Annotated in this window: 51 protein-coding genes, 1 tRNA gene, 1 other RNA gene and 1 pseudogene; 22 read left to right on the top strand and 32 right to left on the bottom strand. The window is 70.2% G+C overall.

Translation table 11 applies throughout. The features are described 5' to 3' along the window. Positions 1–236: 236 nt before the first annotated feature. The 5 genes from HQ603_RS12550 to HQ603_RS12530 form a co-directional block, all read right to left on the bottom strand. The gene (locus tag HQ603_RS12550) at positions 237–1,760 is read right to left on the bottom strand and encodes a catalase (RefSeq protein ID WP_222684864.1); all 1,524 of its coding nucleotides are present in this window, start codon (positions 1,758–1,760) and stop codon (positions 237–239) included. Between the two features lie 152 nt (positions 1,761–1,912). After that, the gene (locus HQ603_RS12545) at positions 1,913–3,619 is read right to left on the bottom strand and encodes a GMC oxidoreductase (protein ID WP_222684863.1); all 1,707 of its coding nucleotides are present in this window, start codon (positions 3,617–3,619) and stop codon (positions 1,913–1,915) included. Beyond that, positions 3,616–5,157, bottom strand: coding sequence for a flavin-containing monooxygenase (locus HQ603_RS12540; protein ID WP_222684862.1), 1,542 nt, complete (start codon positions 5,155–5,157; stop codon positions 3,616–3,618). The genes HQ603_RS12545 and HQ603_RS12540 overlap by 4 nt, the downstream gene beginning before the upstream one ends. Beyond that, a complete protein-coding gene (locus HQ603_RS12535; protein WP_222684861.1) occupies positions 5,154–5,738 on the bottom strand; it encodes a TetR/AcrR family transcriptional regulator in 585 nt (194 codons plus the stop codon). Before HQ603_RS12535 ends, HQ603_RS12540 begins: the two co-directional genes overlap by 4 nt. Before the next feature lie 44 nt (positions 5,739–5,782). Then, complete coding sequence (locus HQ603_RS12530; RefSeq protein ID WP_222684860.1) at positions 5,783–6,865, bottom strand: glycosyltransferase; 1,083 nt, start codon at positions 6,863–6,865, stop codon at positions 5,783–5,785. Positions 6,866–7,046: 181 nt separating this feature from the next. Between HQ603_RS12530 and HQ603_RS12525 the strand changes: the two genes are divergently transcribed. Both HQ603_RS12525 and HQ603_RS12520 read left to right on the top strand, forming a co-directional pair. Then, entirely contained in the window at positions 7,047–7,244 is a 198-nt protein-coding gene (locus HQ603_RS12525; RefSeq protein ID WP_222684859.1) for a PspC domain-containing protein, read from the top strand. A 234-nt stretch (positions 7,245–7,478) separates the two neighbouring features. After that, entirely contained in the window at positions 7,479–8,156 is a 678-nt protein-coding gene (locus HQ603_RS12520; protein WP_222684858.1) for a hypothetical protein, read from the top strand. Between the two features lie 18 nt (positions 8,157–8,174). On the opposite strand, the gene HQ603_RS12515 is transcribed toward HQ603_RS12520, so the two are convergent. Both HQ603_RS12515 and HQ603_RS12510 read right to left on the bottom strand, forming a co-directional pair. Continuing rightward, complete coding sequence (locus tag HQ603_RS12515) at positions 8,175–9,206, bottom strand: aspartate-semialdehyde dehydrogenase (protein ID WP_222684857.1); 1,032 nt, start codon at positions 9,204–9,206, stop codon at positions 8,175–8,177. Positions 9,207–9,210: 4 nt separating this feature from the next. Then, positions 9,211–10,476: an aspartate kinase gene (locus HQ603_RS12510; RefSeq protein WP_222684856.1), complete on the bottom strand. Its 1,266-nt coding sequence runs from the start codon at positions 10,474–10,476 to the stop codon at positions 9,211–9,213. A gap of 112 nt (positions 10,477–10,588) precedes the next feature. Here HQ603_RS12510 and HQ603_RS12505 point away from each other — a divergent pair, with 112 nt between their 5' ends. From HQ603_RS12505 to HQ603_RS12495, 3 genes are all read left to right on the top strand, one after another. Beyond that, positions 10,589–11,917, top strand: a complete 1,329-nt coding sequence (locus HQ603_RS12505) for a hypothetical protein (RefSeq protein ID WP_222684855.1) — start codon at positions 10,589–10,591, stop codon at positions 11,915–11,917. 129 nt (positions 11,918–12,046) lie between these two features. Next, positions 12,047–13,864: a 2-isopropylmalate synthase gene (gene leuA / locus HQ603_RS12500; protein ID WP_222684854.1), complete on the top strand. Its 1,818-nt coding sequence runs from the start codon at positions 12,047–12,049 to the stop codon at positions 13,862–13,864. 139 nt (positions 13,865–14,003) lie between these two features. Further along, on the top strand, positions 14,004–14,354 hold the full coding sequence (locus tag HQ603_RS12495) for an STAS domain-containing protein (RefSeq protein ID WP_222684853.1): 351 nt from the start codon (positions 14,004–14,006) through the stop codon (positions 14,352–14,354). On the opposite strand, the gene HQ603_RS12490 is transcribed toward HQ603_RS12495, so the two are convergent. Beyond that, positions 14,287–15,249 carry a LysR family transcriptional regulator gene (locus HQ603_RS12490; RefSeq protein ID WP_222684852.1) on the bottom strand — a complete coding sequence of 321 codons (963 nt, stop codon included), beginning with the start codon at positions 15,247–15,249 and terminating at the stop codon, positions 14,287–14,289. The two genes, HQ603_RS12495 and HQ603_RS12490, sit on opposite strands and share 68 nt — an antisense overlap. A gap of 72 nt (positions 15,250–15,321) precedes the next feature. On the opposite strand from HQ603_RS12490, the gene HQ603_RS12485 reads away from it, so the two are divergent. From HQ603_RS12485 to HQ603_RS12475, 3 genes are all read left to right on the top strand, one after another. Beyond that, a complete protein-coding gene (locus tag HQ603_RS12485; RefSeq protein WP_222684851.1) occupies positions 15,322–16,230 on the top strand; it encodes an EamA family transporter in 909 nt (302 codons plus the stop codon). A gap of 76 nt (positions 16,231–16,306) precedes the next feature. After that, complete coding sequence (locus HQ603_RS12480) at positions 16,307–17,617, top strand: Mur ligase family protein (protein WP_222684850.1); 1,311 nt, start codon at positions 16,307–16,309, stop codon at positions 17,615–17,617. Next, entirely contained in the window at positions 17,610–18,314 is a 705-nt protein-coding gene (locus tag HQ603_RS12475) for a type 1 glutamine amidotransferase (RefSeq protein ID WP_222684849.1), read from the top strand. The genes HQ603_RS12480 and HQ603_RS12475 overlap by 8 nt, the downstream gene beginning before the upstream one ends. A gap of 172 nt (positions 18,315–18,486) precedes the next feature. On the opposite strand, the gene HQ603_RS12470 is transcribed toward HQ603_RS12475, so the two are convergent. The 4 genes from HQ603_RS12470 to HQ603_RS12455 all read right to left on the bottom strand — a co-directional run bounded on the left by HQ603_RS12470 (position 18,487) and on the right by HQ603_RS12455 (position 22,441). Next, positions 18,487–19,557 (bottom strand): AbrB family transcriptional regulator, encoded by a 1,071-nt coding sequence (locus tag HQ603_RS12470; protein ID WP_308126502.1) that lies wholly within the window; start codon positions 19,555–19,557, stop codon positions 18,487–18,489. Between the two features lie 20 nt (positions 19,558–19,577). Then, positions 19,578–19,976: a universal stress protein gene (locus HQ603_RS12465; protein WP_222684847.1), complete on the bottom strand. Its 399-nt coding sequence runs from the start codon at positions 19,974–19,976 to the stop codon at positions 19,578–19,580. Positions 19,977–20,003: 27 nt separating this feature from the next. Further along, positions 20,004–21,389 carry a CitMHS family transporter gene (locus HQ603_RS12460; RefSeq protein WP_222684846.1) on the bottom strand — a complete coding sequence of 462 codons (1,386 nt, stop codon included), beginning with the start codon at positions 21,387–21,389 and terminating at the stop codon, positions 20,004–20,006. Positions 21,390–21,457: 68 nt separating this feature from the next. Continuing rightward, on the bottom strand, positions 21,458–22,441 hold the full coding sequence (locus HQ603_RS12455; protein ID WP_308126501.1) for a Bug family tripartite tricarboxylate transporter substrate binding protein: 984 nt from the start codon (positions 22,439–22,441) through the stop codon (positions 21,458–21,460). 143 nt (positions 22,442–22,584) lie between these two features. Between HQ603_RS12455 and HQ603_RS12450 the strand changes: the two genes are divergently transcribed. Then, positions 22,585–24,261, top strand: coding sequence for a sensor histidine kinase (locus HQ603_RS12450; RefSeq protein WP_308126500.1), 1,677 nt, complete (start codon positions 22,585–22,587; stop codon positions 24,259–24,261). A gap of 1 nt (position 24,262) precedes the next feature. Continuing rightward, positions 24,263–24,943 (top strand): response regulator, encoded by a 681-nt coding sequence (locus tag HQ603_RS12445; RefSeq protein WP_068146264.1) that lies wholly within the window; start codon positions 24,263–24,265, stop codon positions 24,941–24,943. Between the two features lie 3 nt (positions 24,944–24,946). On the opposite strand, the gene recR is transcribed toward HQ603_RS12445, so the two are convergent. From recR to HQ603_RS12425, 4 genes are read right to left on the bottom strand one after another with little or no spacing between them, the layout of a single operon-like run. Next, positions 24,947–25,558: a recombination mediator RecR gene (gene recR / locus HQ603_RS12440; protein ID WP_068146261.1), complete on the bottom strand. Its 612-nt coding sequence runs from the start codon at positions 25,556–25,558 to the stop codon at positions 24,947–24,949. A gap of 10 nt (positions 25,559–25,568) precedes the next feature. Next, the gene (locus tag HQ603_RS12435) at positions 25,569–25,907 is read right to left on the bottom strand and encodes a YbaB/EbfC family nucleoid-associated protein (RefSeq protein ID WP_068104098.1); all 339 of its coding nucleotides are present in this window, start codon (positions 25,905–25,907) and stop codon (positions 25,569–25,571) included. A 39-nt stretch (positions 25,908–25,946) separates the two neighbouring features. Continuing rightward, complete coding sequence (locus HQ603_RS12430; RefSeq protein ID WP_068146259.1) at positions 25,947–26,252, bottom strand: hypothetical protein; 306 nt, start codon at positions 26,250–26,252, stop codon at positions 25,947–25,949. Beyond that, positions 26,249–26,683, bottom strand: a complete 435-nt coding sequence (locus HQ603_RS12425) for an SRPBCC family protein (RefSeq protein WP_222684893.1) — start codon at positions 26,681–26,683, stop codon at positions 26,249–26,251. The genes HQ603_RS12430 and HQ603_RS12425 overlap by 4 nt, the downstream gene beginning before the upstream one ends. Before the next feature lie 158 nt (positions 26,684–26,841). Between HQ603_RS12425 and HQ603_RS12420 the strand changes: the two genes are divergently transcribed. Genes HQ603_RS12420 through HQ603_RS12410 form a run of 3 tightly spaced genes read left to right on the top strand, consistent with a single transcriptional unit; the run spans position 26,842 to position 30,758 of the window. After that, a complete protein-coding gene (locus tag HQ603_RS12420) occupies positions 26,842–28,299 on the top strand; it encodes an FAD-binding oxidoreductase (RefSeq protein WP_222684844.1) in 1,458 nt (485 codons plus the stop codon). Beyond that, positions 28,296–29,609: a class I SAM-dependent methyltransferase gene (locus HQ603_RS12415; protein WP_222684843.1), complete on the top strand. Its 1,314-nt coding sequence runs from the start codon at positions 28,296–28,298 to the stop codon at positions 29,607–29,609. Before HQ603_RS12420 ends, HQ603_RS12415 begins: the two co-directional genes overlap by 4 nt. Next, complete coding sequence (locus HQ603_RS12410; RefSeq protein ID WP_308126499.1) at positions 29,610–30,758, top strand: alpha/beta hydrolase family protein; 1,149 nt, start codon at positions 29,610–29,612, stop codon at positions 30,756–30,758. 67 nt (positions 30,759–30,825) lie between these two features. Here HQ603_RS12410 and HQ603_RS12405 read toward each other — a convergent pair whose 3' ends face one another. From HQ603_RS12405 to HQ603_RS12390, 4 genes are all read right to left on the bottom strand, one after another. After that, on the bottom strand, positions 30,826–32,976 hold the full coding sequence (locus tag HQ603_RS12405) for a 3-hydroxyacyl-CoA dehydrogenase NAD-binding domain-containing protein (RefSeq protein ID WP_222684842.1): 2,151 nt from the start codon (positions 32,974–32,976) through the stop codon (positions 30,826–30,828). A 14-nt stretch (positions 32,977–32,990) separates the two neighbouring features. Continuing rightward, entirely contained in the window at positions 32,991–34,202 is a 1,212-nt protein-coding gene (locus tag HQ603_RS12400) for an acetyl-CoA C-acetyltransferase (RefSeq protein WP_068146246.1), read from the bottom strand. Positions 34,203–34,350: 148 nt separating this feature from the next. Beyond that, a complete protein-coding gene (locus tag HQ603_RS12395) occupies positions 34,351–35,037 on the bottom strand; it encodes a GAP family protein (protein ID WP_222684841.1) in 687 nt (228 codons plus the stop codon). Then, a complete protein-coding gene (locus HQ603_RS12390; RefSeq protein ID WP_072681659.1) occupies positions 35,034–35,225 on the bottom strand; it encodes a hypothetical protein in 192 nt (63 codons plus the stop codon). Before HQ603_RS12390 ends, HQ603_RS12395 begins: the two co-directional genes overlap by 4 nt. 109 nt (positions 35,226–35,334) lie before the next feature. Between HQ603_RS12390 and HQ603_RS12385 the strand changes: the two genes are divergently transcribed. Together HQ603_RS12385 and HQ603_RS12380 are read left to right on the top strand one after the other, a co-directional pair. Then, positions 35,335–36,480: a sensor histidine kinase gene (locus tag HQ603_RS12385; RefSeq protein ID WP_222684840.1), complete on the top strand. Its 1,146-nt coding sequence runs from the start codon at positions 35,335–35,337 to the stop codon at positions 36,478–36,480. After that, positions 36,477–37,112 (top strand): response regulator transcription factor, encoded by a 636-nt coding sequence (locus tag HQ603_RS12380; protein ID WP_222684839.1) that lies wholly within the window; start codon positions 36,477–36,479, stop codon positions 37,110–37,112. The genes HQ603_RS12385 and HQ603_RS12380 overlap by 4 nt, the downstream gene beginning before the upstream one ends. Here HQ603_RS12380 and HQ603_RS12375 read toward each other — a convergent pair. From HQ603_RS12375 to ffs, 5 genes are all read right to left on the bottom strand, one after another. Beyond that, the gene (locus HQ603_RS12375; RefSeq protein WP_222684838.1) at positions 37,109–39,313 is read right to left on the bottom strand and encodes a DNA polymerase III subunits gamma/tau; all 2,205 of its coding nucleotides are present in this window, start codon (positions 39,311–39,313) and stop codon (positions 37,109–37,111) included. The two genes, HQ603_RS12380 and HQ603_RS12375, sit on opposite strands and share 4 nt — an antisense overlap. Before the next feature lie 38 nt (positions 39,314–39,351). Then, positions 39,352–39,936, bottom strand: a complete 585-nt coding sequence (locus HQ603_RS12370) for an HhH-GPD-type base excision DNA repair protein (protein WP_222677160.1) — start codon at positions 39,934–39,936, stop codon at positions 39,352–39,354. A 180-nt stretch (positions 39,937–40,116) separates the two neighbouring features. Then, a complete protein-coding gene (locus HQ603_RS12365) occupies positions 40,117–41,028 on the bottom strand; it encodes a hypothetical protein (RefSeq protein ID WP_222684837.1) in 912 nt (303 codons plus the stop codon). A gap of 340 nt (positions 41,029–41,368) precedes the next feature. Further along, on the bottom strand, positions 41,369–42,649 hold the full coding sequence (locus tag HQ603_RS12360) for an aminotransferase class I/II-fold pyridoxal phosphate-dependent enzyme (protein WP_222684836.1): 1,281 nt from the start codon (positions 42,647–42,649) through the stop codon (positions 41,369–41,371). 41 nt (positions 42,650–42,690) lie between these two features. After that, an RNA gene (gene ffs, locus HQ603_RS12355) (signal recognition particle sRNA small type) lies at positions 42,691–42,785 on the bottom strand. A 93-nt stretch (positions 42,786–42,878) separates the two neighbouring features. Here ffs and HQ603_RS12350 point away from each other — a divergent pair. Then, a tRNA-Ser gene (locus HQ603_RS12350) sits at positions 42,879–42,966 on the top strand. Positions 42,967–43,005: 39 nt separating this feature from the next. Here the strand turns inward: HQ603_RS12350 and HQ603_RS12345 are convergent. Next, complete coding sequence (locus HQ603_RS12345; protein WP_222684835.1) at positions 43,006–43,158, bottom strand: hypothetical protein; 153 nt, start codon at positions 43,156–43,158, stop codon at positions 43,006–43,008. Between the two features lie 39 nt (positions 43,159–43,197). Beyond that, positions 43,198–44,109: a DUF2797 domain-containing protein gene (locus HQ603_RS12340; RefSeq protein ID WP_222684834.1), complete on the bottom strand. Its 912-nt coding sequence runs from the start codon at positions 44,107–44,109 to the stop codon at positions 43,198–43,200. Between the two features lie 28 nt (positions 44,110–44,137). On the opposite strand from HQ603_RS12340, the gene HQ603_RS12335 reads away from it, so the two are divergent. Beyond that, complete coding sequence (locus HQ603_RS12335) at positions 44,138–44,677, top strand: hypothetical protein (protein WP_222684833.1); 540 nt, start codon at positions 44,138–44,140, stop codon at positions 44,675–44,677. Between the two features lie 157 nt (positions 44,678–44,834). Continuing rightward, complete coding sequence (locus HQ603_RS12330; protein WP_245811153.1) at positions 44,835–45,743, top strand: alpha/beta fold hydrolase; 909 nt, start codon at positions 44,835–44,837, stop codon at positions 45,741–45,743. A gap of 76 nt (positions 45,744–45,819) precedes the next feature. Here HQ603_RS12330 and HQ603_RS12325 read toward each other — a convergent pair whose 3' ends face one another. Next, a complete protein-coding gene (locus tag HQ603_RS12325; protein ID WP_222684832.1) occupies positions 45,820–47,199 on the bottom strand; it encodes an MFS transporter in 1,380 nt (459 codons plus the stop codon). A 145-nt stretch (positions 47,200–47,344) separates the two neighbouring features. On the opposite strand from HQ603_RS12325, the gene HQ603_RS12320 reads away from it, so the two are divergent. The 4 genes and pseudogenes from HQ603_RS12320 to HQ603_RS12305 all read left to right on the top strand — a co-directional run bounded on the left by HQ603_RS12320 (position 47,345) and on the right by HQ603_RS12305 (position 50,282). Next, a complete protein-coding gene (locus HQ603_RS12320) occupies positions 47,345–48,283 on the top strand; it encodes a LysR family transcriptional regulator (protein ID WP_261773775.1) in 939 nt (312 codons plus the stop codon). After that, positions 48,280–49,203, top strand: coding sequence for a tRNA glutamyl-Q(34) synthetase GluQRS (gluQRS, locus tag HQ603_RS12315; protein ID WP_222684830.1), 924 nt, complete (start codon positions 48,280–48,282; stop codon positions 49,201–49,203). Before HQ603_RS12320 ends, gluQRS begins: the two co-directional genes overlap by 4 nt. Positions 49,204–49,221: 18 nt before the next feature. Beyond that, positions 49,222–49,455 (top strand): annotated as a pseudogene (locus HQ603_RS12310) (RDD family protein); the annotation flags it as partial. Positions 49,456–49,544: 89 nt separating this feature from the next. Continuing rightward, positions 49,545–50,282 (top strand): queuosine precursor transporter, encoded by a 738-nt coding sequence (locus HQ603_RS12305; RefSeq protein WP_222684829.1) that lies wholly within the window; start codon positions 49,545–49,547, stop codon positions 50,280–50,282. Between the two features lie 42 nt (positions 50,283–50,324). Here HQ603_RS12305 and tgt read toward each other — a convergent pair whose 3' ends face one another. The 4 genes from tgt to HQ603_RS12285 are packed head-to-tail and all read right to left on the bottom strand — an operon-like array spanning position 50,325 to position 57,523. Next, entirely contained in the window at positions 50,325–51,554 is a 1,230-nt protein-coding gene (gene tgt, locus HQ603_RS12300) for a tRNA guanosine(34) transglycosylase Tgt (protein WP_222684828.1), read from the bottom strand. Next, positions 51,551–53,431, bottom strand: a complete 1,881-nt coding sequence (locus HQ603_RS12295; protein ID WP_222684890.1) for an ABC transporter ATP-binding protein — start codon at positions 53,429–53,431, stop codon at positions 51,551–51,553. Before HQ603_RS12295 ends, tgt begins: the two co-directional genes overlap by 4 nt. Positions 53,432–53,469: 38 nt before the next feature. Beyond that, positions 53,470–55,203, bottom strand: a complete 1,734-nt coding sequence (locus HQ603_RS12290) for an ABC transporter ATP-binding protein (protein WP_222684827.1) — start codon at positions 55,201–55,203, stop codon at positions 53,470–53,472. Positions 55,204–55,207: 4 nt separating this feature from the next. After that, entirely contained in the window at positions 55,208–57,523 is a 2,316-nt protein-coding gene (locus HQ603_RS12285) for an MMPL family transporter (protein ID WP_222684826.1), read from the bottom strand. Positions 57,524–57,671 lie beyond the last annotated feature (148 nt).

Below are 57,671 nucleotides of genomic sequence, written 5' to 3'. Positions count from 1 at the left end.
TATTCCCGGTAACCATCCAGTGAGACCCCGGGTAGCACCAACCGAAACGGGCTTACGACTCCGTAAAGCCGCAACAATTCGATACACGCCGAGACCGGGCAAGTTCTGCCGCCGTCACCATCGGTGAAACAGCGGTTCCGACAGGGTTTGCAACACTCCCGACTCAAACGTGATTTACGTCACGCCAGAACGGTCCCCACCCCAGCGACGCAGGGTGGGGACCGGACAGCGATCGATCAGACGCGAGCGGCCTCGTCGGCGGGGTCGTCGACGGCGCCGGCGCCGGTGGTGGGTGCGGTCTCGCCCTGCCCGGCGCGCACACCCTCCTCGACCTTCTTGCCGATCTCGGGGTCGACGTTCCGCCAGTACTCGAACACGCGCAGCAACACCGGCTCGGTCACCCCGTTGAGGGCGTGACCGACGATGTTGTCGACCAGTCGATCACGGGCGTCGTCGTCCATGACCTCCCGCACCAACTGCCCGGCCTGGACGAAGTCGCCGTCCTCGGGGTGCTGGACGTAGCCGGTGCGGACGAACCGCGGCTCGAAGTCCCAGGCGCCGTCGTCGCCGTAGCGGTTGCTGTCCGCAGCAGGGCCGCCGTAGGAGTTGGGCGCGTACACCGGCGTGTCCGCCGAGTTGTAGTGGATGTTCATCGCGCCCTCCTTCGAGTAGGAGTTGATCTCCGCCTTGGCGCGGTTGACCGGCAGCTGCGCATAGTTGGTACCGATCCGGTAGCGGTGGGCGTCGGCGTAGCTGAAGATGCGGCCGAGCAGCATCTTGTCGGGGCTCGCGCCGATACCGGGCACCAGGTTGGACGGCTCGAACGAGCTCTGCTCGATCTGCGCGTGGAAGTTCTCCGGGTTCCGGTTCAACGTCATCCGGCCCACCTCGATCAACGGGTAGTCCTTCTGCGACCAGACCTTGGTCAGGTCGAACGGATTGAACCGATACCCTTCCGCGTCGTCGTACGGCATGATCTGCACCTTCACGGTCCAGCTCGGGAAATCACCGTTGCGGATGGCGCCGAACAGGTCCTGGCGGTGGTGATCGGGGGACGTGCCGGCGAGCTCGTCGGCCTTGTCCTGCGTCAGGTACTCGATGCCCTGGTCGGTCTTGAAGTGGAACTTCACCCACGACTTGGTGCCGTCGGCCGCGATGAACTGGTAGGTGTGCGAGCCGAATCCGTCCATGTGGCGGAACGACTTCGGGATTCCGCGGTCGCCCATCAGCCACGTCACCTGGTGCGCCGACTCGGGCGACAGCGTCCAGAAGTCCCACTGCATGTTGTTGTCACGCAGACCGGAATCCGGCATGCGCTTCTGACTGCGGATGAAGTCCTGGAACTTGAGCGGATCGCGGACGAAGAAGACCGGCGTGTTGTTGCCGACCATGTCCCAGTTGCCCTCGGTCGTGTAGAACTTCAGCGCGAAACCGCGCGGATCACGCCACGTGTCGGGGCTGCCCTGCTCGCCGGCGACGGTGGAGAACCGCGCCAGGACCTCGGTGGTGGCGCCGGGCTGGAACACGGCCGCGCGCGTGTACTGCGAGATGTCCCCGGTGACCTCGAACGTGCCGAACGCACCCGAACCCTTGGCGTGCACCACGCGCTCCGGCACCCGCTCGCGGTTGAACTGCGCCATCTTCTCGATGAGGTAGTGATCGTGCAGGAGAATCGGCCCCTGCGCACCGGCGGTCAGAGAGTGCTCGTCACTCGGTACGGGCACGCCCGCGTTGTTGGTGGTGGGCTTGGGCGTCGTCATGGATCCACTGCCTCCTGCTGATCGGGGGACGCGGGGGCAGCCGCGTCACAGGAACGGCTACCCGCTCCCCCGCACACGCAACCGTGACCCGGTCCGAACGTCGTCCGGACCGGGCCGGGACCGGTCCAGAGCCGGTCCTGGCCCGGGCAGGGTCAGCGATCCTGGCCGACCACCGTCAACGGCAGCCGGAGAGCGCCCGGTGCGTGCACCGGCACCACCGGTGCGGCCGGGCTCTGCGGTGGCAGCGCCACGTACTCGCCCTGCATCGGCGGACGACGGTCCTCCTCGCCCTTGTTGGGCCAGAGCGCCAGGGCCCGCTCGGCCTGGGCGGTGATGGTGAGCGACGGGTTCACCCCGAGGTTGGCGCTGACGGCGGACCCGTCGACCACGTGGAGTCCCTCGTACCCGTAGACCCGGTGGTACGGGTCGATGACGCCGCGCTCCGGCGTGGCCCCGATGACGCAACCCCCGAGGAAATGCGCCGTCATCGGAATGTCGAAGACGTCCGCGAACGATCCGCCGGGATCGCCGCCGATCTTGTCGGCGGCCTTGCGAATCGCGACGTGCCCTTCCGGAATCCATTTCGGCGGCGGCGTTCCCCCACCGGGACGGGACGTCAGCCGTCGACCGAATCGCCCCTTCTTCGACCCGAGCTCCAGGGAGTTGTCGTCGGTCTGCATGACCAGCGCGATGACCGTGCGCTCCGACCAGTTCCGCACCGACAGGCTCCGCAGCGTGGCAGCCGGGTGCCGCACGGCGACGCCCAGCGTCTTCAGCGGCCGGGGCAGTCGCCCACCGCCGTCGCTGAGCACGGTCTGCAGCAGCCCGATCGCGTTGCTGCCCTTGCCGTATCGCACCGGCTCGATGTGCGTGTGGTCATTCGGGTGGAACGACGACGTGATGGCCACACCCTCGGTGAAGTCGATCTGGCGATCGCGGGCGGTGGCCGCGAGGACCGCCTCGGAGTTGGTGCGCACCACCGAGCCGAGTTTGTCCGACAGGCGCGGCAGCTCCCCGCTCTCCTTCATGGCGAGCATCAGCTTCTGCGTCCCGTAGGTGCCGGCCGCGAACACCACCTGCGACGCCGTCATCACCGTCTCGGCACGGCGCAGCTTCGCGCCGGTACGGCGCACGCGGACCTCGTAGCCACCGCCGGACCGGGGACGCACCGAGGTCACCGTGGTGAGCGGATGTACGGTGGCACCGGCTCGTTCGGCGAGGTGAAGGTAGTTCTTGACCAGCGTGTTCTTCGCGCCCACCCGGCAGCCGGTCATGCACGAGCCGCATTCGGTGCAGCCGGTGCGCGTGGGTCCGACGCCCCCGAAGTACGGATCGGGGACGTCCTTGCCCTTCTGCCCCGGCGCACCGAAGAACACGCCGACGGGCGTGGTGCCGAAGGTGTCGCCGACGCCCATCTCCTCGGCGATGTCGCGCATGATCTTGTCGGCGGGGGTGATGGTCGGGTTGTCCTCGACGCCGAGCATGCGCTTGGCCTGGTCGTAGTACGGCGCCATCTCCTTCTCCCAGTCGGTGATGTCACCCCACTGCGGATCGCGGAAGAACGGAGTCGGCGGCTGGTAGAGGGTGTTGGCGTAGTTCAGCGACCCGCCACCGACGCCGGCGCCGGCCATGACGAGGACGTTCGGCAGCAGGTGGATGCGCTGGAGTCCGTAGCACCCGATCAGCGGCGCCCACAGGTACTTTCGCAGCCGCCAGCTGGTCTTGGGCAGTTCGTGGTCCTCGAAGCGACGGCCGGATTCCAGCACGCCCACCCGGTAGCCCTTCTCCGTGGCGCGCAGGGCGGCGACACTGCCGCCGAAGCCCGAGCCGATCACGATGACGTCGTACGTGTCCTTCATGCGTTCACCTTCTCGGTCGCGGGGTCGGTCCGCGTCGCGGTCACCGGACGCAGCGCGCGGTAGTTCTCCCGATCGAACTTCTTGGTGGCCCGGCGGAAGAGCCACGTGAACGTGGGCCACATCGCCGAATTGCGGCCGCTGGCATCGAGATACCAGCTCGAGCACCCGCCCGTGTTCCACACCGTCCCGGCGAGATCGCGGTCGAGGTCGGCGTTCCAGGACTCCAGGGCGTCGGGCCGCACGTCCACCGCCTCGATGCCGGCGTCGGACATCTCCCGCAGCGCCGATTCGAGGTAGGCGGACTGGGATTCGAGCATGTAGACGATGGAGCTGTGCCCGAGGTTCGTGTTGGGCCCGTACATCATGAACAGGTTGGGGAACCCGGCGATGGTGGTGCCGCGGTACGCCCGCGGGCTGCCTTGCCACCGCTCGGCGAGCGTGACGCCCTCGCCGTCCCGGATCAGGTGCGCCACAGGGGGTTCCGTCGGCGTGAACCCGGTCCCGAAGACGATGACGTCGACCTCGCGCTCGCGCCCGTCCCGGTCGACGACGCCCGTGGGCGTCACCGCCGTCAACCCGGAGTCGACCAAGTCGACGTCGGGACGCTGCAGGGTGTCGTACCAGTCGTTGGAGAGCAGCATGCGCTTGCACCCGATGCGGTACGACGGCACGACGCGCTCGCGCAGCGTCCGGTCCCGCACCTTGCGGTGCAGGAACGCCGTGGCCACCAGGTGTGCCGCGCCGAGCAACTTCGGCCGCCGCGCCATCATCTCCACGTACATCTCGCGGTAGGCGTAGATCGCGCCGCGCTGCGCCTTGAGCGTCCACGGTGCGCGGCGGTACAGCGCCCGCTCCAGCGGCCCGCGGGTGCGGTCCGCGCGCGGGACCACCCACGCCGGGGTGCGCTGGAACACGACGGTGTGCTGCGCGATCGGCGCGATCTCCGGGACGAACTGGATGGCCGACGCGCCCGTCCCGACGACGGCGACGCGCTTGCCGGCCAGGTCCACGTCGTGATCCCAGGTGGCGGAATGGAACGCCTGCCCCTGGAACGTGTCGAGACCGGGCACGGCGGGCAGTTTGGGCGTCGACAGCGTGCCGGTCGCGGCGACGAGGACGCGCGCCGTGCATTCGCCCTTCTCGGTGGTGACGTGCCACCGGCATCGGTCCTCGTCCCAGCGGGCGTCGAGCAGTGCGCACCCGGTGATCAGCCGCTCGCGGATGCCGTGTCGGTCGGCCACGCCGCGCAGGTACTCGTGGATCTCCGGCCCCCTCGCGAAGGTGTGCTTCCAGTCCGCGTACGGGGCGAAGGAGAACGAGTAGAGCGAGGTGGGCACGTCGCAGGCGACGCCCGGGTAGGTGTTGTCCCGCCAGGTGCCCCCGACGTCGTGGGCTCGCTCGATCACGGTGATGTCCGCGGTCGGGTCCTGACGCAGGACACGCGCGACGACGCCCATGCCGGCGAAGCCGGACCCCACCACGAGAATGTCGCTGTGCGCGGGCAACTCTCGCGCCGACGGCTCGATCGACGTGGTCATGCCTCGGTCACCGCCTTCTCCCACACGGGCAGCAGTCGGGTCCGCATCTCGTTCTCCTCTCGGGGCGTGCGCAGGATGGCGGACACCGCCATCCCCCTCGCCAGTTCGATGCTCAGTTGGAAGGCGGCAGGACTCATCCGGTCGCCGTAGATCTCGCGTCCCCCGAGCTCGAGTGCCTCGGTGACCTTGCGTTCGAGCGGCAGCATGGCGGCGTGCAGCGACGGGTCCGTCCGGGCCGCCACCCACAGCTCCAGCGCCGCGTGGAACAGCGGGCCGGAGAACGCCTCGAGCAGCAGCTCCAGTCCGGGAGTCTCCCGATCGACGTCGAGGAACTCCGCGAGCCGACGATCGACCAGGTGCTCGACGGCCGCGACCACCAGCGCCTCACGGGTGGGGAAGTGATGCAGCTGGGCGCCGCGCGACACCCCGGCCCGACGCGCGATCTCCTGCGTCGACGTCCGGGCGTAGCCGAGGTCGACGAGAGCGTCGATGGCGGCGTCGAGCAGCCGGGCGCGCGTGGCCGCCGTGCGCTCGGCCTGCGTGCGCCGCGGCGGTGCGGGGGCGGTAGTGGTGTCGCTCACACCGGCGACGATAGCGGGAAACTTACAAACAGTCCAGACTGACTTTAAGTTGCCTCGGTCAGCACGCCGAGCATCGCGTCGACCGCGACGGGCCAGGCGAATTCCTCGGCACGCGTGCGCGCGGTGACCCGCCCGCCGGACAGGTCCAGGACCCGCGCGATGCCCTCGGCGAACTCGCGCCCGGTGTTGCCCACCGCCGCACCGCAGGCGGGGGTCACGATCTCGGCGGACGCCGACGTCCCGGAGACGACGGCCGGCGTACCGGAGGCGAGGGCCTCGAGCGCGGCGAGCCCGAAGGTCTCGTGCGGCCCCGGCGCCAGGGCGACGTCGGCACCCGCGAGCAGGCGCGCGACCCGCAGACGATCGCCGACGAACCCGGTGAAGTGCACCGGGAGCCCGGCCGCCCGTCGCTCCAACGCGCCGCGCCGCGGCCCGTCCCCCACCACCGTCAGCTCGGCGTCGAGCCCACCGCGCCGCAGCTGAGCGAGGGCGTCGATGCTGCGCTCCGCGTGCTTCTCCACCGACAGTCGGCCGCAGTGCACCAGCCGGACGTGCCGCCCCTCGTTCCGACGTCGTCGCCGGGGATGGAAGAGGTCGAGGTCCACTCCGAGCGCCACCCGCCGCGCGTCCACCGCGATCCGGTCGAACTCTCGCTGCGCGAACTCCGTCGTGCACACCACCGCGTCGTGCCCGGCGGCGCTCCGACGGTTCGCCGCGTCCGCCACCCGCCGCGCGACGACGCCCGGCATCACCTGACCGAGCAACCGGTCCAGCCGTTCGTGGCTGATCATCACGCTGCGGATGCCGCGGTCACGCGCCCACGCGCCGAGACCGCGCAGCGTCAACCGGTCCGACACCTCGAGCACGTCGGCTCCGATCTCGGCGATCACCTCCGCCGTGGTGCCGGGACGCGCCACCCGATAGCCACCGGTGAACGGCAGACCCGACGACGGGACCTCGATCCGCCGCACGCCGGTGGCCGTCGTCGACTCGGCGTACGACGTCCCCGGCACGATCAGCGTGACGCGGTGGCCGCGGGCGACGTACCCGGCGCCGAGGTGGTCGACGGCGGTGCGGAGCCCGCCCGATCGCGGGCCGTAGAAGTTGGCCACCTGCACGATGCGCATGGCCGGAGTATCGACCGCGCACCGCCCGGGACCGGTGTACGACGACGAGCCACCCGGCGAACGTCTCGCGAACTGTGGAGACCGGAGCCGTCCCGGACGGCGCGCCCCCCCGGGGGAACCACCGTCCGGCCCGGGTCGTTGTCGAGGTGACCACCCGCCGACCGACCGAAGGACGCCCGTCATGACCACGCCCGCTCGTCGTCTCACCCGTTCCCGTCGCAGCAAGGTCGTCGCCGGCGTCTGCGGCGGCCTGGCCGAGCGGTTCGGACTGAGCCCCAACCTGGTTCGTCTGCTGTTCGTCCTGTCCTGCATCCTGCCCGGTCCGCAGTTCGTGGTGTACCTCGTGCTCTGGATCGCGATCCCCAAATCGGCGTACTGACCGACTCGGTCCGTCGACCTGCCGATCGTCCCGATCCGACGGGCGGTTCACGGGAGGATGCACACTTGCGCCCGTTCCCGAGGGCGTCCTAGTGTCGGTGCGAGCCCGCGTCGGCCCGCTTCACGGTGGGGACCGACCGGACTGCGAGTGCCCGTGACGATCGAACCCGCGTCGTCCGGCAGATGTGCCCCGCCGATCACGACTCGCTCGTACCCGAGCGATCCGAGGACGCCGATGCCTGCTCTACCCCCGAACGACCCGTCGGGTCAGCCGCCCGACTCCGCGTCGGCCCGCTACGCCTGGCGTTCGCTCGACCGACACGACGCCGCCCGCCTGTGGGACGACCTGGTGGACTGGGTGTGGTGGCTGCGCGACCGCTACGAGCTCACCGAGACCGTTGCCCCGTGCTGGTACCGGCACGGCCCCGTCGTCGAGGAGTTCACGGCGTTGCTCGCCTGGTGGCGCACCGCGCAGGGCGAGGCCCCCCGCGATCACGACGACGCGAGCCGCGCGCTCGCGGACTGGCACACCGACGGCCTCTGGCCGCTGATCGACCGGCTGCCCCGCCTCGCTGACTTCGAGCGATGTCGAGCCGACGGCTGCGCGCACACCTCGGGCTTCCTGCACGCCCCGGAGGGCACCGCGGAATCGATGGAGCCGCTCGACCTCGCGTCCGCCGTGTCCGTCGACTCCGACTACGCGGGGGACTACACCGGGGACGACGTGGCCGACGCGGACGTCGTGGCGGTCCTCGGCGAGAACCTCATGCTGTCCGCGGTGGTGAGCGGCGAGGCCACCGCCCTCGACACCGGACTGCGACACGGCCGGTACCGCATGGGCGGCCGGCTGTGGTCGTGGAGTCCGATCCTCGGCGGCTACATCCCGTCGGAGGACTCGGTGTCCCGCAACTGAGCGTCTGCCGAACCCGACTCAGCCGACGAAGAGCTCCGCGATCTGAATGGTGTTGAGGGCAGCGCCCTTCCGCAGGTTGTCCCCGGAGACGAACAGCGCGAGACCGCGACCGTCCGGCACGCCCGGATCCTGACGGATGCGGCCGACCAGCGACTCGTCGGCACCCGCCGCCGCGAGGGGCGTGGGCACGTCGGTGACCCGCACACCCGGCGCCGTCGACAGCAGTTCCGTCGCCCGCGCGACCGACAGCGGCGAGGCGAACTCGGCGTTGATCGACAGCGAGTGCCCGGTGAACACCGGAACGCGCACGCAGGTGCCACTGACGAGCAGGTCCGGCAGACCCAGGATCTTGCGAGACTCGTTGCGCAGCTTCTGATCCTCGTCGGTCTCGCCGCTCCCGTCGTCGACCAGCGTGCCGGCGAGCGGCAGCACGTTGAATGCGATGGGCGCGGTGTAGACCTGCGGATCGGGGTACGCGAGCGCACCGCCGTCGTGCACCAGCTTCTCCGCGTCGGCGACCACGGCGCGAGCCTGGGTGGCCAGCTCCTCGACACCGGCGAGCCCGCTGCCGGACACGGCCTGGTAGCTGGAGACGATCAGACGCTGGAGACCGGCCTCGTCGTGCAGCACCTTGAGCACCGGCATCGCGGCCATGGTGGTGCAGTTGGGGTTGGCGATGATGCCCTTGGGCAGGTTCCGCACGGCCTCCGGATTGACCTCGCTGACCACCAGCGGCACGTCGGGGTCCTTGCGCCACGCCGACGAGTTGTCGATGACGGTGACGCCGGCGGCCGCGAACCGCGGCGCCTGCTCGCGGGACATGGTGGCGCCCGCCGAGAACAGCGCGATGTCCAGGCCCGTCGGATCCGCGGTGGAGGCGTCCTCGACCACGATCTCGCCGTCGCCCCACGACAGCGTCTTCCCGGCCGAGCGAGCGGACGCGAAGAAGCGCACCGACGCCGCCGGGAACTTCCGCTCCGCGAGGAGCGTGCGCATGACCGCGCCGACCTGTCCGGTGGCGCCGACGACGCCGATGTGCAGTCCGCTCATGGTCCTACCGTCCTGTTCCGCCGTGGACCACGGCGATCTCGTCGCCGCCCAGTCCGAACGCCGCGTGCAGCACGCGCACGGCGTCGTCGAGCTCGGAGTCCTTGGTGAGCACCGAGATTCGGATCTCCGAGGTGCTGATCAAATCGATGTTGATGCCCGCCTCGGCCAACGCCTCGCAGAACGTGGCCGTGACGCCGGGGTGGGACTTCATGCCCGCGCCGATCAGCGAGACCTTGCCGATGTGATCGTCGTAGAGGACCTTCGAGAAGCCGATCTCCTCCTGCATCGCCGTCAACTTCGTCACCGCGGTGGGCCCGTCGGTCTTCGGCAGCGTGAAGGTGATGTCGGTCTTGCCGGTCTCCACCTTCGAGATGTTCTGCAGCACCATGTCGATGTTGATCTCGGCGTCCGCCACGGCGCGGAAGATCTTGGCCGCGTAGCCCGGCTCGTCGGGCAGACCGACGACGGTCACCTTCGCCTCGCTGCGGTCGTGCGCGACACCGGTGAGGATGGCTTCTTCCACTGGAATGTCCTCCATGGATCCGGACACGATGGTCCCTGGCTTGGTGGTGTACGACGAGCGGACGTGCACCGGAACGTCGTACCGACGGGCGTACTCGACGCACCGGAGCATGAGCACCTTCGCCCCGCACGCGGCCATCTCGAGCATCTCCTCGAAGGCGACCTTCTCGAGGTGGCGGGCGTCGGGCACGATGCGCGGGTCGGCGGTGAAGATGCCGTCGACGTCGGTGTAGATCTCGCAGACGTCGGCGTTCAGGGCGGCGGCCAGGGCGACGGCGGTGGTGTCGGAGCCGCCCCGACCGAGGGTGGTGACGTCCTTGCTGTCCTGGCTGACGCCCTGGAACCCGGCGACCAGCACGATCGAGCCCTCGTCGAGGGCGTCGCGGACGCGGCCGGGCGTGACGTCGATGATCTTGGCGTTGCCGTGTACCCCGGTGGTGACCACGCCGGCCTGCGATCCGGTGAAGGACCGCGCCTCCGCGCCGAGCGAGTGGATGGCCATGGCGACCAGCGCGTTCGAGATGCGTTCGCCGGAGGTGAGCAGCATGTCCATCTCGCGCGCGGGGGGCGCCGGGCTGACCTGCTGGGCGAGATCGAGCAACTCGTCCGTGGTGTCGCCCATGGCGGAGACGACCACGACGACGTCGTCGCCGCGGCGCTTGGTCTCGACGATGCGCTCCGCGACGCGCCGGATGCGCTCGGCAGTGGCGACCGAGGACCCCCCGTACTTCTGGACGACGAGTGCCACGCTGGTACTACCTCCTGGACTGCTGTCTTCGCTCCGGGTCGGGTCGGCGAGTCAGCCTACCGAGAACGGCACCGAGGAGAGCAATCGCGTGCCCGCTCCCTACCATCGATCCGTGAACTCCGTCGATTCCTCCGCCCTGCCGCCGCGGCACGGACTACGACGGATGTTCGTCGAGATCCCGGCGCGTGGCCGACGGTGGCCGGGCGGCGTGCGCGCGGCCCTGGCCTTCGGAATCCCGGCATTGGTGCTGCTCACGCTCGGTTTCCAGACCGAGGCGCTGCTGACGGCCGCGGGCGGCTTCGCCGTCGTCTACGGCGAGGGCCGGGCGTTTAGAGCGCGGTGGGCGGTGGTCCTCACCGCCGGTCTCGCCCTGACCGCGTCGGCGGCCGTGAGCGGACTGGTCGGTCAGTACACCCCGGCGCGCAGTGTGGTCGGGGGCGCGATCCTGGTCGTGGTGCTGACCGTGACCGCGATGGTCGGCGCGTTCGTCGTCGACGCGCTGCGGTTGGGTCCGCCCGGCCCGTTCTTCTTCGTGCTGACGTGCGCCATCGGGTCCGTCGTACCGCTCGCCGGGGTGTCGTGGTCGGTCAACGCCGGATGCGTCGCTCTCGGCGCGCTATGGGCCGCCGTCGTCTCGACGGCGCCGGCGATCCGCGATCCGCTGCGCAGCCGACGCGCCGACCCCCGCCGGGCGCCCGAGCGCGAGGCCGTCGCCGCCGCGGACCGTGCGGTGGCGGCGTTCCTCGCGGTGCGGGATGCCGGCTCCGTCCCGACCACCGGCGGCACGAATGGCACGGACGGCACGGCCGATCCGCGGGTGGCGTCCGCGCGGCACCGCGCCGCCGCGGCCGTCGACACGGCGTGGGCGACCCTGCACGACGCGCGTCTGCCGGCTCTGCGGCCGAACGACCCGCTGGTCATGCGCTTGCAGGACATTCACCACGCGGTCGCGGTGGCCGGCGCGTCCGGTCCGGTCGACCCGGGCCACGCGTCCGACGCGATGCACGACGGCATTCCCATGGCCCGCCCGTCGGTCGGCTTCCGGCTGCGCCGGGCCCTGCACCCGCGGTCCCACGCGACCGTCACCGCCCTGCGGGTCGGGGCCGCGTCCCTGGCCGCGGGCGGGCTGGCCGTCGCCGCCGGGCTGGGGCGACCCGATCCAGCACGCCGCTCCCGACGCGCCGTCGTCGATGGCCCTGCGCCGCGACGTGCAGTTCGAACTCGCGGGGGCGGCGTCCGCCGCCGAACACGCCGTCGCCGACGACCGCGCCTGGGCGGCCACGCAGTGGAGCCGGTACCTGCGCACCGTCGACGTCGGTCACGACCTGCTGGCGGCCTGCCGCGCCCGCGGCACGGACACGATCGACCCGCAGCCGTGGCTCGCTCGCTTGCCCCGCTGACGCCCCGGGCTCGTTCCGAGCGCCGCACCGGAGTAGGGTGACGCCCATGTTCGGCGCCGGGTTCGCCCTCCTCCTTCGTCGCCGCGACGGGGTCTGACCACCAGACCGGCACCCTGTCGCGGGTCCTTTCGGCGCCGGTCGACCCCTCATCTCGTCAACGGAGAGTCACCATGTCACCCGCCGATGCATTCGTATCCGGATCGCGCACCGTCACCACCCCGACCAAGCCCGCGCCGGCCGATCAGCCCGCCTGGAACACCCAGAAGATCTCGTCGATGCCGACGTTCCGCTACCGGCCGTTCGCCGAGGAGGTCGAGACCGTCACGCTGCCGGACCGCACCTGGCCGGACGTCGTCATCGACCGTGCGCCGCAGTGGTGCGCCGTCGACCTGCGAGACGGCAACCAGGCGCTCATCGACCCCATGAGTCCGGCCCGCAAGCGGCGCATGTTCGAGCTGCTGGTGCGGATGGGCTACAAGGAGATCGAGGTCGGCTTCCCCTCCGCGAGCCAGACCGACTTCGACTTCGTCCGCGAGATCATCGAGGACGGGGCCATTCCCGACGACGTGACCATCCAGGTGCTCACCCAGTGCCGCCCGGAGCTGATCGAGCGCACGTTCGTCGCCTGCCGCGGCGCGAACAAGGTCATCGTCCACTTCTACAACTCGACGTCGGTGCTGCAGCGCAAGGTCGTCTTCCGTGCCGACACCGACGCCATCGAGAAGATCGCCACCGACGGCGCCCGCAAGGTGCTCGAGGAATCGACCAAGTACCCGGACACGGACTGGCGCTTCGAGTACTCCCCCGAGTCCTACACCGGCACCGAGCTGTCCTACGCCAAGCGAGTGTGCGACGCCGTCACCGAGATCATCGCTCCCACACCGGAGAAGCCGATGATCCTCAACCTGCCGGCCACCGTCGAGATGACCACCCCCAACGTCTACGCGGATTCCATCGAGTGGATGCACCGCAACCTGGCCCGCCGCGACTCCATCGTTCTGAGCCTGCACCCGCACAACGACCGCGGAACCGGCGTCGCCGCAGCCGAACTGGGCTACGCCGCCGGCGCCGACCGCATCGAGGGCTGCCTGTTCGGCAACGGCGAGCGCACCGGCAACGTCTGTCTGGTCACGTTGGGGCTCAACCTGTTCACCCGCGGCGTGGACCCGCAGATCGACTTCTCCAACATCGACGAGATCCGCCGCACGGTCGAGTACTGCAACCAGCTGCCCGTCCACGAGCGCCACCCCTACGGCGGCGATCTGGTCTACACCGCCTTCTCCGGCAGCCACCAGGACGCGGTCAACAAGGGCCTCGACGCCATGAAGGTCGCCGCGGACGAGCAGGACCGGGACGTCGACGACCTCGTCTGGCAGGTGCCGTACCTGCCCATTGACCCCAAGGACGTCGGGCGCACGTACGAGGCCGTGATCCGGGTGAACTCGCAGTCCGGCAAGGGCGGCGTCGCCTACATCATGAAGTCCGACCACGGCCTGGCCCTGCCCCGTCGTCTGCAGATCGAGTTCTCCTCCGCGGTCCAGCGGGTCACCGACGGCGAGGGCGGCGAGGTCTCGCCCAAGGCCATGTGGGACGTCTTCGCCGAGGAGTACCTGACGCCGATCACCCCGCTCGAGCGCATCCGCCAGCGCGTCGAGGCGTCCGAGGTCGACGGCGGCACCGACTCCATCACCGCCGTCGTGAAGATCGACGGCACCGAGCAGGAGATCACCGGCGCCGGCAACGGTCCGTTGGCGGCGTTCGTCGACGCGCTCGGCTCCACCGACTACGACGTCCGCGTGCTCGACTACTCCGAGCACGCCATGTCGGCGGGTGACGACGCGCAGGCCGCGGCCTACGTCGAAGCCTCCGTCACCCTGCCCGGCGGGCACGAGCACACCGTGTGGGGCGTCGGCATCGCCACGTCGATCACCACCGCGTCGCTGCGGGCCGTGGTCTCGGCCGTCAACCGGGCCGCACGACGCGCCTGACCACATTTCGCCCCCGCGCCGCCGACAGGTGTGACAGGCTGCAAGCCTGTCGGCGGCCGCGGTGGGCGACCTGCGTCCTCGGCCCCCGATTCGGGGGTGCCGGTCGGACCGCGACCGGCCGGACACGAAGGGGTGGGCGTTGGCGGACCGTGAACCTGTCGGTGCCGTCGGCGCCGTCGTTGCGGAGACCACCGACCGAGGCATTCGCGTTCTCACGATCCGGGGCACGCTCGACCTGACGTCGTCGATCCATCTGTCGCCGGTCGACGCGTCCGTGCGGGCGGTGCTCCTGGACCTGACGGGGGTCGACTTCCTGTCCTCCGCGGGGATCGCCGCTCTCATCCGGGTGCGCAACGAGGTGCCGCCGCGGGCTCCCGTCGTGGCGATCGCCGACCATCAGGAAGTGGTGCGGCCCTTCGAACTCAGCGGCCTCGATCGGCTGATCCCGGTGGTCCCGGATCTCGAGGCGGGTCGTCGCCGGGTGGAGTGACCGAGTCCTGCAGCGCGGCCACCTCGGCGTCGAACGCCCGCAGGACCGCCCGCACGGCCGGGCGGAGATCCGCGCCGGGGCGGGTGGCGACGTCGTACACCCGGGCCGCCCGCACGCCGGCCAACCGGCACCGCGCCACACCGGGATGCGAGGAGGCGTACCGGGGCATGAGGGCGATGCCGTGGCCCGCCGAGACCAACTCCTCGATGAGACGAAAGTCGTTGATACGCATCACCACCCGCGGCTCGACGCCGGTGACCGCCGCCACCGAGAGCAGGACGTCGTCGACCGGGAAGCCGCCGCGCACGCTGATCCACCGCTCGTCGGCCAGCTCGCGCACCTCGACCGCGTCCCGGCCCGCCAACGGGTGATCCGGGGGTACGACGAGGTCGATGGGCTCGCGCAGCACGGTCCGCACCGCGACCCGGTCGGACGCGATGGTCGGAGCCCGCTCGTCGCGGTGCGTGAGGACGACGTCGTAGTCGGCGAGCAGGCGCGGAACCGCGGACGCGGGGACGTCCTCGTCACGGGCGTCCAGCGTGACGCCCGACGCCGCCATCCGGTGCAGCACGCGCGGCAACAGCAGGGCCGCGCCCGACGGGAACAGCGCGACCCGCACCGTGCCGCGCGGGGTCTCGGTGAACGACGCCATCTCCGCCTCCGCCCGGTCCAGGGCGGAGAGCACCTCGTCGACGTGCGGGAGCAAAGCCCGTCCGGCGGCGGTGAGTCGCAGCCGCCGGCCGTCCGGTTCGAGCAGGGCGATCCCGGCCTCGCGGGTGAGCACCTTGAGCTGCTGCGACACCGCCGACGGCGTCGTCGACAGGGCGGCCGCCGCCGCGGCGACCGTGCCGCGATCGGCGACCTCACGAAGTACCCGCAGCCGCCGGACGTCCATGTAGAAAAACTACACGGATAGGTCGAAACAATTCGATTGTTCTTCCGGCCCCGCATCCGCACGATGAGAGGCATGACCACCCGCGACCGACTCCTCGGCCTCACCGTCGTCGTCCTGTGGGGACTGAACTTCCTGGCCATCCGCGCCGGTCTCGACCAGTACCCGCCCTTCTTCTTCGCGGCCCTGCGGTTCGCGGTCATCGCCGTGCCCGTCGTCCTGTTCGTCCGTCGCCCGCGGGTGCCGCTGCGCTGGCTTCTGCTGTACGGCACCGGGTTCGGGCTCCTGCAGTTCGCGTTCCTCTTCGCCGCGATGAACGCCGGCATGCCCACCGGACTCGCCTCCCTGGTCCTGCAGTCCTCCGCACCGTTCACCGTGATCCTCGGGGCGCTGCTGCTGCGCGAGCACGTCGGGCCGCGGCAGTGGCTGGGCATCGCCGTCGCCGTCGGCGGCATGGTCCTCATCGGGTGGGACCGCGCGCAGACGGCCACGCTGATCCCCGTGCTGCTCACGCTGCTGGCCGGCCTGAGCTGGGCCTTCGGCAACCTCGGCAACCGGCTGGCCAAGTCCACCGAGCCGATGCGGCTCATGCTGTGGATGACCGTCGTCCCGCCGCTGCCGCTCTTCGCGCTGTCGGCCGCCGTCGAGGGCCCGACGACGGGATGGTCGGCCCTCGCCGTGTCGGTCTCCACCGGCCAGCTCTGGGGTCTCGTGGGCCTGGCGTACATCGTCTTCCTCGGCACCATCGTCGGCTCCGGGCTGTGGACCGTGCTCATCTCCCGCAACCCCGCGGGCGTCGTCGCACCCTTCTCCCTGCTGGTGCCGGTGGTCGGCATTGCCGCCGCGTGGATCGTGCTGGACGAGACGCCGTCCGTCCTCTCCCTCGTCGGCGCCGCCGTCGTCATCGGCGGCTGCCTGTGGGGACTCGGGACCACCCGGCGCAGCGCCGAACTCGTGCGGCCGGAACTGGCCGCGGTGCGCTGACGGCCGCTGTCGCCCCCATCACCCCGGCCGTCCGCCGCCCGAGCGACACGGTCGGGGTGTGGGAGGATCGGACACCATGGTCGACAGCACTTCGTCCCGGCGCGCCGCCGCCCCCCGCGGCTCGATCGGCCTGCGGGGCAGGATCGCCCTGGGAGCCGCTTCGGCCACCGCCTGGGCCTCCCGCAAGGCCGGTCGCGGTCAGGGTTCGATGATCGGCGGCCTCGTCGCACTCAAGATCGACCCCGCGCTGATGACGCGTCTCGGGCGCGGCCGCCGCACCGCCGTGATCACCGGCACCAACGGCAAGTCCACGACCACCCGCATGACGGCCGCCGCCCTCGGCACCCTGGGCGAGGTGGCCACGCAGGCCGACGGCGCCAACATGGACGCCGGCATCGTCGCGGCGCTGACGGCCCGGCGCGCCGCCCCGTTGGCCGCCCTCGAAGTCGACGAGCTGCACGTGCCGCACGTGTCCGACGCGGTGAACCCCGAGGTGATCGTGCTCCTCAACCTCAGCCGCGACCAGCTGGACCGCGTCGGCGAGATCAACATGATCGAGCGGAAGCTGCGGGCGGGCCTCGCGCGGCATCCCGACGCGATCGTGGTCGCCAACTGCGACGACGTCCTGGTCGCCTCGGCGGCGTTCGACGCCCCCAACGTGGTGTGGGTGGCCGCGGGCGCGGGCTGGGTCGGCGACTCCGTCAGCTGCCCGCGCACCGGTGAACCCATCGTCTGGGACGGGCCCCGCTGGCGCAGCACGGCTCCCCTGGCGGACGGTCGCGAGTTCGCCCGGCCGGAGCCGTCGTGGTGGCTCGACGACGAGAACCTGTACGGCCCCGACGGTCTCGTGCTGCCGATGTCCCTGGCGTTGCCGGGCCGGGCCAACCGCGGCAACGCGGCGCAGGCCGTCGCCGCGGCCGTCGCGATGGGCGCACGCGCCGAGGACGCCGTCGCCGCGGTCTCCACGGTCGGGGAGGTCGCCGGGCGCTACGGCACGGTGCAGTACGGCCCGCATTCCGTCCGAATGTTGTTGGCCAAGAACCCCGCCGGGTGGCAGGAAGCCCTGTCCATGATCGACCCCGACGCCGACGGGCTGGTCATCGCCGTCAACGGTCAGGTCCCCGACGGCGAAGACCTGTCCTGGCTGTGGGACGTCCGCTTCGAGCACTTCGAGAACACCCGCGTCGTCGCGTCGGGCGAGCGGGCGACCGACCTCGGGGTGCGGCTCACCTACGCCGCCGCCGAGCACGAGGTCGTCGCAGATCCGTTGCGCGCCATCACATCCTGCCCACCCGGGCGAGTCGAAGTGTTGGCGAACTACACCGCGTTCCGCGACCTGGGCCGAGCATTGGCCCGCGAGACCGCCAAGGAGGCTCCGGGTGCCTGACACCGTCCGCATCGGCCTGGTCCTGCCCGACGTCATGGGCACCTACGGCGACGGCGGCAACGCCCTCGTCCTGCGGCAACGCCTGCGCATGCGGGGGCAGGACGCCGAGATCGTCTCCATCACGCTGAACGACCCCGTTCCGGACTCCCTCGACGTCTACGTCCTGGGCGGCGCCGAGGACTCCGCGCAGCGACTCGCGACCCGGCACTTGACCCGGTACCCCGGACTGCAGCGGGCCGCCGAGCGCGGTGCCCCCGTGCTCGCCATCTGCGCCGCCATCCAGGTGCTGGGCCACTGGTACGAGACCAGCTCCGGGGAGCGCGTCGACGGGGTCGGCATGCTCGACCTCACCACCGCGCCGCGAACCGAACGTGCCATCGGCGAGGTGGTCACCCGGCCCGCGACGGGGGGTCTGACCCAGACCCTCACCGGCTTCGAGAACCACCGCGGCGGAACCACTCTCGGCTCCGACGCCGCCCCCTTCGCCCGCGTCGAGCGTGGGGTGGGCAACGGGGTCGGCGACGGTACCGAGGGGGTGGTGCAGGGCTCCGTGATCGGCACCTACCTGCACGGCCCGGCCCTCGCGCGGAACCCCGAACTGGCGGACCACCTGCTCGAGACGGCGCTGGGTCGGACCCTCGAGCCGCTGCACCTCCCCGACGTCGAGCAGTTGCGGACGGAGCGCCTGCGCCGGTAGCCGGGCGGGCGTGAGTGCCCACAACCCGCCTGTTCCGACGGGATCCCGTCGATTCGACCGACTTGCGGACGCTCGGGCCCGCGCCGGCGCGAGTTCTGCCACACGATCCGCCCCGAACCCCACGGATCCGCGGGATCTCCCCCGATCCGGTGCGAAAACTCGCGCCCGGCGCTCAGACCCCGACCAAATCCTTCCGCCGCCCGGCCCGGCGGGTGAGGAGCGAGGCGATCACGGGCGCGGCGATGAGCATCAGCACCAGCCGAATCAGCTGCACGCACGCGACGAAGGTGACGTCCGAGCCCGTGGAGGCGGAGACGGCGAGGACCGCGGCCAGCCCGCCGGGAGTGGTGGCGAGGTAGCCGGTGAGCATCGAGGTCCCGGTCAGCTCCGCGAGCAGCCACCCGAACAGCGAGCACACCACCCCCACCCCGAGGACCAGGGCCACGGCGTAGGGGAACAGTCGGCCGATCATCCGCAGACTCGGGAGGGTGAAGGCCAACCCCGCCTGCCAGCCGATGACCAGAAACGCCACCGGCAAGACGGCCGCGGGCACGTCGATGTCGCCGGGCCACCCCGACAGGGCGCACGCTCCGGCGACCAGGAGCGGACCGAGGGTGGCCGGCGCGGGCAGTCGCAGCAGCCGTCCGGCCACGATGCCCACCACCACCGCCCCGGCGACGAAGCCCGACGCCACCCACCACGGCAACGACCCACCGCCCGGGTCCGACGCCGCCACCGCGTGGGTGTCCGCGTGGAACGCGAAGGTCACCACCAGCGGCATGGTGACCACCACAAGCGCGACCCGCAGGTACTGCACCACGGCGACGACCCGCTCGTCGCCGCCGAGTTCTTTGGCCGCGGCGACCAGTCCGGTCGCGCCGCCCGCGATGAGCGAGAGCATCCCCGTTGCGGCGGTAACCTCACGGTGCAGCGCGAGGAGGGCCCCGGCGCCCGCACTGACCACCAGTGTCGCGACTCCCACGAGTACCGCCGAGATCGCGTTGTCCCCCAGCGCTCCCAGCGTCTCTGGGTCGATCATCAGCCCGATGGTCACCGCGAGGGTGCCCTGCGCCGCCATCGAGCCGAGCCGCGGCACCCGCGCCGGCCCCAGTCCGGTGAGCGCGAAGATCACCGCGACCACCAACGCGGCGAACAGCGACGGCGCGGTCAGACCCACGGCGTCGAGGGCGAACCAGCCGGCCACGGACACGACCGTGAGCGCCACCCATCGGGCGGCGCTCACGGCGGCGGTACGGGCACGGGTCACTTGACCAGCAGCACCGGAATCGAGGTCTCGAGCAACAGCCGCTGCACGGGCTGGCCCATGAGGAACTTTCCGACGGCGGAGCGGTGACGTGAACCCACCACCAGCAGTTCGGCTTTCGCGTCCTCGACCAGGCTCAGCAGAGTGCTGACGGCATCGGGATCCGGCTGGCCCGCCAGCAGCGTCCACGCCGCGTCGGGGTCTCCGATCTCACCGAGTCCGGCGACGACGGCGTCGCGGACCGCGGCGGATTCCTTGGCCTCGGACGCCGGGTCCGACGATCCCGAGAAGGCATGCAGGACGACCAGATCGGTTCCGAGGACCCGAGCCTGGGTCAGTCCCGAGGCCAGGGCGCGACGGCCCTCGGCGGACGTGTTGTGCACGACGGCGACACTCATGACGTGTTCTCCTCTCGACGGTCGGGGTCAGCCCATGGGGATCTGGCCGAGCAGGACACCGACGGCCAGCATCACCAGCGAGACGACGGTCGCGCGCCAGAGCACCTTCTTGTGGTGGTCGGCCAGCGAGACACCGGCGAGGGTGACCAGCAGGAGGATGGCCGGAACCAGCGGGCTCTGCAGGTGGACGGGCTGACCGGTGATCGAGGCCCGGGCCATCTCGACCGGCTCGATGCCGTACTGCGCGGCGGTCTCGGTCAGGACCGGGAGGATGCCGAAGTAGAAGGCGTCGTTGGTCATGAAGAACGTCAGCGGGATCGACAGCACGCCGGTGATGACGGCGAGGAACGGGCCCATGGAGCTCGGAATCACGCCGAGCAGCCACTCGGCCATGGCCTCGACCATGCCGGTGCCGGAGAACACGCCGGTCAGGACGGCGGCGGCGAGCACCATGGCGACCACGGAGACGATCGAGGCGGAGTGCCGGGCGATGGCCTCGCCCTGTTCCTTGACCTTGGGGAAGTTGACGGTCAGCGCGATGGACGCCGCGATCATGAACAGCACCGGGATGGGCAGGATGTCCATGACCAGGACGACGAGCAGCACCACGGTCAGAGCCGCGTTGAACCACAACAGCTTCGGGCGCAGGGTGTCGCGCTGCGGGTCGAGACCGTCGATGAACTGGCCGGCACCGCCGTCGGAGTCGCCACCCGCACCGCCGCCGCCACCGGTACGACGCGCCGGGCGTCCGGTGTCACCGCCGCCACCGACGGACACCATCTCCTGGTCGAACACCAACGCGCCGAGACGACGACGCTCCATCAGACCGAGGTGGATCGAGAACAGCAGCACGATGACCAGGCCGGCGATGAGCGACGGCACCATCGGGACGAAGACCTCGGACGGCGAGATGCCGAGCGCGGACGCCGCCCGCACTGTCGGGCCGCCCCACGGAATGATGTTCATGGTGCCGTTGGCCAGACCGGCCACCACGGTCAGGATGACCGGGGAGACACCGAGTTTCAGGTAGAGCGGCAGCAGCGCGGACGTGACGATGATGAACGTCGTCGACCCGTCGCCGTCCAGCGAGACCACCATGGCGAGCACGGCGGTGCCGACCACGAGCTTCATCGGGTCGTTGCGCACCAGGCGCAGGATGCCGCGCACCAGCGGGTCGAACAGGCCGACGTCGATCATGATGCCGAAGAAGATGATCGCGAAGAACAGCAGTGCTGCGGTGGGGGCCAACGACTTGATGCCGTCGGTGATCATGTCCCCGATGCCCAGGCCCGCGCCGGCGAAGAGGCCGAAGATGACGGGCACCAGGATCAGGGCGACCACGGGGGTCGCGCGTTTGGTCAGGATCAGGAACATGAAGGCGGCCACCATCAGGAAGCCGAGTATCACCAACATGGGGTACTCCTCGTTCGGGGTCGGGCAGGGCAGCAGTGAAGACAGCAGGGCGGAGCGGAGAAGCGCGGTCAGGCCGCGGGGTCGAGCGTGGCGGCGACCATGTCCGCCTGGTCGCGCAGGAACGCGCCGAAGTCGTCGCCGGTGAGCAGGGCGTCCTGCCAGCCGTTGCGTTCGGCGAGGCGGGCCCAGTCGTCCGAGGCGACCAGCTCGCGTACCTGCCGGATCAGGGTCTGCACCCGGTCCGGCGGAAGGTCCGGCGGCGCCATCAGACCCCGCCAGTTGTCGAAGACCAGGTCGACGCCCTGCTCGCGCAGGGTGGGGGCGTCGACCCCCGCCACGGCGTCGTCGGAACTGACGGCCAGGGCGCGCACGGTGCCGGACGCGAGTTGGTCGAGGTACTCGCTGACTCCGGTGGTGGCCACGTCGACCTCACCGGTCAGCAGCGCGGGCAGCAGCTCGCCGCCGCCGTCGTACACCCGGTAGCCGGTGGCGTCGGGGTCGACGCCGACGGCGCGGGCGAGCCGCGTCCGGAAGAGCCCGTCGGGCCCACCGGCGGCCGATCCGCCGCCGAAGCGGAGGTCGTCCCCGGCGCGCCAGCGCACCAGCAGGTCGTCCAGTGTGCGGAGCGGTGACGCCGCGGGCACCAACACCACCTCGGGCTCGGTGACCAGGCGGGCGATCGGTGTCACGTCGTTCAGGGTGTACTCGGACGGAATGGTGGCCAGGGCGCCCACCAGGCCGAGGCCCATCATGAGCAGCAGACGCTCGTTACCCCGTTCCGCGGCGAGCCGGCCGAGACCGACCACGCCGCCCGAGCCGGGCAGCACCAGGACGTCGTCGACCGCGACGCCCTGTGCCGCCCAGGCCCGGGACACGCTGCGGGCGGTCAGGTCGTAACCGCCCCCGGCGACCGACGGGGCGATGATGCGCAGCCCGGGTGGGGGCGCACCGGTCACCATCGACGTGACCGACCCACCGCACGCGGAGAGCGCGAGGGTCAGCGCCGTGAGCATCGCGAGGATGCCCGGGCGAACACGTCGGATGTCGGTCACGGGTCTCACTCTGACGCACCTTGTGACTGTGGTCACCCTTTGGTGCACAGTTCGCGTTGTGTTCATTCTGCGCGCTGCGTCCGCGCGTTTCGGCCCTACCGATCGGAACGTCCCGACGACGCGTCGGCGGTACCGTGCAGGTCGTGAGTCGACGGCTGCGGGTCAGGAGGACCCTGTCGGCCCAACTGCTCGCGCTGCAGCTGTTGATCGTGGTCGCGGTGCTGGTGGTGGTGGGTGCGCTCTCGCTGGCGCAGTCGTCGGCGACGTTCCAGCGTGAGCAGGGTCTGCGGGTGCAGTCCGCCGCGGAGAACCTGGCGGCCAACCCCACCGTGCGGCAGTTGCTTCCGGGCGCTCAGCCGCGCATCCGGTCCGGCCTGCAGGGAGCGCTCGACTCGGTGCGGGCGGTGTCCGGGCTCGACTACGCCCAGCTCACGGACACCGACGGCCGCATCGTCGCGGCCACCGATCCCACGCGCATCGGGGAGACCGCCGCCGACGAGGGTGCCGGCGCCCGCGTCGGGCGCAGTTGGACGGGGCTCGCCGAGACCAGCGAGAACACCGCATTGGAGCCGAGTCGGTCGGTGCAGTCCCAGGTTCCGGTGCTCGGCGCCGACGGCCGCGTCGTCGGCGTCGCCATCGTGGGCCGCGAATATCCGTCCGTCTGGGCGCGGCTGGCCCAGTCGACGCCCGATCTGATCATCTATCTCGCCGTCGCGACGGTGCTCGGCGGCGTGGGCTCGCTCCTGCTGGCACGTCGCGTCAAGCGGCAGACGATGGGCCTCGAGGCGGGTGAGATCGTCGACCTCGTCCGCCAGCGACAGGCCATGCTCGAGGGTCTGAAGGAAGCCGTGGTCGCCCTCGATCCGAGGGGCACGGTGCTGCTGCTCAGCCGCAGCGCCCACGACATGCTGGGCCTCGGGGCCGACAGCGTGGGCAAGCAGGTCGACGCCCTCGGCCTCGACGATCGCCTCGAACGCGTGCTCCGCCACCCCAGCGACGACGGTGACCAGCTGGTCCTGACCGGCGATCGCATCCTCGTCTTCAACACCGTTCCCATCGAGGAGTCCGGCCGCATCGTCGCCACCGTGACGACGTTCCGCGATCGCACCGAGCTCAGCGAGGTCGAGAGCAAGCTCGACATCAGCCGCACCAGTTCGACGGCGCTGCGCGAGCACATCCACGAGTTCGACAACCAGCTCCACACCATCTCCGGATTGGTCCAGCTCGGTGAGTACGACGAGGTGGAGCGGTACGTCGACGGGATCACCGAGCACCGTGAGCGGCTCACCTCGGCCGTCACCGACCGCGTCGCCGATCTGGGGGTCGCGGCGCTGCTCATCGCCAAGATCGGTGCGGCGGCCGCGCGCTCGGTGTCGGTCGAACTCACCGAGGACTCGTCCCTGCGGCGCGCCGACGACGACGCCTCGCGTGACCTGTGCACGGTGGTGGGCAACCTCGTCGACAACGCGGTCGATGCTCTCCTCGAGCACGGGACGCCGCAGGCGACGGTGCGGGTGACCATCGCGCAGGACGAGACCGACCGCGTGACGGTGACGGTGGCCGACAACGGTCCCGGGATCGCCGACGCCGACGTGGACCGCGTCTTCGACCAGGGCTGGAGCACCAAGGGGACGTCGACGGACGGACACGGCTTCGGCCTCGCCCTGGTTCGGGTGGTGTGCCGACGCGGCGGCGGTGAGGTGCAGGTGCGCACCACCGTCACCGACGGGGCGGAGAATGACCGGTGGACGGTGTTCGTCGCGACGCTCGACGTCCCGTCCCGTGCACACGAGGCGGCGAGCGCGGGGAAGGAACGATGACGTGCTGAAGGTCCTGGTGGTCGACGACGACTTCATGGTCGCCCGCGTCCACACCGGTTTCGTGGGCAAGGTGCCCGGGTTCGAGGTCTGCGGCGTCGCCCACACGGCGCAGGAAGCGCTGGAGAAGGTGGAGTCCGCCCGGCCCGACCTGGTGTTGCTCGACGTGCACCTGCCGGGGGTGACGGGCCTCGACCTGATCGCACCGTTCCGCGAGATCATTCCCGACCTGGACGTTCTGGTGATCACCAGCGAGCGCGAGGCCGAATCCGTGCAGCGGGCCCTGCGCTCGGGTGCGGTGCACTACCTGATCAAGCCGTTCAAGTTCGCCGCACTGCAGGAGCGGCTGGACCACTATCGGCACACCCGCGAGGCGCTGGCGGCTGCGCAGGAGGCGGAGCAGGACGCGGTGGACAAGGCGTTCGGCCTCCGCGGCTCGCCGTCCCGGCTGCCGAAGGGACTGAGCACCGAGACGCTCGCCACCGTCGAGCAGCAGCTCCGCGAGGTGGAGAGCGACGACCCCGGGCGCGCGGTGTCGGCCAGTGCGATGGCCGACCGCACCGGCATGTCCCGGTCCAGCGCGCGTCGCTACCTGGAGTACCTGTCCGACATCGACAAGGTGCTCGTGTCGCTGGATTACGGCAGCGTGGGACGACCCGAGCGTCTGTACCGATTGCGGCGGTAGGGACTACCCCATCACGCGGCGGCCCGCCACCGCACGACCCAGAGTGAGCTCGTCGGCGAACTCGAGATCGCCGCCCATGGGCAGCCCCGACGCGAGCCGAGTCACCGACAGGCCGGGGAAGTCGCGCAGCATGCGGAGGAGGTACGTCGCGGTCGCCTCGCCCTCGGTGTTGGGGTCGGTCGCGATGATGACCTCGGTGACGTCGACCCCGTCCTCCTGAGTGCCGATGCGCGTCAACAACTCTCGGACCCGCAGTTGATCCGGACCGACGCCGCTGAGGGGGTCCAGGGCGCCCCCGAGCACGTGGTAGCGACCCTTGAACTCGCGGGTTCGCTCCACGGCCTGAACGTCTTTCGGCTCCTCCACCACGCAGATGATCGAGCGGTCACGCCGCGAATCGGCGCAGATCCGACACAATTCCTTGTCCGAGACGGTCCCGCAGATCGTGCAGAACTGCACCCCGTCACGGATGCGGGCGAGCGCGTTCTGCAACCGGTCGATGTCCGGCGCCTCGACACCGAGGAGATGAAACGCGATGCGCTGCGCGCTCTTCGGACCGACGCCGGGCAGCTTGCCCAACTCGTCGATCAGATCCTGAACCGGTCCTTCGTACACCCCGAGCGACCTAGAAGCCGGGCAGACCCGGCATGCCGCCGCCACCCAGCCCGGCCAGCGGCCCGAGCTTCTGCGAGGCCACCTCGCCGGCCGCGCGCGAGGCATCGGCCAGGGCGCCGACGATCAGGTCCTGCAGCGTCTCGACATCCTCGGGGTCGACCACCTTGGGATCGATGGTGATGCCCGTGACCTCGCCGCTCCCGGTGACCGTGGCGACGACGAGCCCGTTGCCCGCGCTGCCGGTGACCTCCGTCGCGGCGATCTCGGCCTGCGCGGCCATCAGTTGCTGCTGCATCTGCTGCGCCTGCTGGAGCAGCTGGGACATGTCGGGCTGATCGCCGGGTTGCACCGTCGGTGTCCTCTCGGAGGGGGAAAACGTGAGTCCAGCCTAGTCGTCCGCACCGACATCGCCCGGCCGTGGGACCCGGGCCTCCCAGCGTCGTCGGCGATCGTCGTCGCTCTGCTCCCACCACGGGGTGCCGCGCTCGCCGAGCGCCACCTTGGCCGCCTGCACGCCCGCGCGGGATTCCGGGGCGCCACCGGTGCGGCGCACGTCGCGACGCCACGCCATGAGGATGGACCGCAGTTCGGCCTGGCGGTCCTCCGGTATCGCCGGGTCGGTCGCCCGCCAGCGGCGCCCGTCTATCACCACGAAGTGGCCGTCGGGCGTCCGCTCTGGGCCGGACTCGCTCACCCGACCTGGCGGGAGAGGTTCTCGAGGACCTGCGCCTGGATCTTCTTCAGGCCGAGCGGGGCGAACGTCTTCTCGAAGAACCCGCCGATGCCGCCGGCGCCGGTCCACTCGGTGGTCGTGGTGACCTCGGTGCCCTGCCCCGCCGGCGCCACGCGGTACGTGGTGACCATCGAGGAATTGGCGTCCGTCTCGGTGATCGTGTCGCCGGCGACACGGACGGTGGCGTGGACGTCGCGCGCACGCTTCTTCGTGGCCTGCAGGGTCCAGGTGGCCACGGTGCCGTCGCCCTGACCGCCCTCGACGACGGTGAAGTCCCGGTACTGTTCGGGCAGGATCCGCGGGCGCACGGTCTGGTAGTCCGACAGTGCCGCCAGCACCTGCTCCGGGGTCGCGGTGACGGTGTGGGACGTGCTGGCGCTGACCTTGGCCATGAACGCATTCCTCCTGAGCATCGGGGGTCTTTCGTCCCATTCTTTCACGGTGCTTTCGGTCCCCTCGACGCTGCCGAAAGACGTCCGTCCGGCAACGGTTACGTGACGGACCCCTACCATCCGTAGTCCTGCGAACGATCGCGATATAGCGTTCTCGCGTGGATCGCACCGTTCAGTCTCCGACCGGCAACTCTCCGGGCCCGCACGAGGTGGGCGCGGCCGCGCACGCCGCGGGCGTCCGACGCCTGGTCGCGAGCTACCGGGCCATCCCGCGCGAGCAGACCGTCCGGCTGGCCAAGAAGACCTCCAACCTCTTCCGAGCCCGCCAGGACACCAGCGTTCCCGGACTCGACGTGTCCGGTCTCGGCAAGGTGATCTCGGTCGATCCCGTCGCGCGCACCGCCGACGTGCAGGGCATGTGCACGTACGAGACCCTGGTGGACGCGACCCTGCGCCACGGACTGGTGCCGCTGGTGGTGCCGCAGCTCAAGACCATCACCCTCGGCGGCGCGGTCACGGGCCTCGGCATCGAATCGACGTCCTTCCGCAACGGCCTCCCCCACGAGAGCCTGCTCGAGGTGGACGTGCTGACCGGCGCGGGCGAGGTGGTCACCGCGCGCCCCGAGGGCGAGCACGCGGACCTGTTCCACGCGTTTCCCAACTCTTACGGCACGCTCGGCTACTCGACCCGCCTGCGCATCGAACTCGAGGCCGTCCCGCCCTACGTCGCCCTGCGCCACGTCCGGTTCCACGACCTGCAGTCGGTCCAGGACGCGATGGATGCGATCGTCGACGCGGGTGAGTACCGCGGCGAGCGCGTCGACTACCTCGACGGTGTGGTGTTCACCGACTCCGAGGCGTATCTGACCCTCGGCCGACAGACCGACGAGCCCGGGCCGGTGAGCGACTACACCGGCATGCAGATCTACTACCGGTCGATCCAGCACGACGGCGCCACCCCGCGGACCGACCGGCTCACCGTGCACGACTACCTGTGGCGGTGGGACACGGACTGGTTCTGGTGCTCGCGAGCGTTCGGCACCCAGAATCCGCGGATCCGACGGTTCTGGCCGCGCCGCTACCTCCGCAGCAGCGTCTACTGGAAACTCATCGCGCTCGATCGGAAATACGACATCGCCGATCGGCTCGAACGCCGCAAGGGCAACCCGATCCGCGAACGCGTGGTGCAGGACATCGAGGTTCCCATCGAGAACACCGCCGCGTTCCTGCGGTGGTTCCTCGACGAAATTCCCATCGAACCCCTGTGGCTCTGCCCCCTGCGCCTACGGGACGGCAGGGACGACGACGGGGGCGGTGCCCGCGAGTGGCCGCTGTACCCGCTGCGCCCCGGTCACACGTACGTCAACGTCGGATTCTGGTCCTCGGTGCCCGTCGAGGAGGGCGCCGACGGTGTCGTCGAGGGCGCCACGAATCGCCGCATCGAGCGTCGGGTGTCCGAGCTCGACGGCCACAAGTCCCTCTACTCGGACTCGTTCTACGACCGGGACGAGTTCGACGCGCTCTACGGCGGGAATCACTACTCCCGCGTCAAGAAGATCTACGACCCCGATTCACGTCTGTTGGATCTGTATTCGAAGGCGGTGCAACGTCGATGACTCTGTTCCGAGAGGGCTACAAGGACTATCAGGTCGGCTCCCCCAAGCTGACCATCGCGGGAATTCTCGAGCAGTTCACCGAGGGCGACATCCCGGTGCGCTTCAGCGCGTACGACGGTTCCGTGGCCGGCGACCCGGACTCCGCCTACGGACTGAACCTGCTCACGCCCCGCGGAACGACGTACATCGCCACGGCCCCCGGCGATCTCGGGATGGCGCGTGCGTACGTCTCCGGTGACCTCGAGATCGTCGGCGCGCACCCGGGCGATCCGTACGACGTGCTGCGCATGCTCGGCGACGACCTTCACTTCAAGCGTCCCTCGGCGCGGACGTTGGCGGCGATCACCCGCTCGCTCGGCTGGGAACTGTTGCGGCCCATCGCCCCGCCGCCGCAGGAGTCGCTGCCGCGGTGGCGTCGGATCGCCGAAGGACTGCGGCACAGCAAGACTCGCGACGCGGACAGCATTCATCATCACTACGACGTCTCGAACACGTTCTACGAGTACGTGCTCGGCGAGTCCATGACCTACACCTGCGCCGCCTACCCGACGGAGGACGCGACGCTCGAGGAGGCCCAGGAGAACAAGTACCGGCTAATCTTCGAGAAGTTGCGGCTGAAGGGAGGCGACCGGCTCCTCGACATCGGCTGCGGATGGGGCTCGATGGTGCGCTACGCCGCCCGCCGCGGCGTCCGCGTCATCGGCGCGACCCTGTCGGCGGAGCAGGCGGAGTGGGCCCAGCGGGCCATCGAGGCCGAGGGTCTCGGCCACCTCGCGGAGGTGCGCCACAGCGACTACCGCGACATCGCCGAGACCGGCTTCGACGCCGTGTCCTCCATCGGGCTCACCGAGCACATCGGCGTCGCCAACTACCCGGCGTACTTCGGGTTCATCGCGAGCAAGCTCCGGCCCGGCGGACTGGTGCTCAACCACTGCATCACGCGTCCGGACAACCGGTCCGCCGCCCGCGCGGGTGGGTTCATCGACCGCTACGTGTTCCCCGACGGGGAACTCACCGGATCCGGCCGCATCATCACCGAGATGCAGGACATCGGCCTCGAGGTGCGGCACGAGGAGAACCTCCGCGAGCACTACGCCCTGACCCTGCGCGACTGGTGCCGCAATCTGGTCGACAACTGGGACGCCTGCGTCGCCGAGGTCGGCGAGGGCACCGCCCGCGTGTGGGGTCTCTACATGGCCGGCTCGCGACTCGGCTTCGAGCGCAACGTCGTTCAACTCCATCAAGTACTCGCGGTCAAACCCGACGGCAATCGCTCTCACCTGCCGCTGCGTCCGTGGTGGAATGGCTGAGTGACCCTTACCTTCCGCCGCGCCGCCGCCGTCGTCACCTGCGTCGTCGCGGGCCTCGCGCCCACAGTGCTCACCGGACCGGCAGCGTCGGCCGCTCCGACCGCCGAGCCCGGAACGCTGCTGTCGAGTGCGCCGCTCGCGGCGGAGCTGCTCCCCGCGGGCGCGGCGTCCGGCTCGCTGGTGCGCTACAGCACGCTGCGCACGGCGGGCCAGGCCGGTGAGTCGACCGGCCTGGTCTACGTGCCCGAGGGCGAGACGCCGGTCGGCGGATGGCCGGTGGTCTCGTTCGCGCACGGCACCACCGGCGTCGCCGACGCCTGCACCCCGTCCCTCACCGGCGGAACGGAGTTCGAGCGGCCGGCCATGACCGAGTGGCTGCGGAACGGCTACGCCGTCGCCGCCACCGACTACGCCGGTCTGGGCACTCCGGGTGTGCACGCCTACCTCGACGGTCCCGCGTCGGGAGCCAACGTCGTCGACATCGTGCGCACCGCACATCGGCTTCTCGGTGACGAGCTGTCCCCGCGGTGGCTCGCCACGGGGCTCTCGCAGGGCGGCAACGCCGCGTACTTCGCCGCCGCCGTCGGGACCGAGCGCGCGCCGGAACTCGACTACCGCGGCGCCGTTCCCATCGCCGGGCCGACGCAGCTGGACACTCTGCTGCCGCCGTCGGGACCGGTCTTTCCGCCGATCGCTCCCAGCGGCTACGTCGGGTACGTGATGTACATCCTGGCGGGCCTCAACGATCAGCGACCGGACCTGAACGTCCCGAGCTACCTCACCCCCCGCGGTCTCGACTACCTGAACGCCGCGACCACGTTGTGCGGCACCGACTTCCGAGCGTTCCGCGAAGCCAACCCGGTGGTGCTGCGCGACCTGCTGACCCGGCCGCTGGACGACCCCGCCATGAACGCGACGCTGCGCGAGATGCAGGCCGTGCCCGTCGCGGGCTACGACCGGCCGCTGCTGGTCACCCAGAGTCTCGCCGATCAGACCGTGCCGGCGCCGCTGACGTTCGCGCAGACCGCACGCATGTCCGCCGCGGGCACCGACTTCTCACTGGTGACGTTCCCGGACGCCGATCACGTGGGCACGCTCATGGCGTCGATGCCGGCGGCCCTGGACTTCGCCCGCACCGTCACCGGCTGACCCCGACCAGCACGCGACCCCCGCACTCCCGGCGTCGGGAGTGCGGGGGTCGCGTCGTTCTCGTGCGTCAGCGCAGGGACTGCGGCGGGGTGAAGCGCTCGCCGTACTGCTTGGCCAGCTCCTCCGCGCGGGCCACGAAGGCCTCCTTGCCGACGGTGCCGTCGGCGGCCTCGTAGCCGACGATGTACTGGTGCACACCACCGGTCCACGCCGGGAAGCCGATGCCGAAGATCGAGCCGATGTTGGCGTCGGCGGTGGTGTTCAGGACGCCCTCGTCGAAGCACTTCTGCGTCGCGATGGCCTCGATGAACAGCATGCGCTCCTTGAGATCCTCGAACGGGATGTCGGCGGTGCCGGACTCGAACGCCTCGCGCAGCCCGGACCACAGACCGGCACGCTTGCCGTCGACGTACTCGTAGAAGCCGGCGCCCTTGGCCTTCGACGGACGCTCGAACTCGTCGACCATCTTGTCGATCACGGCGCCCGCGGGATCCTCCGGCGGCGTACCGCCGGCGGCGACCACGGCGTCGTAGGTCTCCTTGCGGATCTTCTGCATGAGGGTGAGCGTCAGCTCGTCCGACAGCTGCAGCGGCGGCGCGGGGTAGCCCGCCTGCAGGCCGGCCTGCTCGATCGACGACGGCTCGACGCCCTCGCCGAGCATCGCGATGGCCTCGTTGATGAAGGTGCCGATCACGCGGGAGGTGAAGAAGCCGCGGCTGTCGTTGACGACGATCGGGGTCTTCTTGATCGCCTGCACGAGGTCGAATGCCTTGGCCAGAGCCGCATCCGAGGTCTTCTCACCGCGGATGATCTCCACCAGCGGCATCTTGTCGACGGGCGAGAAGAAGTGGATGCCGATGAAGTCCTCCTGCCGCTTCACGCCGGTCGCGAGACCGGTGATCGGCAGCGTGGAGGTGTTGGAGCCGAGCAGCGCGTCGGGTGCCACCAGGTCCTCGATCTCCTGGAAGACCTTGTGCTTGAGGTCCTGCGACTCGAAGACGGCCTCGATCACCAGATCCGCACCCTCGACGTCCTTCGGGTCGGCGGTGGGGTGGATGCGCGCGAGCAGCGCGTCGGACTTCTCCTGCGTGGTCTTGCCGCGCGAGAGCGCCTTGGCCTCGATGGCCTCCGAGTACGCCTTGCCCTTCTCGGCGGACGCGAGCTCGACGTCCTTGAGCACCACGTCGATTCCGGCCTTGGCGCACACGTAGGCAATGCCGGCGCCCATCATGCCGGCGCCGAGCACGGCGACCTTGGAGAACTGCGTCTTGTCGTACCCGTCGGGACGCGACTTGCCGGCGTTGATCGCCTGCAGGTCGAAGAAGAACGCCTGGATCATGTTCTTCGAGACCTGACCGGTGACCAGCGAGGTGAAGTAGCGCGACTCGATGGTGGACGCGTTGTCGAAGTCGACCTGCGAACCCTCCACGGCGGCAGCCAGAATGGCGAGCGGAGCCGGCATGTTCGCGCCCTTGATCTGCTTGCGCAGGTTGGACGGGAACGCCGGAAGGATCTGTGCCAGCTTGGGATTCGACGGCGTGCCGCCGGGGATCTTGTAGCCCTTCACATCCCACGGCGCGACGCCGCCCTCGGGGTTGGCCTTGATCCATGCCTTGGCGGCCGGAACCAGCTCCTCGACACTGCCGACGACCTCGTCGACCAGGCCGAGCTCCTTCGCCTTGGCCACGCGGAATCGGGTGCCCTGCGAGAGGACCGACATGAAGCCGTTCTGGATGCCCATCATGCGCGTGATGCGGGTGACGCCGCCGCCGCCGGGGAGCAGGCCGAGGGACACCTCGGGCAGACCCAGCTGCACACCGGGCACGTCGGCGACGATGCGGTGGTGCGTGGCCAGCGCGATCTCGAGACCGCCGCCCAGGGCCGCGCCGTTGATGGCGGCGACGACGGGCTTGCCGAGGGTCTCCAGGCGGCGCAGCTGCGACTTGATCAGCTGCACCTCCTCGAACACCTGCGCGGCGTCGTCCTTGGTCGCCTTGACCATGTTCTTGAGGTCGCCACCGGCGAAGAAGGTCTTCTTCGCCGACGTGACGACGACACCGGTGACGGAGTCCTTCTCGGCCTCGAGGCGGTCCACGGTGGCGCCCATCGAGTTCTTGTAGGTCTCGTTCATCGTGTTGGCGCTCTGGCCGGGATCGTTCATCGTCAGCGTGACGATGCCGTCGGCGTCCTGATCCCACTCGATCATGTTCTCGCTCATGTGTTCTCGGTTCCTCAGACTCGCTCGATGATGGTGGCCACGCCCATGCCGCCGCCGATGCACAGGGTGATCAGTGCGTAGCGGCCGTTGCGACGCTCGAGCTCGTCGAGCACGGTGCCGGTGATCATGGCGCCGGTGGCACCGAGGGGGTGGCCCATCGCGATGGCGCCGCCGTTGACGTTCAGCTTCTCGCCGGGGATCTTCAGATCCTTCTGGTAGCGCAGCACCACGGAGGCGAAGGCCTCGTTCAGCTCGAACAGGTCGATGTCGTCGACCGTCAACCCGGCCGCGGCCAGCACCTTCTTCGACGCGGGCGTCGGGCCGGTCAGCATGATCGTGGTGTCGGCACCCGAGGTGGCCGTCGCGACCACGCGGGCGCGCGGGGTCATCCCCATCGACTTGCCCGCGTCCTCGCTGCCGACGACCACCAGCGCGGCGCCGTCGACGATGCCCGACGAGTTACCGCCGGTGTGCACGTGATGGATCTTCTCGACCCAGTGGTACTTCTGCAGCGCCACGTCGTCGAAGCCGCCCATCGCCGCGACGCCCTCGAAGGCCGGCTTGAGCTTGCCGAGCGACTCCGTCGTCGTCCCGGGACGCATGTGCTCGTCCTGGTCCAGGATCACCAGACCGTTCTGGTCCGTCACCGGGACCACCGACTTGGCGAAGTAGCCACCCGACCACGCCGCCGCGGCACGGTCCTGCGACTGCACGGCGTACGCGTCGACGTCGTCACGCGTGAATCCCTCGATCGTGGCGATGAGATCGGCACCGATGCCCTGGGGCACGAAGTACGTGTCGTACGCGGTCTGCGGGTCCATCGCCCACGCGCCGCCGTCGGAGCCCATCGGCACGCGGGACATCGACTCGACGCCGCCGGCGATCACCAGCTCGTCCCAGCCCGAGCGCACCTTCTGCGCGGCCAGGTTCACGGCCTCGAGGCCGGAGGCGCAGAAGCGGTTCAGCTGGAATCCGCCGACGGTGTCGGGCATCTTCGCGGCCAGCACGGCCGTGCGGGCGATGTCCGCGCCCTGGTCGCCCACGGGGGAGACGACGCCGAGGATCAGATCGGAGATGCGGTCCTCGTCCATGTCGGGAAAACGACGACGGAGCTCGTCGATCAAGCCCGTGACCAGCGAGATCGGCTTGACGGAGTGCAGCGCGCCGCCCTTGCCCTTCCCGCGCGGTGTTCGGATCGCCTCGTAGATGTATGCCTCTGTGGTCACTGCGCGCAGTTCCTTCCGAGAAGTGGATCGGGCATCTCGACGCAGCGCGTCGGAGCCCACGAGGTACAGACCTCGACGATGGTCACACTAGGCGGGCGCGGACGTGCCCGACAGGTCCGAAACGAGCACGAGAGATGACCGCGGAGGGTCACGCGAAGAAGAGTGCGTTCGCCGCCGAGGCCGCGAGCACGAACCCGACGATGCCGATCACCCAGCCGACCACGGTGTCCGCGCGCGCCGAGAGGTAGCCGTCGATCCGGCCGAGCGGACCGTCCAGCCGCCGCCCGACGGCCAGCCGGGCACCCGTGATCGCCGCGGCGGGCGCGATCATGACCAGGCAGTACGCCGCCAGCGTCACCGCCGCCGTCGGCGGTGACACGTCCGCCGACACCAGCAGCCCGATCGCGCCGAGGTACGGCAGCATCGTCGCCACCTCGGACAGCCCGGCCACCAGAGCGAGCCCGACGATCGGCCGCGCACCGGTCCCGGACGTCGTCACCCGCTCGCGCCACCGCGCGACACTGCTCGCGCCGCGTCGCGAATCGAACCGGAAGCTCCAGGCGAACAGGGCGAGGCCCAGCACCAACTGCGCCACACGGACGGCCGGGTGATCGACCCATCCGGACGCCACGGTCACCCCGAGCCGGGCGAGCGACCACAGCGCGATACCCACCACCGCGTAGAACGACGCCAGCACGGCCAGGTAGCCGGCGAGCACCCGGACCCGGGGCCGTCCCGGCGCCAGCAGGAACCACAACGGCACCACGAGCGTCCCGAGGGACGTGCTGTCGACGAGCGCCAGCCCGGCGAGCGCCGCCGCCAGGGTGGCTGTCACTCGGCCCGCCGCCGGTCACGGGACCACAGCGAGCCCACCAGGTCGATCGCGCCCACCACGACCAGCACCACGCCCAGCGGTCCGCCGCGGAACCACAGGAATTCGGTGTCGCGGGCGAACAGCCACAGGCAGCCACCCACCACGATCAGGGCCAGGGAACCGAGAACCTTCCAGAGTTGTGTCGTCATACGGATCAGCGTCGATCGTCGGGCGGCCTGCCACATCGGCCGACCGAGCCACCCGCCGGTCATCCGAAGGAATGACGACCGCCGTCCCCGGCCGTGCTGTGATGAGGCGGTGAGATCGCGACGCGTGTCCCTCGACGTCGTCATCGCCGCGGGCCTGTTCGGCGTCGGAGTGGTCCTCTACCTCTCCGGGCTCTTCTCGCTGGGCACCGAACGCACCGACGTGCCGCTCGCCGTACGACTCGTCCTGCTCGCCGCCCTCTGCCTCGTCGGGTGCGCCCGACGCGCCCGGCCGGGAGCGGCCCTCGCCCTCGGCACCGTGCTGTTCGCCGTGGATCTCGTCCTCGGCCCATCGGTGCCCGTCTGGATCGTCCTCGCCGACCTGCTCTACGCCGCCGTCCGACACGGGTCGCCGCGGGTGGGGCGGGCGGCCACCTACGCGACGGGCATCGGCGTCGTCGTGCTGGCGGGCGTCGTGCTGGCCGCGGAGCACGACGTCCGACCGGCCGCCGGCGCGCTCGTGGTGAGCGCTCTGTTCTTCGGGACCTCCCTCTGGTGGGGCCTGGCCATCAAGCGGCAGGTGGAGCTGACCGACATCGAACGCGAACGGGCCCGAGCCCACCGCATCCTCGCCGACCGCGACCGCGAGGCCGCCGTCGCCGAGGAGCGCAACGCCATGGCCCGCGACCTGCACGACGTCATCGCCGGGCATCTGTCCTCCATCGCCATCCACTCCACCGCGGCGCTCTCTCGCGACGTCGACCCGGCCGTACGGGAATCATTGAGCGCGATCCGCACCGGGAGCACCGCCGCGTTGACCGAGATGCGCGCCATGATCGACGTCCTCCACGCCGACGCCGCCGATCCCGCCGTCGCCCCGCCGCGCTTGGCGGACCTGCACGTCGTCGTCGACGCGGCCCGCGCGACCGGCACCGACGTCTCGGTCGACCTCGAGGTCGGGGACCTGCCCACCGTCGTCGACCACGCGGCCTACCGGATCGTCCATGAAGCCGTGGTCAACGCGATGAAGCACGCAGCTCGTCGGCCCATCGACGTCGCCGCGAACCGCACGGGCACCGCGCTGCGACTGATCGTCCGCAACGACCTCGATGCGGACTCCGACGAGACCCGGCGAGTCGGCCGCGGGCTCGCGAACATGAAGCACCGCGCGCAACTGCTCGGCGGCGACTGCAGCGCGGGTCCGTGCGGCGGGCACTGGGTGGTCCGAGCGCACCTCCCGGTGGGGTCGGCGTCGTGATCACGGTGGTGGTGGCGGACGACCACGCCGCGATCCGCGCCGGTCTTGGCATGCTGCTGGATGGGCACGACGACATCGAGGTGGTCGCCGAGGCCGAGAACGGCGCGTCGGCGGTCACCGTCGCCCGGACGCATCGTCCCGACGTGGTGCTCATGGACATTCGGATGCCGGGGATGGACGGCATCGAGGCGACCCGGCACATCGTCGAGACGACGCCGAGTCGAGTCCTGGTGCTCACCACGTTCGACGTGGACGACTACGTCTTCGCGTCCTTGCACGCCGGCGCCTCGGGATTTCTGCTCAAGACGGCGTCGGCCGACGAATTGCTCGGCGCCGTGCGCAGCGTCGCGGCGGGAGACGGTGCCCTCGGGCCCGGTGCCACCCGGGCGGTGATCGAGCGGTTCGTCAGCAGCCCCCGTTCGACGACCGCACCGGCGGGATACGACGACCTCACGCCCCGCGAACGCGACGTGCTCCACCTGTTGGGCCAGGGTCTGTCCAACCACGAACTGTCGACGGCGCTGCAGGTCAGCGGGGCGACGGTGAAGACCCACGTGTCGCGCGTACTGGCCAAACTCGGACTGGAGTCCCGCGTGCAGGCCGCCATCGCCGCCGCCGAGGCCGGCCTCTAGACCTCCTTGATCGGCGTCGCGCCCAGCTCGGTCTGCAGCAGTTCCAGGGCCACCTCGTCGGGGTCACGACGCGTCGCAGGATCCACCGGCTCCTTGGCCTGCTTCATCATCTCCTCCTGCTCCTCCGGACTTTCCGGGGGCGGAGGGCCGTCGTAGGAGTCGTACCCCGGATCCGGATAGTCCGGCTCCTCTGGAGGCGGTGGGATGTCGTCGGACCCGTCGCGGCCGTCCGGGGATGCGCTCGAGGGCGCGGGCGGCGGGGTCGACCGGGACGGGCGCGAGAACCGGGGCGGTGCCGGACGCTCCTTCGGCGCGGCCGCGGGAGCCGCGGCGGGTGCCGGGGCAGCGGCAGCACCGCCCACCTCGCACTGCACCGTCCACTCGACCCCGAACACGTCGCGCAGCGCATCGACGATCACCGCGGCGTTCCGCGGCTCGACCAGTCGCTTCGCCAGCGGGGCCGAATCGTGGGCGAGGACGAGCGTGCCGTCGGTAACCGCGCGAACGGTGGCGCCGGACAGCATCACCTCGACCGTCCGACTCCGCTCCCGCACCTTGGTGCGCACCTCCGACCAGACAGCGCGGATGTCCGCGGCGTCCGGGCCCGATGCCGCGATCGGCTCCGGATCCGGTTCGGTCGCGGGTTCGGGTTCGTGCGCGTACTCGGGAGCGGCGGCGGGTTCCGGCTCCGGGGTCGGGGCGGGAACCGGATCGGCCGGGGCTTCCCGAGTCGGCTCCGGGGGTTCCTGGCGTGGCGGCTCCGGGGCAGGGGGGTTCTGGCGCGGCGGCTCCGGTGCCGGGGGATCCTGGCGCGGCGGCTCCGGTGCAGGGGGTTCCTGGCGCGGCGGCTCCGAGGTAGGGGGTTCCTGACGCGGCTGCTCCGGTGTGGGGGGTGCTGCGGCTGCCCGCTCGGACGGCCGGACGAATCGCGGCGCGGCCTCCGTCGCGGCCGCGGCGCGCGGGGCGTCGGCACGCGGAGCCTCGGCCGCCGCGCGGTCCTGCCGGTGCTCGGCGTCCACCGCAGCCTGCTCGCCGACCGGGAGGCTGACGTCGAGACGTCGTTCCAACCGTTCGATACGGTGCAGCACAGCACTTTCCGCGTCGGACGCCGCCGGCAGCAGCATGCGAGCGCACATGACCTCGAGCAGCAACCTCGGCGCCGTGGCACCCCGCATCTCGCCCAGGCCGGCGTGCACCGTCTCGGCGTACCGAGCCAGTGTGGCGGGGCCGATGCGCTCGGCCTCGTCCCGCATCCGCTCGATCATGTCGGCGGGGGCGTCGACGAGTCCGCGCTCCCCGGCGTCGGGCACCGCGCGCATGAGGATCAGGTCGCGGAAGCGATCGAGCAGATCGACGGCGAAGCGGCGCGGATCGTGGCCGGCGTCCATGACCTTCTCCACGGTTCCGAACAGCGCGGCACCGTCCTGCGCCGCCAGGGCGTCGACCGCTTCGTCGATCAGCGCGACATCGGTGACGCCGAGCAACATCAGGGCGCGGGAGTATTGGACACCCTCGTCCCCCGCGCCGGCCAGCAACTGGTCGAGCACGCTGAGGGTGTCACGCGGCGACCCCCCGCCGGCCCGAATGACCAACGGATACACCGCATCCTGGACCGTCACGTTCTCTTCGGCGCAGATGCGCTCCATCAACCCGCGCATCGCGACAGGCGGAAGCAAGCGGAACGGATAGTGGTGCGTGCGACTGCGAATGGTCGGCAACACCTTCTCCGGCTCCGTGGTGGCGAAGACGAAGATCAGGTGCGCGGGCGGCTCCTCGACGATCTTGAGCAGCGCGTTGAATCCCGCCGTGGTGACCATGTGCGCCTCGTCCACGATGAAGACGCGGTACCGCGACTCGGCCGGGGCGTAGAACGCCCGATCCCGCAGTTCCCGGGTGTCGTCGACACCGCCGTGACTGGCGGCGTCGAGCTCGATCACGTCCAGGTTGCCGGGACCACCGGGCGCCAGGGCCACGCACGAGGAGCAGACACCGCACGGCGTCGACGTCGGGCCCTGCACGCAGTTGAGCGACCGGGCGAGAATGCGCGCCGACGACGTCTTGCCGCACCCGCGCGGGCCGGAGAACAGGTAGGCATGGTTGATGCGGCCGGAGTCCAGCGCGACCGACAGCGGCTCGGTGACGTGCTCCTGGCCCACCACTTCCGCGAACGACGCAGGACGGTACTTCCGGTACAAGGCCACGTCGAGGAGACTACCGACGTCGTCCGACAGTCGAGAATCTACGAGCCGGCGCTCTCCTTGGCCGCCTTCTTCGCGGCCTTCTTGAACTCGCGGACCTGCCCGAGCGACTCCGCGTCGACCACGTCGGCGATGGACCGCCTCGACCCGTCCTCGCCGTAGGCACCGGCGGCCTCGCGCCACCCGGCCGGCTCGACGCCCATCTGCTTGCCCAGCAACGCCAGGAAGATCCGTGCCTTCTGGTCGCCGTATCCCGGCAGCGCTGTGAGCCGCTTCAGAACTTCCTTGCCGTTGGGCTCGCCGTCGGTCCAGATGGCGTCGGCGCGACCGCCCCACTCGTCGACGATGTACGCGCACAACGCCTGGATCCGCTTCCCCATGGAGCCGGGGAAGCGATGCACCGCCGGCGTGGTGCTGCAGTACTCGAGGAACGTGTCCTCCGGCATCTCGGCGATGGTGTGCACGTCGAGAGACCCGATCCGATCGACCAGCTTCTTCGGTCCCGCGAACGCCGACTCCATCGGCACCTGCTGGTCGAGCAACATCCCGATCAGCAGGGCGAGCGGGTCCGAGGCGAGCAGTGCGTCGGCGTCCGGGTCGCCGACCAGATGGAGGGTCCTGGCCATGGGGTCCAGTGTGGCACGGGGGTGCCGGGTGCTCAGGTTCCCGCCATCCTCACCGGTTGCAACCCGTGCAGGTGACCAGAACCTGAGCAGGTGGCCGACAACCCCCACCCGCTCAGGTTTCCGCCATCCTCACCGGTTGCAACCCGTGCAGGTGACCAGAACCTGCGCAGGTACTACCCGTCACCGACCGACCAGAGCAGCGAGGACCCGTCGTGCCAGCCGGCCGTCCGCGAGGTCCGCCCAAGTCCAGCGGATCACCACGTATCCCGCGGCCCGGAGCGCGTCCTCGCGCAGCTTCTCGCGGACCACGGCGTCACCACCCTGGTCGCCGGCGTACTTGCTCAGCCCGTCGAACTCACCCACGATCCCGTCCCACAGAAAGTCGACGCGGTAGGTCTTCCCGTCGACCACGATCTCGACCTGCGGGTCCGGAGCCGGGACGTCGAACCGGTCGAAGTACACGCGGCTGCGGGATTCACCGACACTCTCGCTGCGGCCGTCGAGGAAGGACAGAACCCGTCGCGCCTTGGCGGTTCCCCGACGACGACCGCAGCGTGCAAGCGCTGCTGCCAGCAGTTCGGGTGTGGCCAGCTGAGAGCGCAGTGCCGAATCCCCCACGCAGACCGCCTCGTCGAACGGTAGGGCGCACGCAAGGTCGGCGATAGTGCGTGCCGCCGTCGTGATCGGGAGTCCGAGCCGCTCCGTGACGTCCACCGCGTCCAGCAGATGCGCGTGCACGTGTCGCATACGGTCGACCCGTCCGCCGGTCGAACGATCGGTGGTGAGGTGCACGAGCTCGGACGCGCCCCGCCAGAGATCGAATCCCCAGGCCAGGGCGGCGGACTGGTGACTCAGAACCAGACCCGACGAGGCCGCGTCGAGTGCCGCACGAGCCAGGAGTAGGTGCCGCTCCTCCGAAGTGGCAGCAGTGATCTGCACCGTCTCGGCGAAGCACCCGCGCCTGATCGGAACGATCGTGCCGCCCCGCTTGGCGGTTCGAATCTCCGCGTCCGTCACCCCACGGCGGAGGAGAGCACGCCGGGTCAGCAGAAGGTCGTTCTCGTCCGAGGTGAACTCGGGCTGTGCACTCATTCGAGCAGCATGACGGGCTGACGGACGGCGACGAGGCCGTCATCCACAGGGCTCGGAGTTGTCCACACCCACTGAGCGGCGACACCTGCTCAGGTTTCCGCCACCCTCACCGGTTGCAACCTGCGCGCCTGACCAGAACCTGCGCAACTGCCGGAACCGCGCCATCTGCTCAGGTTTCCGCCACCCTCACCGGTTGCAACCTGCGCGCCTGACCAGAACCTGCGCAACTGCCGGAACCGCGCCACCTGCTCAGGTTCCCGCAACCCTCACCGGTTGCAACCCGCGCACGTGACCGGAACCTGCGCAAGTCGAGGCGCGCTGCGCAGCCCCAGCCGAACGACTACCCCCGCAACTTCTCCGTCGCGGCGAGCAGGACACACGTCGCCACCCCGTCCATGGCGGCGGCGAGCTCGTCGGTGGAGGGGAAGCTGGGGGCGAGGCGGATGTTCTTGTCCTCGGGGTCCTGCTTGTACGGGAAGGCGGAGCCGGCGGCGGTGAGGGCGATGCCCGCGTCCTTGGCCAGGGCGATGGTGCGGGCGGCGGTGCCCTCGAGCACGTCGAGGCTGACGAAGTACCCGCCGGCGGGCTCGGTCCAGGACGCGACCTTCGACGCGCCGAGCCGGTCGTCGAGAATCTGCTGCACCAGCGCGAACTTCGGCGCGAGGATCTCGCGGTGCTTCGCCATGTGGGCGCGCACGCCGTCGGCGTCACCGAAGAAGCGCAGGTGGCGCAGCTGGTTCAGCTTGTCGGGCCCGATGCTCTTCTTGCCGAAGTGCGACAGGTACCAGTCCAGGTTCGCGGTCGAGGCACCGAGGAAGCTGACGCCGGCGCCGGCGAACGTCACCTTGGACGTCGACGCGAACACGTACGGGCGGTTGGGGTGACCGGCTTCGTCGGCCATGCCCAGCACGTCGTACGCCGGGGGGAAGGCCTCGGCCAGCGGATGCACGGCGTAGGCGTTGTCCCAGAACAGACGGAAGTCGGGGGCGGCGGCGGACATGGTCGCGAGCGCCCGCACCACCTCGTCGCTGTACACCGCGCCGGTGGGGTTGGCGTAGTTGGGCACACACCACATGCCCTTGATCTGCGGATCCGCGGACAGCAGCCGCTCCACCTCGGCCACGTCGGGGCCGTCGGGGTTCATGCGCACCGGGATCATCTCGATGCCGACGCTCTCGGTGATCGCGAAGTGCCGGTCGTACCCGGGGCTGGGACACAGGAAGCGCACGACGGGCTCCTGCGACCACGGCCGCACCGAGTCGACGGTGCCGTGCAGCAGCGCCCACACCACGAGGTCGTGCATGATCTCGAGGCTCGCGTTGTTGCCCGCCACCAGGTTGGCCACGGGGATCGACAGCAGCTCACCGAAGATGGCCCGCAGCTCGGGCAGCCCCTGCAGGCCGCCGTAGTTGCGGCAGTCGGTTCCGGACCCGTCGCGGAAATTCTCTCCCGGCAGCGTGAGCAGATCGGACGCCAGATCCAGCTGCTCGGGCGACGGCTTGCCGCGGGTGAGGTCGAGGGCGAGGCCACGGGCCTGCAGCGCTCGGTACGCCTCGGTCTGCTTCTCGTGCTCCGCAGCCAACTCGTCGGGATTCATCAGTCCGAGTTGCGTCGTGGGCATGGCGAGAGGGGCCTTTCGAAGGGCGACCGCGCGGGAGTGAAGTAAGGGGACCCCGCGCACCCGGCAGAGCCCGTTGACCCTTGCTGCCTTCCGGCCCTGGGGGAGTTCACAGGATGCGCGCCGCGCGGGATCCGCAGACGAGTCTAGTCATAGACCCGGCGCCGCACCGAACCCCGTGGTCGCGGGCCCGATTGGCTCCGACCGGGGTGCCGCCGGTATGGTGGCCCACGGAGGATTCGCCTAGTGGCCTATGGCGCTCGCCTGGAACGCGGGTTGGGTTAACGCCCTCAGGGGTTCAAATCCCCTATCCTCCGCCACGTCGAGGCCCCGCACTGCATGTGCGGGGCCTCGACGCATCACTGGTCCCGTTCCAGCACCCACGTCACCGGCGCGGGATCGGCGTCGCTCACCACGACGGCCGCCCACGCCTCGGCGGTGGAGACGTCCTCGTGGACCGCGGTGGCCAGCACGTCGTCGGTGGAAGTGTCCCGGATTCGATACATCGGCATGGCACTCGAGTGCCCGGACGGGCGAACCCGAAACGGCCGTCAGAACAGCGCTTCCTGCACCGCGGGCAACGCCGTGTCGTAGTCACCGAACTCGATGCGACGGCCCCGCAGACGGGACAGGTCGGCGACGTACACCGTGCCGGGATCGGCGGCGACCTCCGCGCCCACCGCCGACCCGACGCCCCATCGCACGTCCAGCCCGTGCGTCCCGACGCCCGGATCGAGGGGGTACGACGTGCGTCGCCCGGCGAACACGTCGTCCCGCGTCGGCGCCTCCCACCGTTCGTCGACCACGGCGAAACTGTCGTCGGCCACGTCGGAGGAGGGATCGGCGGACAACTCCCCCAACATCTCGCGGGCGAACGACGCCGCGTCGGCGTTGGCGGCGTCCAGGGCGGCGAGGTGGACGGGTCGCGCGAGCCCGGCCGCCTTGGCCGAGGCGCGCACGGCCTGCCGCAGCCCGGCGACGTCGGTCGCGGCGTCCTCGAGGATGCGCACCACGCGGCCGTCGACGGCACGGGCGACGTAGCGCCCGACCAGGGCGCCCTGCTCGAGCAGTCGGGCACTCTTGCGCGGATCCGCCGCGGTTCCCACCTTGGTCTCGCCACCGGCGAACGTGGCCACGTACAGCCAGTGCGGTTGCAGCACAACGCGTTCGAGGGACTTCGACAGGAAGTTCTGCCGGTGGACGATGTGGACGAAGCGGTACGGATCGGCGGCGGCGCAGTCGGCGCAGTGGACGCCGGACGACGCCCGGTTCCCGCGCGGGCAGGCGGTCGCGCGGCCGTCGTCGTCACGCCGGCCGATGCACCACACGATTCCGGCGTCGTCGATCGCGCGGTAGCGCAGCGAGCCGAGGACGTCGCGGGTGGTCGTCTCGCCCGTCCGGACGTTCGTGAGCGCGAGCCGCGGCCCCGGCCACTGCACTCCGCGGACGACGTGCCGATCCATGTGTGTGCTCCCCTGTCATGATTCGGCGATGCCGCTGCCGTCCCTCGTCCGGTCCGCCCGTCGACGCCTCACCACTCGGCACGGGGGAACCATGTCGCCGGAGCGGGCGGCGCGGCGACTGTCCGCCTACGTGTACGGCAACGTGCTGGTGCTGGCGGCGGCCGCGGCGTCCCCGCTGGGCTACGTCGAGGACGGTACGGCCGCGCTCCTCGTGCTGGGGACGGGGGTCTCGACGTTCCTCGCCCATATCTTCGCCGACACGGTCGCGGCGAGCGCGATCCGCGCGGACCGTCGTCACGTGCTGGAGGAACTGCGCGACGCCGTCCCCATCGCGTCGTCCGCCGCGGTGCCCGCCGCCCTGCTGGCGCTGGCCACCACGGACCTGGTCTCCGCGGCGCTCGCGCAGGCCCTGTCGGTGGGTCTGATCGCGCTGCGCGTGTCCGGTATTCCCGTCGTCGTGCAGCGGTTGCGCGGCAGCGAGGTGTCCTTCCGCGTCGTGATCGCCGGCGTCGTCCTCGCGCTCGTGGCGGCGATCGTCACGGCCGCGAAGATCGTCCTGACCCACTGACCTGCGCCGATCCCGACGCGACGATTCGTTCGCGTCGCAAACGCCTTGTGATCCATGACGCTCTGCCCCCGGGAATGTCGGACTTCTCGTTTCCCCGGAACGCCCTCCGAACCGCTCCGCCGGGGCACACTGAAGGCAGATCTACGGAGGGACACTCATGGCGGAATTCGAAGCCGCGCATCCGACGATGCACACGCTCGTCGTCCACGGCGACGCGCTGCGCTATCTCGACGTGGGCTCGGGCCCCGTGGTCGTGCTGATCCACGGGCTGCTGGGCAACCACCGCAACTGGGCGCCCCAGGTGGAGAGGCTGTCGCAGCACTACCGCGTCATCGCGCCCGATCTGCTCGGACACGGCGAGTCCGACAAGCCCGCGGGCGACTACTCGATCAGCGCCCATGCGGCGACGGTGCGAGACCTCCTGCGGTCGCTGGACATCGAGTCGGCCACGTTCGTCGGGCACTCGCTGGGCGGCGGCATCGCGATGCAGACGCTGTATCTGTTCCCGGAACTGGTGGAGCGCATGGTCCTGGTGGCCAGTGGCGGCCTCGGTCCCGAGGTCAGTCCGCTCCTGCGGGCGGCAACGCTCCCCGGCAGCGAGCTGGTCCTGCCGTTCATGGTCAACCGGGCGCTGCGCGGCATCACCGACCGCGCGCTGAGCGGCCTCGACAAACTGGGCCTGCCGGTGATGAGCCCCAGCGCCGCGGAGGCCTGGGACGCGTTCGGCAGCATCGAGGACCGCGGAACCCGCCGCGCGTTCCTGGCGACGGCCCGGTCCGTGATCGGCTTCCACGGCCAGACCGTGTGCGCCACTCCGCACTTCGCGAGCTTCCCCACCATCGACGCGATGCTCGTCTGGGGCGAGCGGGACACCATCATCCCGCTCTCGCACACCGACAACGCCCGCGCGGAGCTCCCCACCGGACGCGTCGAGATCTTCCCGCGCGCCGGGCATTTCCCGCATCTGGACTACCCGGACCGCTTCCACCGCGTGTTCGAGGAGTTCATGGCGGAGACGGCGGGGTCCCCGCGACCCGACCTGGTCGCCGCCGACACCGGCGCCTGACCGACACGCTTCACACAGAGCGACGGCGGGCCGCACCGGAGGTTCCGGTGCGGCCCGCCGTTCGTTCTGGAGAGACCTACTTCAGACCGACCTTCGCCAGCTCGGCCTCGGTGGCCAGAGTCTTGGCGTCGGCGACGTCGATGGACTCGAGCGCGATACCGCGCGTCTCTCGCGCCACGACGACCGCGACGAACGTGATGGCCGCCGAGGCGAAGAGGTACCAGGCGATCGGCACCGACGAGCCGTACACGTCGAGCAGCTTGACCGCGATGATCGGCGCGAGCGACCCGGCGACGATCGAGGTCACCTGGTAGCCCAGGGACACGCCGGAGTAGCGCATGCGCGTCGGGAACATCTCGGACATGATCGCCGGCTGCGTCGCGTACATGAACGCGTGGAACACCAGGCCGATGATGATGGCCAGCATGATGACCACGTTGTGGCCGCTGTTCATCATCGGGAAGGCGAAGAAGCCCCACGACGCCGTGGTGATGGCGCCCACCAGGTACACCGGACGACGTCCGACCGTGTCCGCGAGTCGGCCGACCATCGGGATAACGGCGAAGTGGACGGCGTGCGCGGCCAGCATCCACCACAGGATGGTGCTGGTGTCGGTCCCCACCTCGACCTTGAGGTAGGTGATCGAGAAGGTGACCACCAGGTAGTACATGACGTTCTCGCCGAAGCGCAGTCCCATGGCGGTGAAGACGCCGCGCGGGTACCGCTTGACCACCTCGAAGACGCCGTAGGACGCGGCCTTGATGATCTCGGTCTGCTTCTGGGCCTCGAGGAAGATCGGGGCGTCGGTGACCTTGGTGCGGATGTAGTAGCCGACGAAGACGATCACTGCGGACAGCCAGAACGCCACGCGCCAACCCCAGGAGAGGAACTGATCCTCGGGCAGCGTGGTGGTGAGCACCAGCAGCACGACCGTCGCGAGCAGGTTGCCGCCGGGCACGCCGGCCTGCGGCCAGCTGGCCCAGAACCCACGACGCGCGTTGGGGCTGTGCTCGGCGACGAGCAGCACGGCGCCGCCCCACTCACCGCCGACCGCGAAGCCCTGGATGAACCGCAGCGCGACGAGCAGTGCGGGCGCCCAGTAGCCGATCTGGTCGAAGGTCGGCAGGCAGCCCATGAGGAACGTCGCACTGCCCACGAGGACCAGCGAGAACTGCAGCAGTTTCTTGCGGCCGTACTTGTCACCGAAGTGACCGAAGACGATGCCGCCGAGCGGGCGCGCGACGAAGCCCACGGCATAGGTGACGAACGCGGCCAGGATGGCGTCGAGTTCGCTGGTGCCCTCGGCGAACATGATCTTGCTGAAGACCAGCGTCGCGGCCGTGCCGTAGAGGAAGAACTCGTACCACTCGACCACCGTGCCCGCCATGGATGCGGCGACCACCTTCTTCAGACCCGACGGTTCCTCGTCGCGGTCGACCCTGTCGGCAACCGACATGTCCCACTCCTCGCCTGATGGATCCCGTGACCGGGATCCGCTGTCGCCGACTCCTGTGACCAGGAGCACACGTGCCGAGTATCGGCGGTCGTGCGCCCGCTCCACAATGGACGCTCCCGCACGACGAGCCTGCAAAGATGCACACATGTTCCCGATCGGTCGGTCGCTCCCCAGTGCCGACGACCTCCTCGTTCTGTTGGCCGTCGGCCGCAGCGGGCGATTCACGACGGCCGCGGACTCGCTCGGCGTCAACCACACCACCGTCTCGCGGCGCATCGCCTCGCTCGAACGCGCCCTGGGCGGGCGGGTGTTGGTCAAGACGTCCGGCGGGTGGGAGCTCACCGCCCTCGGACGACGCGCGCTCGACGCCGCCGAGCACGTCGACGGCGTCGTGCGCGGACTGGTCGATCCGGACGGCGCTCCCCTCGGCGGCGTCGTCCGCATCTCGGCGACGGACGGCTTCAGCGCCTACATCGCGGCGCCCGCTGCGGTGGAGGTCCGACGCCGGCACCCGGCCGTCTCGGTGGAGCTGATCGCGGCGACCCGCCGCGCGTCGGAATCGCGGTCGGGCATGGACATCGAGGTGGTGGTCGGGCAACCGAGCGTGCATCGGGCGGAGGCCATCCGGTTGGCCGACTACTGCCTCGGGCTCTACGCGACCCGCGACTACCTGGGCCGGCACGGCACGCCGGCCGACCGGACCGAACTCGAAGCGCATCCGCTGGTCTACTTCGTCGACTCGATGCTGCGGGTCGACGATCTGGACCTGGCCCACACCGGCGCCGGGTCCGGGGTGCGCCTGCCCGCCATGGCCGGGTCGGTCAGCTCGACCAACGTCTTCGTCCACGTCGAGGCCACCCGCGCCCACGCGGGCATCGGGCTGCTCCCCTGCTTCATGGCCGACCGGCACGACGACCTCGTCCGCGTCCTGCCCGACGAGGTCACCGTGACCCTGGCCTACTGGTTGGTCGCGCGGTCCGACACGTTGCGACGTCCGGAGGTGGCCGCCGTCGTCGACGCGATTCGGGCGCAGGCACTCGCGCGCGCCGACGAGCTTCGAGGCCGCGCCGGGGCGGCGCGGTGACGAATGCGCACCGCCGGGGCGGCGCGGTGACGGCTGCGGGCCGGTTCGCGCCCAGCCCGTCGGGTGATCTGCACCTCGGCAATCTGCGGACCGCGGTGCTGGCGTGGCTGTTCGCACGGCAGAGCGACCGCGCGTTCCTGATCCGGATGGAGGACCTCGACCGGGTGCGCGAGGGATCGGCGGAGCGCCAGCTGGCCGACCTCGCGGCCCTCGGACTCGATCCCGACGGGCCCGTCCTGACCCAGTCGTCGCGCCGGGACGCGTACGACGACGCGATCGCCACCCTGCAGGCCGCCGGCCGCGTCTACGAGTGCTTCTGCACCCGTCGCGAGATCCAGCAGGCGGCGTCGGCGCCGCACGCGCCCCAGGGTGCGTACCCCGGCACCTGCCGGAATCTGACGGACACGGAGCGCGACGAGCGGCGACGCGCCGGTCGGCGGCCGGCGCTCCGGCTGCGGGCCGACGTCACCACCCGGGCGGTGCACGACGTCCTGCTCGGCGACCACACGGGCGTCGTCGACGATCTGGTGCTGCGGCGGACCGATGGCGTCCCGGCCTACAACCTCGCCGTGGTCGTCGACGACGCGTTCCAGGGCGTCGATCAGGTGGTTCGCGGCGACGACCTGCTCTCGTCGTCACCGCGTCAGGCGTACCTTGCCGGACTGCTGGGCCTGCCGGTCCCCGAGTACGTCCACGTTCCCCTCGCCCTGGGTCCGACGGGTGCGCGGCTGGCCAAGCGGGACGGTGCCGTCACGCTGCGTGACCGACTGGACGCGGGCGAGTCCGCGGACGACGTGCTGGCCGAGATCGCGGCGTCCATCGGAGCGCCGGGTTGCCGCACGGTGGGCGACCTCGCGGTCCGGTGGCGACCCGACCTGCTGCCGCGCGAGCCGTGGTACGCGGTGGGTCGCGACACGTAGTCGATCCGCTGTCCGTCGACGCTGGGCAAGAAGTTCCTCGGCCTGTCGGTGCGCGGACCCGGCGGCACGACGATCGCCCTGCAGCAGTCGGCCATCCGGAACGCCTTCATGTTGCTGACGATCATCCCCTTCATCGGTGGGCTGCTCGCTTTCGTCGCGTACGTCGTCATCGCGGTGACCATCAACTCCAGCCCCACCAAGCAGGGCAAGCACGACGAGTTCGCCGGCGGCACGCAGGTGATCGAAACCTAGTCCGCCCCGACACCGCACGACCACACGACGGGCGCGCATCCTCTCTACGGGATTCGCGCCCGTCGTCGTCTCGGTGCTTGGATCGACGGGTGACTGCTACCAACACCACCAGCACCGACGGTGGCACCAAGTCTGGGCAGGTCGCGTTCGCCCATGTCAGCCGCGGGTACTACCCGACGATCGTCGCGCTCTTCGTCGCGACGCTGCTGATCTCGAACGTGGCCGCCAGCAAGGGTGTCGCCTTCTTCGGCTCGTCCGACCTCACGCTCGGACCTCTCCAGATCCTGCCCATCAACACCGACGGCGCGTTCTTCCTGTTCCCGCTGGCCTACATCCTCGGCGACGTGCTGTCCGAGGTGTACGGCCTCAAGGCCGCGCGCCGCGCCATCTACCTCGGCTTCGGCTCGCTGCTACTGATGTCCGTCTGCTTCTGGGTGGCCATCGAGCTGCCCGCGGCGTCGTTCTACGAGAACCAGGCCGCCCTGGAGACCGTCGTCGGCGTCGTGCCACGGCTGGTCCTCGCCGGGCTCGCCGGCTTCGTCGTCGGCCAACTGCTCAACGCCGTCGTGCTGGTGAAGATCAAGGAACGCACCAAGGAGAAGCACCTCTGGGCGCGTCTGATCGGCTCCACGGTGGTCGGCGAGTTCTTCGACACCCTCATCTTCTGCGCCATCGCCGCCGGCGTCATCGGCATCTCGACGTGGGCCGACTTCGTGAACTACGTCGTGGTCGGCTTCCTGTGGAAGACGCTGGTCGAGGTGATCGTGCTTCCCATCACCTACGCCGTGATCGGCTACATCAAGAAGCGCGAACCGACGTACGCCTGACCGCGAGGACCCCCTGCGCGTCCGCACCGGACACGCAGGGGCTCACCGGTAGAACCGGCCGAGCGCCTCGGCCTTGAACTCGTCGAACCGACCCTCGCGGATCGAGGCCCGGATGTCGTCGACCAGGCGGACGGTGAACCGCTCGTTGTGAATGGTCGCCAGCGTGGAGGCGAGCATCTCCTTGGCCTTGAACAGGTGGTGCAGGTACGCCCGCGTGTAGTGCGCGCAGGTGTAGCAGTCGCAGTCCCGATCGAGCGGCGTGAAGTCCCGGCGGAAGCGCGCGGTGTTGACGTTGTACCGTCCGTCGCGGGTATAGATCGCCGCATTGCGGGCCACCCGGGACGGATTCACGCAGTCGAACGTGTCCGCCCCGTTCTCGATGGCGACGAAGAAGTCGTCCGGCTCGCTGATCCCAAGCATGTGGCGCGGCTTGTGTTCGGGCAGTTCCTCGTTCACCCACCGGACGATGGTGCCGAGGTTCTGCTTCTCGAGCGCGCCGCCGATGCCGTAGCCGTCGAACCCGCGGCCCGACTCCCCGACGATCGACTCGAGTCCGCGCGCGGCCTTGCGGCGAAGATCCTCGTACTGTGCGCCCTGCACCACCCCGAACAGCGCCTGGTAGGGCTTGTCGTCGCGCTCGCGCGTCAGGCGCTCGTGCTCGGCGATGCACCGCACGGCCCACGCCTGCGTCCGATCGAGCGAGAGCTCCTGGTAGGCACGGGTGTTCATGAGCGTGGTCAGCTCGTCGAACGCGAACATGACGTCCGCGCCCAGCTGGTGCTGGATCTGCATCGACACCTCGGGGGTGAACCGATGCCGCGAACCGTCCAGGTGGGACTTGAACGTCACGCCGTCGTCGTCGACGCGGGCCAGGCGCTCCTTGCCCTCGGCGATGACGTCGTCGGACTGCACCCGCGAGGCGTCCATGGCGATGACTTTCTTGAAGCCGACGCCGAGCGACATGACCTGGAAGCCGCCGCTGTCGGTGAACGTGGGGCCGTCCCAGTTCATGAACGCACCCAACCCGCCGGCCTCGTCCACGATGTCCGGACCCGGCTGCAGGTAGAGGTGATAGGCGTTGGCCAACACCGCCTGCGCCCCGAGCTCCTTCATCGACTCCGGCAGAACGGCTTTCACCGTCGCCTTGGTCCCGACGGCGATGAAGGCGGGGGTCGCGATCGTGCCGTGCGGGGTGCGCAGGGTGCCGGTGCGGCCGAGCCGGGAGTCCAGTCGTGTTCCGACGGTGAAGAAATCGTCCTGCGGTGCGCTCACGATCCCATCGAACCAGACGCCACCTGCTGCTCCTGCAGGCCGGACGCGGACAGCCGGTGGTAGGCGCCGCGTGCCGCGAGGAGTTCCTCGTGCGTGCCCTGCTCGACGATGGACCCGTTCTCCATGACGAGAATCAGATCGGCGTCGCGGATGGTCGAGAGTCGGTGCGCGATCACGAAACTCGTGCGGTCGCTGCGCAGCGCCGCGGTGGCCTTCTGCACCAGCAACTCGGTGCGGGTGTCGACCGAGCTGGTCGCCTCGTCGAGGATGAGCACCGACGGATCGGCCAGGAACGCCCGCGCGATGGTGATGAGCTGCTTCTCCCCCGCGCTGACGTTGTTCCCCTCCTCGTCGATGACGGTCTCGTACCCGTCGGGCAGGGAGTGGACGAACCGGTCGACGTAACTCACGCGCGCGGCCTCCATGACCTGCTCGTCCGTCGCGTCGACGTTGCCGTAGCGGATGTTCTCCCGGATGGTGCCGCCGAACAGCCAGGTGTCCTGCAGGACCATGCCCGTTCGGGACCGCAGTTGCGCCCGCGTGAGATCGCGGGTGTCGACCCCGTCGAGGGTGATCGACCCGGAGTCGACGTCGTAGAACCGCATCACCAGGTTGACCAGCGTCGTCTTGCCGGCACCGGTGGGACCGACGATGGCGACCATGCGCCCGGGCTCGGCCACGAACGACAGGTGCTCGATGAGCGGCCGCTCGGGGTCGTAGCGGAAGGACACGTCGTGGAACTCGACGCGCCCGCCGCCGGCGGAACCCGGAACGCCTGCCGGATCGGCGTCCTCCTCCTCCGCGTCGAGGATCTCGAAGATGCGCTCGGCGGACGCGACACCGGACTGCAGCAGGTTCACCATCGAGCCGATCTGGGTGAGCGGCTGCGTGAACTGCCGGGAGTACTGGATGAACGCCTGCACCTCACCGAGGCTGAGACTGCCCGAGGCGACGCGCAGACCGCCGATGACGGCGATGGCCACGTAGTTCAGGTTGCCCAGGAACATGATGGCGGGCATGACGATTCCGGAGATGAACTGCGCACGGAAGCTCGCGCGGAACAGTTCCTCGTTGCTCTCGTGGAAGACGCGCGCGGTCTCGTCCTGACGCCCGTAGGCCTTCACCAGCTCGTGTCCGGTGTACGCCTCCTCGACCTGCGCGTTCAGCGATCCGGTCTGCTTCCACTGCGAGACGAAGTGCGGTTGCGAGCGCTTGGCGATGAACGCCGTCACCACCACCGACACGGGCACCGTCAGCACGGCGACGAGGGCGAGCAGGGGCGAGATCCACAGCATCATCCCGAGAATGCCGATCACGGTGATGACGGAGACCACCAACTGACTCAGCGTCTGTTGCAGGCTCTGCGAGACGTTGTCGATGTCGTTGGTGACGCGCGAGAGGACGTCGCCGCGCTTGGTGGAATCGAAGTAGCGCAACGGAAGCCGGTGGATCTTGGCCTCGACCTCGGTGCGCAGCCGCTTGATCACTCGCTGCAGAGCGATGTTGAGCAGGTAGCCCTGGATCCACTGCAGCACGGCGGATCCGATGTACAGCGCCAGGACGATCAGGAGCACGCGGCCGACGGCGTCGAAGTCCACCCCGCGTCCGGGCACCAGGTCCATCGCCGCGATCATGTCGGCGCGCGCCGAATCTCCCTGTGCGCGCAGGCCGTCGACGATCTGCTCCTTGCTCGACGACGGGTCGAGCGAGCGACCGACGATGCCGTCGAAGATCAGATCGGTGGCCCGTCCGAGCACGCTGGGTGCGACGACCGTGAGGATCACGCTGGCCGCGGCGAAGAACAGAATGACGCCGAGGACCGTGCGTTCCGGGCGGAGTCGGCCGACGAGCCGTCGGACCGACGGTCCGAAGTTCATCGCCTTCGTGCCCGGCGCGCCGGGTCCGGCGGGCCGCGTCACGACACACCTGCCGTGCTGCGCTGGGAGTCGACGATCTCCGCGTAGGTCGGACACGTCTCGAGCAACTCGTCGTGCGTGCCGGTTCCGACCATCCGTCCGTCGTCGAGCACCACGATGAGGTCGGCGTCGCGCACCGTCGACACCCGTTGCGCCACCACCAGAACGCAGGAGTCGCGCGTGATCGGACGCAGCGCGGCGCGCAGTCGCGCGTCGGTGGTGAGGTCGAGGGCCGAGAAGGCGTCGTCGAACACGTAGACCGACGGCCGACGGATGATCGCGCGGGCGATGGCCAGTCGTTGTCGTTGGCCACCCGACACCGTGGTGCCGCCCTGGGCGATCGGGGTGTCGAGGCCCTCGGGCATGGCGCGGACGAACTCGGCGGCCTGCGCCACCTCGAGCGCCTCCCACATCTCGGCCTCGGTGGCGTCCTGCTTGCCGTACCGCAGGTTCGAGGCCACCGTTCCGGAGAACAGGTACGGACGCTGCGGGACCAGGCCGATCTCGGCCCGCAACACGGCGGGATCGAGGTCGCGAACATCGGTGCCGCCCACGCGGACGACGCCCGCGGTCGCGTCGATCAGGCGAGGCACCAGATTAATCAGGGTCGACTTGCCGGACCCGGTACTGCCGACGATCGCCGTCGTCGTGCCGGGACCGGCGCGGAACGAGACGTCGCACAGCACCGGCGATTCCGCGGCGGGGTAGGAGAACCCGGCCCCGACGAACTCGACGGTGGACGGCGACGTCGCGAACGGACGCGGATTCGTCGCGGGCACGACGGACGACGACGTCGAGAGCACCTCCGAGATGCGCTCGGCGCAGACACTGGCGCGCGGAATCATCATGGCGATGAAGGAGGCCATGATGACCGACATGAGGATCTGCATGATGTAGCTCAAAAGCGCGGTGAGCGAGCCGATCTGCATCCGGCCCTCGTCCACGGCGTGACCGCCGAACCAGATGACGGCCACACTGGTGACGTTGGAGATGAGCATGACGATGGGAAACATCAGGGCCATCAACCGACCGACCTGCAGCGCCGTCGCGGTGAGCGCGGTGTTCGCGTCGTCGAATCGCTGGACCTCGTAGGGCTCACGGACGAACGCGCGCACCACGCGGATACCCGTGATCTGTTCGCGCAGAATGCGATTGACGGTGTCGATCCGCTTCTGCATGACCTTGAACGCAGGGATCATGCGCGCGACGACGATGCCCATCGCGATCGCCAGCGCGGGAACGGCGACGCCGAGCAGCCACGACAGCCCCAGGTCCTCCCGCAGCGCCATGACGATGCCGCCGACACACATGATCGGCGCCATCACCAGGATCGTGCAGCCGGCGAGCACCAACATCTGGACCTGCTGCACGTCGTTGGTGTTCCGGGTGATGAGCGACGGCGCCCCGAAGGTGCCGACCTCCCGCGCGGAGAACGTCCCCACCCGGTCGAGCAGCGCGCCGCGCAGATCCCTTCCCGCTGCCATCGCCGCCTGCGCCCCGCAGTACACACCGCCGATCGAACAGGCGATCTGCACCGCGGAGATCGCGAGCATGAGCGATCCGGTCGACAGGATGTAACCGGTGTCGCCCACCGTGACGCCGTTGTCGATGATGTCGGCGTTGAGGCTCGGCAGGTACAGCGACGCCGCGGTGGCGACGAACTGCAACACCACCACGCCGACGAGGAGCCGTCGGTAGGGCGCGAGGTAGCGACGAAGCAGCGGGATCAGCACGGCATCAGCCTGTCACCTGTTCCTTCTCTCGTTCCACCGGACGAGCCAACTTCTCGCCCTCGATGTCGACGTTCGGCAGGATGCGGTCCAACCAGCGCGGCAGGTACCAGGCCTTGTCGCCCAGCAGACCCATGACGGCCGGGATGAGCACCATGCGCACCACGAAGGCGTCGAAGAAGACGGCGGCGGCGAGGGCGAAGCCGATGGACTTGATGAACGCGTCCGGCTCGAGCATGAACGCCGCGAACACGGAGATCATGATGACCGCGGCGGCCGCGACCACGCGGGCGCCGTACTTGAAGCCGGTGACGATGGCGTCGTGCGCGTTCGCGCCGTGGACGTAGGCCTCCCGCATCCGCGAGACCAGAAACACCTGGTAGTCCATGGCCAGGCCGAACACCACACCGATCAGGAAGATCGGCATGAAGCTGACGATCGGCTGCGGGTTCGACACCAGGCCCAGGCCGCCTTCCTGGAACAGGAAGACCGTCGCGCCGAAGGTCGCGAGCACGCTGAGCAGGAAGCCGAGCGTCGCGGTCAGCGGCACCAGGATCGAGCGGAACACCACCATCAGCAGCAGGAACGCGAGGCCGACGACGACGGCGAGGTAGGGCACCAGCGCGTCCTGCAGCCGCTCCGAGACGTCGATCTCGAGCGCGGTCTGTCCGGTGACGCCGTAAGTCACCCCGTACTGCGACTCGAGGTCACCCTCGGCACCGCGCAGGGCGGTGACCAGGTTCTGCGTGTCCTCGCTGATGGGCGAGCTCTTCGGCGTGACCGACACCAGCGCGGTGTCCCCCGCCGGGTTCAGGCCGGCCTGCTGGGCGTTGGCGACGTCGGGCTCGGACGACGCCCGGTCGACGACGGCCGCGAACGCCGCGGCGCGATCGGCCTCCGGCACCGCACTGCCGTCGACCACCACGAGCAGCTGGCCGTTGCGACCGGGACCGAAGCCCTTGTCGATCAGGTCGTACGCCTCGCGGGCCGGGGTGCCCGGTTCCGCGGTGGCGACGGACGGCAACGCCAGTCGGAGCGAGGTCATGGGGCCGGCGATGACGCCGAGCACGATCACGCCCAGGACCAGCACGATCGCGGGGCGCTTCAGCACGACGCGGACCCAGCGCAGACCGTTGGTCGGCTTGTCGCTGTGCTCGGGATCGGGGACGGTGCGGATCTTGCCGGCGAAGGCCTTGCGACCGAACAGGCCGAGCACCGCGGGCAGCATCGTGAGCGCCACGAGCACCGCGACGAAGACGCCGAACCCGGCCGCGAGACCCATCTGCGAGAGGAAGGGGATGCCCACCACACGCAGCGCGACCAGCGCGATGAGGACCGTCGTGCCGGCGAACACCACGGCGCTGCCGGCGGTTCCGACGGCGCGGCCGGCGGCCTCCTCGCGATCGTCGGTGTCCGCGAGCTCGTTCTTGAACCGGGCGACGATGAACAGCGAGTAGTCGATGGCCACGGCCAGGCCGATCATGATGGCGAGGATGGGCGTGAACTGGGTCAGCTCCGCGAAGCCCGACGCCGTGGTGATGGTGAGGCTGGTGACGCCGATACCGACGATCGCCGTGATGAGCGGCAGGCCGGCGGCGACGAAGGACCCGAACATGACCACCAGAACCACGGCCGCGACGGCGAGGCCGATGAGCTCGGCGGTTCCGCCCGGCGGGCTGGCCGCCTGCATGGCACTGCCGCCGATCTCGACAGTCAGGCCGGCGTCGCGAGCGGGCTGCGCCGCGTTCTCGAGGTCGGTCCGCGTCTGATCGGTGATGTCGGTGACCGTCCCGGAGATCGGTACGGTCACGATGCCGACGGTCTTGTCCGGCGAGAGCGGGGAGACCGCCGCCGCGTTGGCCGCGGCCACGTCGGCCGGGGCACCGGACTGCGCGTACTGGTCGACGATCGCCTGGTTGCCCGCGACGGGGTCCAGCAGCGGCTGCGCGCCCTCGGGCACGGGACCGGCGGCCGGATCGACCTTGGCGCTGTCCTTCACGGCCGCGATGCCGCGGATGTTCGCAATGACGGCGTCGATGGCCGCGGTCGCCTCCGGGCTCTCCAGCGTGGATCCGGCCGGCGCCTCGAAGACGTACTCCGCCGATGCGGCCGTCAGCGGGTTCTCGTTCCCGCCGAAGCGCTCGGACTGCAGGTCCAGCGCCTGCTGCGCCGGCGTCCCCGGAATGGAGAACGACGTGCTGGTGGGGCCGGACAGCGTCGCGGCGCCGACGCCGGCGAGCACCAGGATGGCGAGCCAGATCGGCAGCACGATGCCTTTGCGTCGATACGCGAACCGCCCGATGCGGTACAAGAAGGTGGCCACGGGTTTTTGCTCCTCGGTCGGTGGTTCGACGGTCGAGTGGTTCGGGTCAGGCGGACGGGGGCGGGGGCGCGCTTGTCGCCAAGTTCGGGCTGCGGGGCGACGAGCGTGCGCACGTCCGCGTCCGGCCACTCCGGCACCGCGGCGGAGA

The organism is Rhodococcoides corynebacterioides, assembly GCF_019834675.1.
Taxonomy (GTDB): Bacteria; Actinomycetota; Actinomycetes; order Mycobacteriales; family Mycobacteriaceae; genus Rhodococcoides; species Rhodococcoides corynebacterioides_A.
The sequence above is the reverse complement of the archived record's forward strand: the minus strand, read 5'-3'. Positions and strand labels throughout refer to the sequence as shown.

What these genes read in the sequence shown, in the direction of transcription:
- HQ603_RS12370 (WP_222677160.1), bottom strand. Translation starts at nt 39,936, where the DNA reads ATGGCCAGGACCCTCCATCTGGTCGGCGACCCGGACGCCGACGCACTG.
- HQ603_RS12340 (WP_222684834.1), bottom strand. Translation starts at nt 44,109, where the DNA reads ATGGATCGGCACGTCGTCCGCGGAGTGCAGTGGCCGGGGCCGCGGCTC.
- HQ603_RS12530 (WP_222684860.1), bottom strand. Translation starts at nt 6,865, where the DNA reads ATGCGCATCGTGCAGGTGGCCAACTTCTACGGCCCGCGATCGGGCGGG.
- HQ603_RS12525 (WP_222684859.1), top strand. Translation starts at nt 7,047, where the DNA reads ATGACCACGCCCGCTCGTCGTCTCACCCGTTCCCGTCGCAGCAAGGTC.
- HQ603_RS12390 (WP_072681659.1), bottom strand. Translation starts at nt 35,225, where the DNA reads ATGACGACACAACTCTGGAAGGTTCTCGGTTCCCTGGCCCTGATCGTG.
- HQ603_RS12540 (WP_222684862.1), bottom strand. Translation starts at nt 5,157, where the DNA reads ATGACCACGTCGATCGAGCCGTCGGCGCGAGAGTTGCCCGCGCACAGC.
- HQ603_RS12345 (WP_222684835.1), bottom strand. Translation starts at nt 43,158, where the DNA reads ATGCCGATGTATCGAATCCGGGACACTTCCACCGACGACGTGCTGGCC.
- HQ603_RS12365 (WP_222684837.1), bottom strand. Translation starts at nt 41,028, where the DNA reads ATGAGTGCACAGCCCGAGTTCACCTCGGACGAGAACGACCTTCTGCTG.
- HQ603_RS12425 (WP_222684893.1), bottom strand. Translation starts at nt 26,683, where the DNA reads ATGGCCAAGGTCAGCGCCAGCACGTCCCACACCGTCACCGCGACCCCG.
- HQ603_RS12485 (WP_222684851.1), top strand. Translation starts at nt 15,322, where the DNA reads ATGACCACCCGCGACCGACTCCTCGGCCTCACCGTCGTCGTCCTGTGG.
- HQ603_RS12295 (WP_222684890.1), bottom strand. Translation starts at nt 53,431, where the DNA reads ATGAACTTCGGACCGTCGGTCCGACGGCTCGTCGGCCGACTCCGCCCG.
- leuA (WP_222684854.1), top strand. Translation starts at nt 12,047, where the DNA reads ATGTCACCCGCCGATGCATTCGTATCCGGATCGCGCACCGTCACCACC.
- HQ603_RS12480 (WP_222684850.1), top strand. Translation starts at nt 16,307, where the DNA reads ATGGTCGACAGCACTTCGTCCCGGCGCGCCGCCGCCCCCCGCGGCTCG.
- HQ603_RS12320 (WP_261773775.1), top strand. Translation starts at nt 47,345, where the DNA reads ATGTTCCCGATCGGTCGGTCGCTCCCCAGTGCCGACGACCTCCTCGTT.
- HQ603_RS12515 (WP_222684857.1), bottom strand. Translation starts at nt 9,206, where the DNA reads ATGAGCGGACTGCACATCGGCGTCGTCGGCGCCACCGGACAGGTCGGC.
- HQ603_RS12490 (WP_222684852.1), bottom strand. Translation starts at nt 15,249, where the DNA reads ATGGACGTCCGGCGGCTGCGGGTACTTCGTGAGGTCGCCGATCGCGGC.
- HQ603_RS12465 (WP_222684847.1), bottom strand. Translation starts at nt 19,976, where the DNA reads ATGAGTGTCGCCGTCGTGCACAACACGTCCGCCGAGGGCCGTCGCGCC.
- HQ603_RS12460 (WP_222684846.1), bottom strand. Translation starts at nt 21,389, where the DNA reads ATGTTGGTGATACTCGGCTTCCTGATGGTGGCCGCCTTCATGTTCCTG.
- HQ603_RS12405 (WP_222684842.1), bottom strand. Translation starts at nt 32,976, where the DNA reads ATGAGCGAGAACATGATCGAGTGGGATCAGGACGCCGACGGCATCGTC.
- HQ603_RS12325 (WP_222684832.1), bottom strand. Translation starts at nt 47,199, where the DNA reads ATGTCGGTTGCCGACAGGGTCGACCGCGACGAGGAACCGTCGGGTCTG.
- HQ603_RS12415 (WP_222684843.1), top strand. Translation starts at nt 28,296, where the DNA reads ATGACTCTGTTCCGAGAGGGCTACAAGGACTATCAGGTCGGCTCCCCC.
- HQ603_RS12335 (WP_222684833.1), top strand. Translation starts at nt 44,138, where the DNA reads ATGCCGCTGCCGTCCCTCGTCCGGTCCGCCCGTCGACGCCTCACCACT.
- HQ603_RS12330 (WP_245811153.1), top strand. Translation starts at nt 44,835, where the DNA reads ATGGCGGAATTCGAAGCCGCGCATCCGACGATGCACACGCTCGTCGTC.
- HQ603_RS12360 (WP_222684836.1), bottom strand. Translation starts at nt 42,649, where the DNA reads ATGCCCACGACGCAACTCGGACTGATGAATCCCGACGAGTTGGCTGCG.
- HQ603_RS12545 (WP_222684863.1), bottom strand. Translation starts at nt 3,619, where the DNA reads ATGAAGGACACGTACGACGTCATCGTGATCGGCTCGGGCTTCGGCGGC.
- HQ603_RS12520 (WP_222684858.1), top strand. Translation starts at nt 7,479, where the DNA reads ATGCCTGCTCTACCCCCGAACGACCCGTCGGGTCAGCCGCCCGACTCC.
- HQ603_RS12550 (WP_222684864.1), bottom strand. Translation starts at nt 1,760, where the DNA reads ATGACGACGCCCAAGCCCACCACCAACAACGCGGGCGTGCCCGTACCG.